Genomic DNA, 57,671 nt, shown 5'->3' with positions numbered 1-57,671 from the left:
TATTAGATTAGGAGAGCATCCGAAACTAGCAAAAGAAATTTCTATCGCGATTCTTCTTCATACAGATTCTTTCTTAGTGGAACAAGAAATTGAAAGAACATCTCTGCAAAACATTATTAAATGGGCGGATGAAGCAGATGAAGAACCGGGCGGAGCACATCATTATAGAACGATTTCTTATGAAAAAGCACTAAAAGCAATTCAGCAGTTAGATCGATTGGTAGAGCGTGAATTGCAAATAGAGCAATCGAAATCGGATAACAAGGCAGAACATAGTTATCAATGAGAAAGAGGCATCACTACAGGGTGATACCTCTTTTATTTTTTTCTTTAAATACAATGTAGGATGTAATATTTAAATATTACACCCTGAATAAAAATACCTTATAATTGGATATACAAATATAAAGAGGTGATTCTACATATGCAATCCGCTACACAACTTCCTTATGAACAGAAATATTCTATGTCATGGGGACAATTTATTAGCTCGGTTTTATTTGCTTTTTTCGGAACTGGACTTATTACTTTGTTCCTAGCAATGCCCTTAACAATTTATACAGCCGGTCTCACTAATAAAAAACAAATTGCCCTGTATGAATCTATTGCAAACACCGCCAGTATCGCATTACAACTAGCCATGCTGTTATTCTTCATATTTAAATTTGAACCAGCGAAAAGATTATTACTAAAATCTTTTAACTTTAAGGTGATTAAAGAATGGCGTACATACATATACTTACTTCTTTTTTCACATTAAACATCTTACTCAATTATATCTTGCTAAATTATGTATTCCAAAGCGCAACAAAGCAACAATCTTCTGCACTCAACTTAGACGTTTTTAATCAATATCAAATATTATTACTTATCGGATTTGGGATACTCACACCTATTTTTGAAGAACTCATTTTTCGTGGCTTCATACTTCGCTTCTTATCAGAGCGTTTTTCATTTTGGATTGCAGCAATCTTAACGAGCTTCTTCTTCGGTATCGCTCACACATACTCACTCGGAGTAATGGTAATTACTTTCTTCATGGGATTATTAATGGCTATTTTATGCAAGAAAACAAACTCCATTATTCCAGCTATGCTATTTCATATTACAAATAATATGTTGGCATTTTTAAGTTAAAAAGAGGTATCATCACGATACCTCTTTCACTCTTTTATAACAACTTCAAACCCTTCTTCCGTTAACACTTTTCAATCATTCGTATCGTTACTACTCATTTCTATCAAATTATACATATTTATTAATAATATCCAAAATAAACCTCATGTAGTAAAATATAACTTAATTAATATAAAGGAGTTTACGTATGTTCAGTATTATTTGGATGCTTTTTATGCCACTTCTCTTATTATGTGGAATTGCTGGTGGTATTTTTTTAGTAGTAACAGGAATTATTCATCGGAAATTATTTGTTATCTTAATGGGGATTATTTGCTTCTCATTCGTTATAATGCCTTTTATTTTTTTGAACAAAGGTATCAACGGAGAGAACGTTCTTCACATTCCAACTGTTCTATATTGGATGCTTTTCTCTCTAGCTGGTTTATTAGCAGGATTGAATGGGGTACGTTCAAAAATGAATAGTATACGCAACATGGGATTCATTATTTTCTCAATAGGGCTGTTCGCAGCTATTTGTTATCAGCTCATGTCTATGCCAGATTCATTTTTCATTCGTTAAGGAGTTATTATACATGGAATCTACCGGATTATTTATTTGGCTTATCTTAGCCCCTATTTTATTGTTATGTGAAATCATCGTTGGTATTTTTTTAATTGCTACCGGAATTAAATATCGCAAATTACTTACCATTATAGCTGGATTGATTAGCGTATTATTTATCGTTGTTCCTATCATTTGTATAGGAATCGGAATAGATTCAGGGCTAAAATTCCCAATTTCAGGAACTTTATATTGGAGTTTCTTCCTTTTAGCTGGACTATTAGCTATTATAAGCGGGAGACAATTAACACATATTCGTTCTATGGGTATAATTTTGTTTATAACAGGATTATGCTCTTTGACTGCTTATCATCTTTTATATCTAACTACATAAAAACACAAAAAAGCAGGGAAATTAATTCCCTGCTTTTCTATTTGCTTTCTTTCCTGATGGTAAGAAGAACGATAACACCCAAGCAACACCTGCTAATATGGTTGCAATTAAGAAGGCATCGTTAATACCGTTAATTGCAGATAGCTTTGAAATTTGTCCATATAATAGTTGCGTACTCATCGCGTCTCCCGCTTGAGCTGATCCGGCTAAGGCCGCTAAGCTTTGACCCATGCCGTGTACTTTATCAACTAATATTGGGTTTGATGTTGTTAACATGTTGCCGTAATCTGCTACGTGAGCAGTTGTTTGTTGCGTCATAAGCGTGATTAATATTGCTGTTCCAATTGAACCAGCTACTTGTCTGGATGTATTTTGCGTTGCTGTACCGTGAGATATTAATTTCATCGGCAGTGCGTTCATACCAGCTGTCATAATTGGCATCATAATGAATGACATACCAATCGAACGTATAATATAATCCGTCATAATAACACTATACGGCGTATCCATTGATAACTTTGTAAATTCATATGTTGCAAACGTTGTAATGGCTAATCCGACAATTGCTAACGGACGAATGCCATACTTATCAAATAGTTTACCTGCAACCGGCCCCATGATACCCATAATTAATGATCCTGGAAGTAATAATAAACCTGATTCTATCGGTGTAAAACCGCGAATGTTTTGCAGATATACTGGAAGTAGTAACATACCTCCGAATAAAGCCATCGTAACGATTGCATTAATTAATAAGGTGAAAGTAAATACTGGATATTTAAATACTTGTAAATCAAGCATTTTATTGTCCGTTGTTAGCTCTCTCCAAATAAATAACCCTAAACCAATGACGCCGATGATAAGTGTTATAACAACTTCTGCACTAGTCCAGCCATTATTTCCAGCTTCACTAAATCCATACAGTAAGCTTCCTAGCCCTATACTTGAACTAATAACACCGAATACATCTAACTTCGTTTTAGACACTGGCTGAGCTAGTGTAAAGAATTTTAAAGATAAGAACGTAATAATTAAACCGATCACAAACATCCCATAGAACATTAAGTTCCAGCTATAGTTTTCAATTACCCAACCTGTTACAGTCGGTCCGATAGCTGGTGCTAAAATCATCGCTACCCCTAATAGTCCCATCGCCGCTCCGCGCTTATGAGGCGGGAATAACGCCATGAAGATATTCATACCAACTGGCATTAAAATACCTGCACCGACCGCTTGAATAACGCGGCCTGTCATCATCATTGTAAAGTTTCCTGAAGTAGCACAAATGATAGATCCTACAGTGAAGAATAACATTGCTGCTACGAATAATTTACGATACGTAAACCGTGAAACTAAAAAGGCACTAATCGGTACTAAAATTCCGTTTACAAGCATGAAACCTGTAATTAACCATTGTGCTGTTGAAGTTGATACGTTAAATTCGTTCATTAATGGCGGTAGTGCAACGTTAATGATTGTTTGGTTTAAAATAGAAACGAACATACCGAAAATCAATACCGCTACGACTGCCTTCACATTTACATTCTCTAGAGGCATAGACATTTGTTTTTTCGGCACTTCTTTTTCTTGTTTTACTTCTTCTTGCTTCCCTGTTTCTAATTCAACTACATTAGAAACTTCTGTTTCTTGTTTTGATTCAATTTCTTTCTCTACTGTTTCTACCTTACTTACTTCTATCTTACTTACTTCTATCTTACTTACGGCTGGGACTTGTTCTTCTCCCACATTCGTTTTTTTCTTTCGTAAAAGACGATTTACAAGGAAGAAGACGATTATACAAAATAGTGCATATCCTGCAATTACAATTGAGGACATCTCATCTCCCCCTTACTTATGAATACGAACTGACACATTCATTCCAGGAACAATATTTACTGATTTACTATGATCTAAAGAAATTTTAACTGGTACAACTTGCTTTACTTTCGTATAGTTCGCTGTTGCGTTACTTGATGGTAACATCGAGAATGTATTTGCTGTTGTTAATCCAACTTGTTCTACTTTCCCTGTTAACGTTGTATCTGGGTATGCATCTACATATACATCTACTGTTTGGCCTTTTTGAACATCATCAATAGTTGTTTCTTCAATGTTTGCTGTTACCCATAAATTGTTCATATCAAATGCGTAAGCAATCGGGCTACCTGCTCCAACGAACGCATTTGTCGTTGCGTTTGATTGTACAACTGTTGCATTTTGTGGAATTGTTACATCTACTGTTTGTTCTCCATTTGCTGCCGCTACAGTAACAGCACCTAATTTATCGTTCTCATTGTAGTTCTTTCCTACTTCAGCTTTCCAGTCAGTTAGTTTACCCGCTACTGGTGAAGCAATCGGAATTACCTTTCCATCAATTTTTGCATTGTCTGTTTTTAAGTAATTTTCCGTTTGATTGTAATAGTAATAACCGCCAATGCCGCCACCAACTAATACAATTAATGTGATAATGTTAATAATGACCATTCTTCGAAACTGATTCATTGCATTCCTCTCCTTATATCGCATATAATTTTTTTCTAAACTATTTACATCCTTTTTGTTTAGATTGCTTAATTGTTAATTATATTAACTTTTAACCAAAAAAATCACACCATCGGCAGTATAAACCTAATTTGTTTGCCTGCGAGCGGTGCTGATTTCTAAAGGACTATCGTTTATAATTATAAATAATTATGCCGAATCTACAACCAACAATTTAAACCTATATGTTGTTTAAACAACATTACACTATATATGTGTTGTTTAAGTTAAAAAAATTAAACGAGGTGAAGTAAAAATGTCTATTAAAAATACAAATGATCCACGTGTAAAACGGACGAGACAAATCATACAGGATGCTTTTGTCGCTTTAGTAGGCGAAAAGGGCTTTGAAAATGTAACTGTGCAACATATCGCAGAACGTGCTCCTGTAAATCGCGCTACATTTTATAGCCATTACCATGATAAATATGACTTACTAGATAAAAGCATAGACGAAATGCTAGAAAAGCTAGTCGAGGTGATTAAGCCTGAAAAACGAAGTAAAGAAGGCTTCCAACTTACATTTGATTCCCCACATCCGACCTTTTTGGCTTTATTTGAGCATATCGCAGAAAATGCTAAATTCTATAACGTTATGCTTGGGGATAAAGCAGCTGGAAACTATACGTATAAGATGATGAAAACAATTCAAACACATTTAACATTAAGCCTTTCCATTTCACAACCTAATGATGAAAAACTAATGGTTCCACGTGATATTCTCATTAGTTATGTTACTGGCGCCCACCTTGGGATGATTATGTCATGGTTAAAAAAAGGCATGATTTATACCCCGCATTTTATGGCCATGCAATTAACTCGTTTAATTATTTTAGGAGCCCATACTGCTGCAGGCTTAGAAAGGCCCTTTTAAAACAGAAAAAAGCGAAGGAGAATCCCCCTTCGCTTTTTTCTATTAATTAAATGTAATGTTATGTACAGCCTCTTTATCAAGGCGTTTAATAACTTCTACAATTAACTTCACTGCATTTTCATAATCATCACGATGTAACATTGCTGCATGTGAATGGATGTAACGCGTTGCAATTGTAATTGCCATAGATGGAATACCATTTACAGCAATGTGAATTGCGCCTGCATCCGTTCCGCCACCAGCTACTGAATCATATTGATATGGAATTTGTAATTCATCGGCAACATCAACTACGAAATCACGTAAGCCTGTATGTCCAATAACAGAAGCATCATATAAAATGATTTGTGGACCATCGCCCATTTTACTTTGCGCTTCTTTTGACGTTACACCTGGTGTATCTCCAGCGATACCAACATCTACTGCGAACGCGATATCTGGTTTAATATAATTCGCCGACGTTTTTGCACCGCGAAGACCAACTTCTTCTTGTACAGTTCCAACACCGTATACAACGTTTGGATGTTTTTCATCTTTTAATTGTTTTAATACGTCAATTGCAATAGCACAACCAATTCGGTTATCCCATGCTTTTGCAAGTAACATTTTTTCATTCTTCATCACTTGGAATTCAAAGTAAGGTACAACTTGATCTCCAGGTCGTACGCCCCACTCCATCGCTTCTTCTTGGCTAGAAGCACCAATATCGATAAACATGTCTTTAATTTCAACTGGCTTTTTACGTGCTTCTGGAGGTAAAATGTGCGGTGGTTTTGAACCAATTACACCTGTTACATCTCCTTTGCGCGTTACAATCGTTACGCGCTGTGCAAGCATAACTTGTGACCACCAGCCACCCACCGTTTGGAAACGAAGGAAACCTTTGTCATCAATTTGCGTAATCATAAAGCCAACTTCATCTAAATGACCTGCAACCATAATTTTTGGGCCGTTTTCTTCCCCTACTTTTTTCGCAACTAAACTTCCTAAATTATCAGTAGAAAGTTCGTCCGCAAACGGCTCAATGTATTTCTTCATTACTTCACGTGGTTCACGCTCGTTACCAGCAATACCGCGTGCATCTGTTAACTCTTTTAGCATTGTCAATGTCGCGTCTAATTTTGTCATTGCCAACACCCTCCTTTTTCTTCAGTCACTTCATTATACAATAAGTAAATCGAAATATTCAAAAATCAACTTAATATCCTTGTGTTTGACGCTGATGATTTACTTCATTTTTATCTAAATACGCCTTTTCAATTTCTTCTTGTTCAAATTCAAGCGCTTGTCCAAGTCGAAGATAGCTTGTAAATAATTCAATATAGTTCGTAATAGATGGTTGATCTGTAAAACGAATCACTTTCGCATATGTGTCTAAGAAAATTTCTACTTGTGTTTTATTCGTTTGTGCACATTTATAGAATAGGAAATTTTTATCAATACCTAAATCAATTCCGATTGACAAAATAAAATGCAAACCATCTACGTATTCTTCTAATATTACTTCACGTTCTGAAGCTGGTTTATTGCTCCAATATTTAAAACAACGTGTTTCGTTTGCAAGCTCTCCAATTTCTACAAGAAGAGCTAACATTTTTTCTTTCAATAGCTTTTTCGGTTGTAAGTCATGTTCTTTCGCAATACGGTCATCTAATTCTTTTTGTAATTTAAATAGTTGTAGTAAGTCCATTCTATTGTCCTCCTCCAACATCGCATTTTACGCAACAATGTTGTTTCATCTCAAAGTTCATTATTATTTTTCATTTCTTATTAATAAGTCAGCTATCTACCTCTTTATAAAATAGCTTGTCCTTAATTTGCAAATACGTTTCAATCATCACTCATAGATTGTTCACCCGATGAAAGTTCCATATCATCTTTCCATTATAGCAGTGTCGTTTCAGCTAGGAAAGATACTCTTCTTTCCAAACGAGCATAAATAAAGTGAAACTTTAATCAGTGGGGGTCTTACTGCCCGCAAATAGCGGGATAAAAAAAGCCAGGAGGATTCTCCTGACTTCATACATATATTCTTCTATATTGCTATAGCTTTTATATTGATTTTGTCATATCGATAACGACACATCCGTTAATCTTTGGAACTTCTTTCACTTCTAACTTTTCCTTGAACTCATTTACAACTGCTACATTCATGTAAACACTTCTTCGTTATCGTTACAAAAGTTCTTACAAACACATATTAATATACTTGAACGAGAAATAGCTCCCTTAATTACGACGATAATCAGCGGGAAATTTCGGTTGATTATAATGAATACAAATAAAAAAACCTTAGAAGAAAAATCTTCTAAGGTTTTAAATAATTAGTTAATGTTGTTTTTTGCAACTGTTGCTAATTCAGCGAAAGCTTTTTCGTCATGAACAGCTAAGTCAGCAAGCATCTTGCGGTTAACTTCGATGCCAGCATTTTTAAGACCGTGCATTAAGCGGCTGTAAGAAAGACCATTCATACGAGCTGCTGCGTTGATACGTGTGATCCATAATTTACGGAAGTCACGTTTCTTTTGACGGCGGTCACGGAATGCATACATTAGAGATTTCATAACCTGTTGGTTAGCAACCTTAAATAATGTATTTTTAGAACCATAGTAACCTTTTGCTAATTTAATTACTTTTTTACGACGTTGACGAGTAACTGTACCACCTTTTACTCTTGGCATAATATTACCTCCTAATTGTTCTATATATCAGCCGAACTTATTTTAAGTTGTCAAGCATTTGACGAATGCGTTTGAAGTCACCAGCGCTTACTACACCAGCTTTACGTAGTTTACGTTTAGCTTTTGTAGATTTGTTAGCGAATAAATGGCTTGTGTAAGCGTGAGAACGTTTCAGTTTACCTGATCCAGTCTTTTTGAAACGCTTTGCAGCGCCGCGATGAGTTTTTTGTTTAGGCATAGGTATTTCCTCCTCTATCTATTACTTATCGTTTTTCGGTGCTAAAACTAAGAACATACTACGTCCTTCCATTTTAGGCTTAGATTCAATTGTACTAACTTCAGCACAAGCTTCTGAGAAGCGATCTAAAACACGTTGACCGATTTCTTTATGAGTAATGGCACGTCCTTTAAAGCGAATTGACGCTTTAACCTTGTCGCCTTTCTCTAAAAACTTGATAGCATTACGAAGTTTTGTGTTAAAGTCATGTTCATCAATTGTTGGACTTAAACGTACTTCTTTCATGCTAATTACTTTTTGATTTTTGCGCTGTTCTTTTTCTTTCTTTTGTTGCTCAAAGCGGAATTTACCGTAGTCCATAATGCGGCATACTGGCGGTTTCGCATTTGGAGCAACCAATACTAAATCAAGATTAAGATTTGCAGCTAAGTCTAAAGCGTCATTACGAGACTTGATTCCAAGTTGATCGCCATTTGCACCAACTAAACGTACTTCACGTGCACGAATTTGCTCGTTAATCATCATATCCTTGCTAATAGTAAGCCACCTCCAAGGTTTTCTCAGAACATATTTTGTAGTCATAGAACCCGACAAAAAAAGTGCGGGCATACGACACCCACACTTGTAAAATCTTAAGTAAGAAATACATTTACCTGCTAACTGCGAATGCGTCCATCAGGTGAGAAGCGGGTGCTTCTACTTGTTCCACAAAACAATATTCTATTATCCTTGATGAGTTTATCATAGGACATGACGTCTGTCAAGAAGACGCAATGTGTTTTACTAACAACAAGAAATATTGTAACAAACAACTAACATACTTGCAATACTTTTTTATGATAAGTGTTACATGGTTATTTTTTCTAATTTTTCTCACTTATATTACATAGAAAAGCCGCGGTACACCGCGGCTCTTTCTTATCGTTTTCCTTCTACTTTAATCATGTCAACAAAAGCATCTAATGCGATTGTTTCTGATTTTTGTTCACCATATTTACGTACGTTTACGCCGTTTTCAGTTACTTCATTGTCACCTACTACAAGCATGTACGGAATTTTTTGCATTTGTGCTTCACGGATTTTGTAACCAATTTTCTCTTCACGAGTATCTAATTCAACACGGATACCAGCACGTCGTAATTCGTCTTGCACTTTCTTCGCATAGTCTAAATGTACTTGCGGAGAAACTGGAATTACTTGTACTTGAACTGGAGCTAACCAAGTTGGGAATGCACCTTTGTATTCTTCAATTAAGAAGGCTACAAAACGTTCCATAGTGGATACAACACCACGGTGAATTACAACTGGACGATGTTGTTTACCGTCTTCACCAACGTAAGTTAATTCAAAGCGTTCTGGAAGTAAGAAGTCTAATTGTACAGTTGAAAGTGTTTCGTCTTTTCCAAGAGCAGTACGAACTTGAACGTCAAGTTTTGGACCGTAGAATGCCGCTTCACCTTCAGCTTCATAGTAATCAAGACCCATTTCATCCATCGCTTCTTTTAACATACCTTGTGCTTTTTCCCACATCTCATCATCAGCATAGTACTTTTTAGTATCTTCAGGGTCACGATAAGATAGACGGAATGAATAGTTCTCTAAACCGAAATCTTTGTACACTTCTAGAGTTAAGTTTACAACACGTTTTAACTCTTCTTTAATTTGATCTGGACGAACGAAAATGTGCGCATCGTTTAAAGTCATTCCGCGTACACGCTGCAATCCAGATAACGCACCTGACATTTCATAACGGTGCATTGTTCCAAGTTCCGCAATACGGATTGGTAATTCACGGTAGCTGTGAATATCGTTTTTATAAACCATCATGTGGTGAGGGCAGTTCATTGGACGAAGAACTAATTCTTCATTATCCATTTCCATTGATGGGAACATGCCATCACGGTAGTGGTTCCAGTGACCAGAAGTTTCATAAAGCTCTCTGCTTCCTAATACTGGAGTATATACGTGATCATAGCCTAAGCTTGCTTCTTTATCAACGATGTAACGCTCGATAATACGGCGAATTGTTGCACCTTTTGGTAACCAAAGTGGTAAACCTTGTCCTACTTTTTGGCTATTAGTAAATAGTTTTAACTCTTTACCTAATTTACGGTGATCGCGCTCTTTTGCTTCTTCAAGCATACGTAAGTGCTCATCTAATTCTGCTTTCTTAACGAATGCAGTACCGTAAATACGTTGTAACATTTTATTACTGCTATCGCCGCGCCAGTAAGCACCAGCAACGCTTAATAATTTAAACACTTTAATTTTCCCTGTAGATGGAAGGTGAACACCACGGCAAAGGTCGAAGAATTCGCCTTGTTCATAGATTGAAATAACTGCATCTTCTGGAAGATCGTTAATTAAATCTAATTTTAACTCATCACCAATTTCCTCATAGCGACGAAGTGCTTCTGCACGTGGTACTTCATGACGAACGATTTCTAAGTTCTCGTTCACGATTTTTTGCATTTCTTTTTCGATTTTCTTGAAGTCTTCAACTGTAATTGCTTCTTCCATATCAATATCGTAGTAGAAGCCATTTTCGATTACTGGACCAATGCCAAGCTTAACATCTTTATATAAACGTTTTAACGCTTGTGCTAAAAGGTGAGCTGTTGAGTGGCGTAAAATGTATAAGCCCTCTTCAGAATCTAATGTAACAATAGAAACTGCACCATCTTCTTCGATTGGTGTAGCAAGATCGATCATCTCATCATTTAATTTTCCAGCCACAGCTTTTTTCTTTAAGCCTGGGCTAATAGAAGCTGCGATTTCTTCAGTTGTTACGCCTTTTGGAAACTCCTTCACAGCTCCATCAGGGAAAGTAATTTTAACTACATCTGCCATCACTGGTCACTCCTCTTTTTCTCAAAATAAAAAACACTCATCCCGTAAAAAGGGACGAGTGTTGAATTCGTGGTTCCACCCTTGTTCCAATTAACACCATTGTTAATTGCTCAAGTTCAACATAACGGTGTTGTCCGTTAGCAATTACTAGAAAAACCGTTCACTGCTAAAGTTTAGAGGGGGTAAGTAATAATCCCGTACTAGGAAGCTCACACCCTAAGGCTTCCCTCTCTGAAAATCGTAGAAAACTACCCATGTCCTCATCATGACATTTCAATATATTTCATTTATGTAGGTAATTATATGCTCAAAAACTTAGAAAATCAAGGGCGTTACCTTTATTTTTTAAATTTTTCACATTGCGTTCAAACTCATGTAATCCGTGCAATTGTATCCGTTCTTGAAATACATTTCGCAAAGTAATAATCATATTATGGTCTTGTTCTTTCGTATATAAATAAATCTTTTTCGGCGAAATAGAAAGGAGTGGTGCAATTACTTTCGTATCAATATATACATCCTTTTGCTTTAATAAATCTTCATCTATATATTGGACCAATTTCTCCTGTTTTAAACGTCTACCTTTATCATCATAGAAAATAAAACTTTCATCAAAAATAAGATGCACACAAGACAAACGTGACTTTCGGCTACTAACTTGTTGCCGAAGCGTTTCAATGAACATTTGATATTCTTGTTCCATCTTATACTCATCAATCGCCACTTCCGCAAGTTTAGCTACCATTTCCCTATATGTACGAAGACGAAAACGGACATATGATGAAAACGAGAATGAGAGCGGATCACAAAGCCAATTATTTAAAGAAGACTTAATATATGATTCAAATGTGTAACGTGTTAATTCACGAGTAACCCCTTTTCTTCTTCCCTTTAAAATCTCTTGTGCCATGTGCAATATTTGATGACACTCTTCTTGTTCTTCATAAAAAAACTTTTCTTTTAAGATTGTATATATCCATTCATTTTGTTTCACATTCACAATGAAATACACCATTACTGGTAATAAAATCTTTTCAATATAATTTGATTCACGTATTGGTATGTGAATCACAACTTTTTGTTCCTGTAAATACACACTCGTTTCCTTATATAACACTTCCGCTTTTTTCAGTAGTTGTTTATATACGTGCATAGCATCATTTTTTTCTTCGAAGCAAATTTCAATCACTTTTGTCCCCCCTTTTATCCCCGCTCTAAAGGATTTAAAAACCCTATAAGAGTCCGCCGTGGTAAAGTCTCTCAGCAGAAACAATCTTCTATCATTAGACATTCCACTCGGTACAACTTGCTAATTTCATATATATTAAGGGAGGGAGAAAAAAATGATACAAGCTCATATAATTTTTTATTGTATAATTGACGTATCACTAAAATGGGGTGTATAAATGTTTGAATATAAGTTTGTGAAAATCGAATTACATTGGGGGTTCGCTCGCTCAAAACCAGCTGAAGATTACCAAGAAATTATTCAAGAACATGCTAGAGACGGATGGAGGTTCGTGCAGATTTTCGCCCCTACGATTGGTAGTTCTGGCCAACCTGAATATTTCGATCTCATATTTGAAAAGAAAATATCACTATAATACAAAAGAGCAAGCTTCTCAGCTTGCTCTTTTACTTATGACGACGGTTCTTCCCGCCAATCGGAATTGGTTTCGCCAAATATTTAATTCGTTCCATAATACGTGCTGCCTTCATTTCTTCTGCTTCACCGCGCTGCGTATACGTCAAATGATGTTCTAACTGTTTGAAATCAAAGTTAGACGTAAAGAACGTCGGTAAGTTTTCTAACATACGGAATTGCAAAATTGCGCCGAGCACATCATCACGCACAAAGCTTGACATCGCTTCTGCTCCGATATCATCTAACATTAGAACTTGTACGCGTTTAACTGCATCAATCTTTTCCCCAATCGAATTATCTTGAATCGAACTTTTAATTTCACGTAAAAATTCTGGGAAGTATACGAGCATCGAACTTATTTTCTTTCGAGCAAGCTCATTCGCAATTGCTCCTAAAAGATACGTTTTCCCTACACCAAATTTACCGTACAAATATAAACCTTGTACTTTTTTACCTGGTTCATATGTGCTTAAAAATTCATTCGCTGCACCAATTGCATCAATACGTGCGTCTAAATCTGAAGGATCTAAGTTTTCCATCGTCGCCTGTAAAATATCAGTTGGCATATATACACTTTGAACAAGCTTTTCGTATTTCTTTCTCTCGTCATATGCTACTTTCCTAACGCAGCGATCGTATTGAATATCAATCATCTTACCTTGTATAACAAGCTTTGGCTCATATCCTTGCAACATGTTTTTACATGACCCTAGATCTGGACAATCCACACACCCTACACTTTGCCCAATATATTCATATAACTTCACAAGGCTGCGCTCAATCATAGAAGTTGTTACTTCACCTTTATGTTCGTCTATAAATTCTTTCACACGCGGATGTGCCATCACTTCCGCTTTTAATACTTCATATCTATTTTTAAAGTTTTCATTTTCCATTAATTTTGCAAATGAATTTTGAATATGCTCCATCTTCTCACCTCAAAGAGCGTTCATTCTCTTCTATTAATCACGCTTATATTTTTTCAACACTTCTTCTAGTCGTTTTCGTTCATCTTCCAACGTACTTGCATTTTTTTCCGCACTCACGTCTTTTTTCACAGTTTCTTTCGCTTGTTCTTTCGGTTCTTCTTTCAGCCAATCCGGCACCATTTCTTTACGCACTGTTTTCTTCGCCGTACGGCCTTTTTTCTTCGTCTCCGCCCACTCTTGATATTGACGGTTCTCTTCTTTCGCTAATGCCATCGCTTCAGCTACTGTACCGACCTTTTTACGCGCCCAATGCCCAGCAATCTTCTCCACATACGTTTTCGCAAGCTTCATATCTGAGCGTAGCATAACGTAATAAATAAGTACATTCACAACTCCTGGCGTTAATTTTTGATTGATCATTACATCTTCAACAATTTGCAAGTCCGCTTTCGTCGCCTCTGCACCACCAGAAATCTCCTTCAATAGTTGTTTTGGCGAGATTTCCTCTAACTGTTTTATAAGCATTTCCTCTTGCGTTGAAGGCTCTTTCTCTTTCATCGTACGCGCAGCGTGAGGCTGTACTCTTTCGCTTAAAACAGGTAACGCTTGACCGTTTTCAAATTGATACCAATCGCGCGCTCCTTTTCTAAGCCTTTCTATATCAATGGTCTGCATCTCCGTCACCGCACCAAGAACGATATTTTGCATCGATAACACATCTACACCATACACGTAAGCGAGTGTAATGACACATTCTCGCACTTGATCTGTAATTGCCTTCTTAGGAACGAGGGCGGACAATCCATCTACAAATAAGGAGAAGTCAAAGAAATCGTTCCAAACTTTCGGAACGTCTCCCTTCTCATTATTTGGCATAGTTGTCGTTTTCGGGATACGAAGGTCTTCTTGCGCATGTTCAAGCTGGCCTGGATTAAACGAATCAAATACATCATTGAAAGAACGCGTAATATTTTCATAAGAAGCAAAATCAAATTCTTCTTCTAAGAAATATTGCTTTACTTGATTATATTTTGTCCGACTCAATCGATTGTATAAAAAGATACTTAAAACAATATCATCAAAAAACTGCTTTGGAGATAAAGGTGGTTGCAATTCGTATATAAACATTCGAATATCTTTTTCTTTCTTAATATATACCTTCAAAAGCCCAATTGCTTCTAACTTTACTCGTTCCTCATATATTTCTGGAAGCTGCATTTGCATGGTCACCATAAGGGAATGATGCGTATTTTCTTTTCCAAAGACACGATCTTGCTCTAACTCCCCCCATAGTGTCATGTATAAGCTAAAAGCTCTACTACCTATTAACGGTTGATACAACATCGTTAACACTTTTCGGTCATAATTATGTAGTAGTCCTTTCGCACTTACTTTATAACGATCAATCGGCAATAGCTCCATCCATGACTGTTTTTCCATTCTTGCTTTTCCTTTCTCTCATCCAATCTATCCTCTAATTCATTCGTCCTATCTTCATTATATAATTTATTAGTGAAAAAGAGCTATTAGCTTACGCTTCTAGCTCTCTTATCTCATTATTTACAGTATGTAAAGAGAATAAAGTGAAACTTTAATCAGTGGGGATTTTGTCCATCCTCCACTGATTATTAGTTGAACCAATCGGGCAGTTATCTCCCACCTAACTTCCTCGCATTCGCCGAAGTTTGAGGCGAGAGTCTTACTGCCCGCAAATAGCGGGATAAAATATAGCTTCTACTCTCTTTCTTTTTGCAGTATATCTTTTAATTCTTCAATAAATACATTTAAATCTTTAAATTGACGATATACAGAAGCAAAACGCACGTAAGCAACATCATCAATATCACGAAGTTCTTCCATAACAATTTCACCAATCATATCACTTTTCACTTCTGATATACCTAAATTACGTAGTTCACGTTCCACACTTTGTGTTACTTCCTCTAATTGTCTTAAAGATACGGGTCTTTTTTCACACGCTTTAATTAAACCGCGTAAAATCTTTTCTTTATTAAACTCTTCTCGCGTACCTTCTTTTTTAACAACGATAAGAGGTGACTCTTCTACTCTTTCAAATGTCGTAAAGCGACTTAAACAACTTTCACACTCTCTCCTTCTTCGAATAGAACGCCCTTCATCTACCGGACGCGAATCTAACACTCTTGTGCCATTATGAGAACAGGATGGACAACGCAATTCATTCACTCCTTTACAATTTAATCTTTATTTTTCTCTACTCACTTCACGTAAAAATATATATACAATATTATATAACTCATTCTAACGCTCTTACCACTTTGAATTTACACGCACCATCTCGTTTTATCATACCCTAGTAACCAGCTGCCATATCTTCAAATAAAATGATAGGTGAAGCGCTAACTTACCTGTAAGGGCACACTTCATCCAACTAATGAGTACTTTAGATTTTTCCTTTTTTATAAACTAAAAAAGAGGTGCATTATACACCTCTTTACATTTTAAATCAATTATGTTCTTTTTTAAAGAGCTTTTGTTTCTCTCTGCTTAATTTCGAAGCTACCAGTGCCTCGAGGAAGCTCGATGCTCTCACGCGTTTTCGCGTTTAAACCTTCTGCAATATATTCTGCAGCAACATTTGGATCAATACGATCCCCACAAGTATAAACATCAATACTTGCGTAACCGTGCTCCGGAAAGCTATGAATTGTTAAATGTGATTCCGAGATAATTACTACTCCACTTACACCTTGTGGTGCAAATTTATGAAAAGCAACCTCACGTACTTCAGCACCAGCTCTTAGTGCTGCATCCACAAATAATTGTTCAATATACGGCATGTCATTAAGCTTGTCGAAATCGCAATCCCAAAGTTCAGCGATCACGTGACGACCCATCGTATCCATAGTATCCATTCTACAGTTCCCCCTTGTAAATTTAATCTAACTGTTCGAATTGAAAACTAATTTGCAATTTGGCTTGCTCCACTACCACGGGGGAAAGTTAGTCCAGAGAGGTCCTAACCCTTTAAGTAGTGACTACGTACCTCAGCTCTTAAGTTTACGAGTGTTAGTATACTTTGTTTATTTTCATTTTGCAACAACAGTTTTTTCGATTTTCTGTCATATTTTCCTCTTTACTTTTCCCTAAAAAAAATAAATGATTCACGAATGCAGTAATCCCAACGTTTCGTGGTATGTCCACTTTTTAAAATATACTCATATAATTTTTTCCTTTTTCAGAAAAAAATAAAAAAAGAGGGCAAATATTCACTTGCCCTCTCCCTTATTCACTTAAATATGTTGCACATTTTCTTGTTTTGCTAATTCACCAACAACTAACGTTACAAGATCTACAACACGACGAGAGTAGCCCCACTCGTTATCATACCAAGCAAGTACTTTCACTTTACGATCTCCCATTACCATTGTAGATAAACCATCAATGATAGCTGAGTGTGTATTTGTATTAAAGTCGATAGACACTAATGGCTCTTCGCTAAATTCTACAATACCTTTTAACGCACCGTTTGCAACAGTTTTGAATGCTTCATTAATTGCTTCAACTGTTACATCACGTTTTACATCTACTACTAAGTCAACAAGAGACACGTTTGGTGTTGGTACACGAAGTGCCATACCATGAAGTTTTCCATTTAGGTGCGGAAGAACTTTTGCTAGCGCTTTCGCAGCACCTGTCGTTGTCGGAATGATCGACTGTCCACAAGCACGTGCTCTTCTTAAATCTTTATGTGGGTTATCAATATTTTTTTGGTCATTTGTATAAGCGTGAACAGTTGTCATTAAACCGTTTTCAATTCCGAACTGCTCATCTAACACCTTTACAACAGGCGCTAAACAGTTTGTTGTACAAGATGCATTTGAAATAACAGTATGTTTCGTAATATCTAATTGGTCTTCGTTCACACCGACTACAATTGTTACGTCCTCATTTTTACCAGGCGCTGTTAAAATTACTTTTTTCGCTCCAGCTTCAACATGAAGGATCGCTTTTTCTTTTGAATTAAACTTACCAGTTGCTTCAATTACAACTTCAACACCTAAATCTTTCCAAGGCAATTCCTTTGGATCGCGGTTGTTTAAAAGGCGAATCATTTTCCCATCAACTAATAAGTGATCTTCAAATGCTTCTACTGTTCCGTCAAACTTGCCGTGAACTGTATCATACTTAATTAAGTGTGCTAACGTTTCAGATGGATAGCTTGCATTGATTGCTACAATTTCGAATGCGCTTTCTTTTATTGCCTGACGAAATACCATTCTCCCAATACGTCCAAATCCATTAATTGCCACACGAGTCATAATATGTTATCCCCCTTGAATGCGTTATACTATTTATCTCCAATCCCAATAATAGTATAACACAAAAAGGGGATATGTCACTAAGCATTTTCATTAATTTCACAATTTTTTAGTCAATAATGTTCCATTTTTTTAAAATTACCTGTAATTGTGTTTTCGTTTCAATAATTGTGCCATCATTATTTATGACTTCATCCGCATTCTTCACTTTTTCTTCTAACGGCATTTGAGATTGAATACGCGCTGTTGCTTCTTCTTCTGAAAAGTTATTTCGTTTCATTAAACGTTCTAATTGAGTATCAAGCGTAACTGCTACAACTAAAACGCGATCAACGAGACTTGTTAATTTACTTTCAAACAAAAGAGGAATATCTAACACAACCGCTTGCATACCTTCTTTTATGTACATTTCCTTTTGTGCATTCATTTCCTCACGTACTGCAGGATGAACAATTTTGTTTAACTGCAATCGTTTCTCTTCATTATAGAAAACGACACTCCCTAATTTTGGGCGGTCCAGTTCTCCATCTTCTTGTAACACTTCCGTTCCAAATACTTCTACTATTTTGTTATATGCTGGTTTTCCTCGTTCTACGACTTCTCGTGCAATAATATCTGCATCAATAACTGGTATACTTAGCTCGCGAAACATTTGGGACACTGTACTTTTTCCGCTCGCGATACCTCCCGTTAATCCAATTACTACTGTCATAATAATCCTCCTCACAATAAAGTGAAACTTTAATCAGTGGGGGTTTTGTCCATCCCCCCTGATTATTAGTTGAACCAATCGGGCTTTTACGGGCCGTTATCTCCCACCTAACTTCCTCGCATTCGCCGAATTTTGAGGTGTGAGTCTTACTGCCGCAAATAGCGGGATAAAAGGCGCGAAACTAATGTTCCACGCCCATACTTACATTTTCCAAATTCCAATAATAATGAGTAATACCCCAGGCAGGAATGTAAATTTTTGTAACCACTTCATATTCGATAACACCGTTCCAAGTTTCATTCCAATAAATAAAAACAAAGAACTCATAACTGCAACTAATAGCGCCATCATAGCAGGTGTATACCCTAATAAAGATGCACCAATTCCAGCACCAAACGAATCTACGGAAAGAGCGATACCAAGAAGTAACGCTTCTCCTGCAGAGATAGTTCCTGATTTATCAAAATCTGCTACAGTCGGTTTCCGTAAAATTTGAATCACTAGCCCGAGCGAAGCAATCTCTAATTTCCAAACCTTCTCCTCTTGCTTCGGTTCTTCTTTTTTATCACTTCGAAAAAATTGGTATAATACCCAAATTCCTATTCCAATAAGAACAAGCCCACCGATACGCGTTGCAATAACAGGTGAAAATACTTTCGCGATCATATGTCCAATTCCCATTGAAACAAGCATGACAGCCGCTGAACAGATTCCGATAATCATAATGGATCTTAGCGGAATTCTTACGCTCCTTAACCCATATGTCAGCCCTACACTACAGCTATCTAAGCTTAATGTAAAAGCTAATAAAATAAGAGATAAATAAAGGTACATCGGTAAGCTCCTCCCTTATACATAGCTCTGCTGTATGTATATGACAAATGCCTATCCGATGTTATCTCTTTTCTATATTCTAGGCTGGCAAATTGGGCAGTAATGCGTTCCTCTGCCTCCAACAACTGTTTTTTCTAATATCGTGCCACAAGTTACGCACGGCTCTCCTTTTTTTCCATATACATTTAGAAGTTCTTGGAACGAGCCAATTTGCCCTTGTGAATTGATATACGTTCTAATTGTACTTCCGCCGCGCTTCACTGCTTCACCTAACGTTGTCACAATCGCTTCGTAAATTCTTTCGATTTCTTCTTCTGTTAAAGACGCAGCTTCTCGTTCTGGATGGATATGAGAACGGAATAAAACTTCATCTACATATATATTTCCAAGCCCTACTAAAAGACGCTGATCTAATAATACGACTTTTATTTTACGATTTGTCTTTTGCAGTCTTTCTTGCAAATACTTCGGTGTTAATTCCGCATCAAATGGCTCCGGCCCTAAGTCAGCAAGGGGCATTTGATTCAATTCTTCACCTTTCTTAAAGAGATGCATCGTACCAAACTTTCTCACATCTTTATAATGTAGTTCAGTTCCATCTGTAAATAAGAAACGGACGTGCGTATGTTTATCAATCGGCTCATCCTCTTGGTGTAGTAAAAACTTACCTTCCATACGCAAATGTGAAACAATGACATAATTCGTTACATATAAAAGCAAAAACTTTCCTCTTCGCTTTATATTTTCAATTGTCTCGCCTTTTAGCATTTCTTTAAAGATTTCTGCATCATCCGGTCGTTTCACTATTTTCGGATAAGTAATAATGACATCTTCAATCGTCTTTCCTATTACAAGTTTTTCAAGCGTCCGTCTAACATTTTCAACCTCTGGTAATTCAGGCATTTCATCACTTCCTTATTTTGCGTCGTACCAAGTTGGGCCGTAAGAATAATCTACTTTCAGCGGAACAGCTAGTTCAATTGCATGCTCCATCACTTCAGGTACAAGCTTCTCTAATTTTTCAATTTCTTCTTTTGGTGCTTCAAAAATTAATTCATCGTGTACTTGCAGAAGAAGACGTGCTTGTAATCCTTCTTCTTCTAGACGATCTGCCATAATAATCATAGCTATTTTTATAATATCTGCTGCACTACCTTGAATTGGCGTATTCATAGCTGTACGTTCTGCAAAGCTACGCAAATTGAAATTACGACTCGTAATTTCTGGAATATAACGGCGACGATTTAATAATGTAGCTACGTATCCTTTTTGTTTCGCATCTTTTACGATTTCATCCATATATTCTTTTACACCAGGGAAACTTTCTAAATACTTTTCAATAAATTCCGCTGCTGCTTTTCTTGTAATTCCTAAGTTTTGCGAAAGACCATAATCACTAATACCATACACAATCCCGAAGTTAACCGCTTTTGCTTGTCGCCTCATATTCGAAGTCACTTCATCTTTTCCAACGCCGAATACATCCATAGCTGTTTTCGTATGAATATCCATATCATGTTGGAACGCTTCAACTAGCCCTTTATCATTTGCAATATGAGCTAATACACGAAGTTCAATTTGTGAATAATCGGCCGCGTACATAATCCATCCTTCTTCTGATGGAACAAATGCCTGACGAATCTTTCTTCCTTCTTCTAATCGAATCGGGATATTTTGTAAGTTCGGATCTGTTGAACTTAATCGACCTGTTTGCGTTAACACCTGATTAAAACGAGTATGAATTTTAGATGAATCTTCATGTACAACTTTTAGTAAACCTTCAATGTAAGTTGAATTTAGTTTCCCCAATTGACGATAATGTAAAATATTCGGAATAATTTCATGATGATCCATAAGTTTATCTAGCACGTCAGCTGATGTAGAATAACCTGTTTTCGTCTTTTTAATAACTGGTAAATTTAAATTCTCAAACAGAATAACTCCAAGTTGCTTCGGTGAATTAATATTAAATTCCGTTCCAGCAAGCTTGTAAATTTCCTGTTCCATTTCCTTTAATCTACCCGCAAGTTCTTCTCCCATATTACGAAGACGCTCCGTATCAACTTTTACACCTTTCACTTCCATATCAGCTAATACACGAGCAAGCGGTAATTCTAACTCTGTAAATAGTTCATATTGCTCGTTCTTTTTTAATTCTTCTAAGAATGTTTGCTTTACATCATATAATACATGCACTTTACGAGCTACATGCTCCGCTACTACCTCTAGCTCTGGAACAGCACGCTTCGCACCTTTTCCGTAAACTTCTTCATCAGATTTCACAGCATGTGTTTCTTTCATTTTCGCCACGGCGCGGAAATCTTTATCCGTATCAGCTGGATCAAGTAAATATGCAGCAATTAATAAATCAAAATCAATCCCTTGAATATCTATCCCATTCCATTTGAGCGCAACGATAGCACGCTTCGCATCAAATGTATGCTTTCTCATTTCTCCATTTGCAAGCCATGCTTTAAATGCATCAGATGCAAAAGCAATGTCTGTCTGAATAAAGTAGCAACCATTTTCATTTTGAATACCAAAACCTTGAATGTCCGCTTTATGATAGTTATCTTCTTGTACTTCTACAATAAGTGCACTATCTTGCTGAAGCATTTCTTCTGTAACTTCTTCCACAATATCAAATGTAATATCATCTAATTCAGCTGGAGCCGTTTCTTCTGGCGTAACACCTAATTTATTTAAAAGAGATGTAAATCCTAAATTCTCGAACATTGGAATCACATCACTTGCTTCATATCCTTTATACTCCATATCATCCACATGCATTGTAATCGGCGCATCTGTAATAATAGTTGCAAGATCTTTACTCATAAGAGCCTGTTCTTTATTTGCTTCCAATTTTTCTTTTAATTTCTTCCCGCTTACTTGATCGATATTTTCATACACTGCTTCAACCGTTTCAAACTGCGTTAACAATTTAATCGCAGTTTTTTCACCAACTCCTGGTACACCTGGAATATTATCTGACTGGTCTCCCATTAAACCTTTCATATCAATAATTTGCTTTGGTGATAAGCTGTATTTCTCAAATAAAGCTTCTTTCGTATATTCATCTACTTCTGTAATCCCTTTTCGAGGTATACATACAAGCGTATTATCAGAAACAAGTTGAAGTAAATCTTTATCTCCTGAAATAACCTTAACATGAAGCCCTTGCTCACTCGCTTCTTTCGCTAACGTCCCCATAATGTCATCCGCTTCATAATTTTCCAGCTCATAACGCGGTACATTGAATGCATCAAGCATCTCACGAATAAACGGGAATTGTTCTGATAACTCAGGTGGAGTCTTTTGACGTCCTCCTTTATACTCGCTATACGTCTTATGACGGAATGTTGTTTTGCCTGCATCAAACGCAACAAGCATATGCGTCGGTTTTTCTTCCTCTAATATTCTCATTAACATCATTGTAAAACCGTAAATTGCGTTCGTATGTATACCTTTGTCGTTATTTAAAAGCGGTAGTGCAAAGAAAGCACGATACGCGATATTATTACCATCTACTAATACGACTTTTTTTTCCACAATAGAAACCTCCCCATACAAATTTGAAACGATTTTTACATAGAAAAAAACCGTTCCTTTCCTCTCTCTATATTAACATGACTAATAGAGAGAAGAAAAATAACGGTTTTTTCTTTCATATATAAACAAACTTATATTGGCATAAAGGGAAGTGACGAGAATAGCATAACTACTCTCGTCCAAAATTACTCCTTGGATGAAGGGGTTTTCATGTATTATATTAACAGAGCTTTATTAATATTTAATTAAGCCATTGTTAATATATTGTAAACATCCTTCGTCCTATTTTTCAGTTGCCGATTTTGGTAAAACAACTGTAAATGTTGTCCCTTCTCCAACTTCACTATCCACTGTAATTGTACCGTGATGCGCCTCCACTAAATGCTTTACAATCGATAATCCAAGACCTGTTCCACCAGTATTCCTACTTCTCGCTTTATCCACTCGGTAAAAGCGTTCAAAAATACGAGGAATTTCATCTTTACTAATACCAATTCCAGTATCAGATACTTTTATATAAGCATTATATTTATCTTCTGCTAATTCGACAGAAACGACGCCTCCAGCCGGTGTATATACAATTGCGTTATTAATTAAATTAATAAAGATTTGTTTCAAACGACCAGGATCTCCAATAACGGAAACACGCTTTACTACATTCACTTGTAAAGAGATTTCTTTTTCTCCCGCTTTATTATCAAGCACCATATGAATATCTTCAAGAAGTCCCTTCATATCAACGGTCCCCATATTTAACTTAAACCCTTGTTGCTCGATCTTTGACAAATCTAATAAATCTTCAATTAATCCTTGCATGCGTTCACTTTCTTTTAAAATAATGTGTAAGAAATGTTCGCAGAATTTTTTATTATCCATCGCTCCATCTAACAGCGTTTCTGAAAAACCTTTAATAGAAGTAATCGGTGTCTTTAGTTCATGAGAAACATTCGCTAAAAAGTCTTTTCTCATTTGTTCTAATCTCTTTAACTCTGTTATGTCATGGAATACGAGAACAATCCCTTTCCATTCATGGTTCGTCCCAATAATCGGCGCTCCATATACTTCGAAATGTTTTCTCTCAATTCCAAGTGGTAATAACATTTGTTTACGCACTTTCACTTCTGTCATAAAGATTTCTTCCACAAGCTCTATAATTTCTGTATGATGAAACGATTCATAATATAAACGATCTAAATATTCTTCATCTGTTACGTGAAAAGTCTCCTTATAAGAACGGTTTACAAGGTTTATATAACCGCGGCTATCAATTAAAATCATTCCGCTTCCCATATTTTCAATTAACGTATGTAGACGATCTTGTTGCATTTCCTGTTCGAGTGTCATCTCTTGTAAATTACGAGCTAAAATATTAATCGCTTTACTCAGCATTCCCGTTTCATCCGAATGACTTTCATAAGCGCGTGCTTTATAATTACCTTTCGCTAATTCAATGGCAACTTTCGTAACTGATTCAATCGGCCTAATATATTGCCCTGTAATTTTCATACCCAGGAATACAACTACGAGACAGGCGATAACAAATCCAATAATTAATAATCCCCACGTTTTTTGATGAACGTCCCTTAAAGGCTCAATTGTACTTTTCACCAAGATGTATCCTTGTTTCCCCGCTACATCTTGAACGAACACCGCATGATATAATTCATTCTTCTGATCCGTTTCTTTCGTAACGACTTTATTTCTTTGTTTCGCTGTTTCGGAAGAAAGTTCTTTAATCATCCCTTGACTAAATACAGATTGCTGCCCTTTGCTATATTGAACTTTCTTTTTTTCATCCACAAATATAATAGAAGCTGGTATTTTCTCTTCTAACTTTTCAAATATATACGGATTTTTTAAAACATCATCAAATCCTTGTTCTTCTGCTAATACTGCAACATACCCTGTCTCTTTTACCATTCTCTCTTTGGCATGATCTATATAATAGTTTTCAAACACAGTTTCTAGCAATAAACCTAGTCCAACTAAAATAAATACAATAAGAGAAACAAATGTAAAAAGAAGCCCGGAACGAAATTTATTCATCCCCTTTTGGCTCCTCTAATTTATATCCTAAACCACGTATCGTTTTAATGTACGCCGGTTTTTTCGTATTTTGTTCAATTTTATCGCGTAAATGACTAATATGAACATCAACAATTCGTGTATCACCAGCAAAATCATAATTCCATACAGCACTTAATAATTGATCACGCGTTAACACGCGACTTTTATTTTTCGCAAGATATACAAGTAGTTCAAATTCTTTTGGTGTTAATTCAAGCTTTCTTCCTTGGAAATAAGCCTCATAAAACTCCGGTAAAATTTTAAGTTCTGCAATTGTGATGCTATCTTCATCTGGCGCTTCTGCAACTTGTTCTTCTTGTTGTAATTTCGTGCGGCGCAAAATCGCCTTCACACGAGCAACAACTTCCCTCGGGCTAAATGGCTTTGTCATATAATCATCCGCCCCAAGTTCAAGACCTAACACCTTATCAAATTCATCATCTTTTGCCGTTAACATTAAAATCGGCGTCATGACACGCTGCAATCGTAATTCTTTACACACTTCCATACCATCCATTTTCGGAAGCATTAAATCTAATATAATTAAATCCGGACGTTCTGTAGTCGCTTTTTGAAGCGCCATTTCTCCATCCATCGCTGTTATAACTTCAAACCCAGCTTGTTGTAAATTAAATTCAATTAAAGTTAAGATAAACTCCTCATCATCAACTACTAAAATACGATTGTTCATTCTTTTCCTCCAAGTTATAGACTTGAAACCTTCTTCATCCTAGTATTTTCCCCGTTATCCTCATCATACTAGAAAACAAAGCCCCTCTCAATATAATTGTCTATTCATGGATTCAGATTGTACTATTAAAAATAGCGCTAGCATCCTTTTATAGAGAATATGCTAGCGCTATTTATATTTTCATGTTTTAAAAATTATCTAATGCTTTTTCCATAATAGAAACAGATTTAAAAGGTGGCGTTACTGTTAATGAACCTTTTACAACAGTTTCTCCTTTTTCATCATGAGCAGATACAAGCATATCAATTGTATGTTCCTCCTCAGAAACAGCCACAACTTCAAAGTGGATTTGTAACGTCTCATAATGGTGAACATGCTTCACGAACGTAAGGTCCTTTCTAGTAATATGACTACCTGGACCTGGTAAATATTTCGTAACTGCCGTTGTAATCATTCCAGTTAGCATAATGCTTGGTACAATCGGCTTTTCATACGGAGTTTGGGATGCGTAATCATGCTGAATATATAATGGATTGGCATCATTCGTTAAACCTAAATACAATAACAAATCTTTATCCTCAATTTTTTCAGTGATAGATAATTTCTCTCCTACTGTAATTTCATCCATTTTACGACCAATTTGAACTTTTTTCTTTAACATGTTACAACCCCCTCCGATTTTTTCACCTTATTATCCTACTAAAAGCGATACCTTATCCGAAATTTACTATGATGAGGGCAATGTATAGTATAAATCTACAGTTTCATTATAGGATATTACAAATGATAGCGTTTTCATATTATTTCAAAAAAACAATTCGGTAAATAGTAGAAAAAGATTCGGAATCCCGAATCTTTTTCACTACTATTGAACCATTAAACAAGAACCTTCATAACACTACGAACAGATTCTACAGAGCGATCTAACGCTTCTTTTTCATCTGCAAGAAGTTCTAATTCAATAATTTTTTCAATTCCGTTACCACCTAGAATTACTGGTACCCCTAAGTACAGGTCACTATAACCATATTCGCCTTCAAGGTACGCAATTGCTGGTAATACACGGCGTTGATCTTTTAAGATTGCTTCTGTCATTTCAACTAAAGAAGCAGCTGGTGCGTAATATGCACTACCGTTTCCTAATAAGCCCACAATCTCGCCGCCACCTTTACGTGTACGTTCTACGATTGCATCTAGTCGCTCTTTCGGAATTAACGTTTCTAACGGAATGCCGCCTGCATAGGAATAGCGTACAAGAGGTACCATATCGTCACCGTGTCCACCAAGAACAAATCCTGTAATGTCTTTCACCGAAAGATTTAATTCTTGTGCAATAAATGTACGGAAACGAGCTGTATCTAATACGCCCGATTGACCGATAACACGCTCTTTCGGGAATCCTGCCTCTTTAAATACAGAATATGTCATTGCATCAACTGGATTTGTTAATACAACAATAATCGCATTTGGTGAATGTTTTGCAATGTCGCGCGTAATACTTTTCATAATTTTAGAGTTTGTTGCTACTAAATCATCACGGCTCATACCTGGCTTACGCGCAATACCTGCTGTAATAACGACAACGTCGGAATCAGCAGTATCTGCGTAATCAGATGTCCCAATAATGTTAGCATCAAAACCTTGTACTGGGCTCGCTTCTAACATATCTAACGCTTTCCCTTTTGTTGGATTCTCCAGCTGTGGAATGTCCACTAATACAACATCTGCGAGTTCTTTTTGTGCTAACAAGAATGCTGTTGTTGCTCCTGTAAATCCTGCACCGATGACTGAAACTTTCTTGCGTTTGATTGTCATAATTTACCCCCCGCTTTAATTATGCGTTTTTGATTATCGCTACATCCATGTTTTTAATAAGTTCATTAGCGAACTCAGAACATTTCACTTCTGTTGCACCTTCCATTAAGCGTGCGAAATCATATGTTACTACTTTTGAAGCAATTGTTTTCTCAACTGAAGCAGTTACTAATTTCGCAGCTTCGTTCCATCCTAAGTGCTCTAATAATAATACACCAGAAAGAAGAACAGAAGATGGATTTACTTTATCTAAACCTGCATATTTTGGAGCTGTACCGTGTGTAGCTTCAAAGATAGCATGTCCAGTAACATAGTTAATGTTAGCACCAGGTGCAATACCAATTCCACCTACTTGTGCAGCAAGTGCATCAGAGATGTAGTCTCCATTTAAGTTCATTGTTGCAACAACATCGAACTCACGTGGGCGAGTTAAAATTTGTTGTAAGAAGATGTCTGCAATAGAATCTTTTACGATGATTTTTCCAGCAGCTTCAGCATCTGCCATCGCTTTATTCGCTGCATCTTTTCCATCTTTTTCAACGATACGATCATATTCAGCCCAAGTAAATACTTTATCACCGAATTCTTGTTCCGCTACTTCGTAACCCCAGTTTTTGAAAGCACCTTCTGTAAATTTCATAATGTTTCCTTTATGAACTAATGTAACAGAAGAGCGTTTTTCGTTAATTGCATATTGAATTGCAGCACGAACAAGACGCTTTGTCCCTTCTTCTGAAATTGGCTTAATACCAATACCAGATGTTTCTGGGAAGCGAATTTTATTAACACCCATTGCTTCTTTTAAGAAAGCAAGAACTTTTTCTGCTTCTGGAGATCCTTGTGCATATTCAATTCCAGCATAAATGTCTTCTGTATTTTCACGGAAAATAACCATATCAGTATCTTCTGGACGTTTTACAGGTGAAGGAACACCTTCAAAATAACGAACTGGACGTAGACATACATATAAATCTAATTCTTGACGAAGTGCTACGTTTAGAGAACGAATACCACCTCCAACTGGAGTTGTAAGTGGACCTTTAATTGCGATTAAATATTCGCGGATTAAATTTAAAGTTTCTTCTGGTAACCACTCGCCTGTTTGGTTGAATGCTTTTTCCCCTGCAAGCACTTCTTTCCAAACGATTTTCTTCTCACCATCATAAGCTTTTTCAACTGCTGCTTCTAGTACTCGAGATGCAGCTGCCCAAATATCAGGACCAATTCCATCTCCTTCGATAAATGGAATAATCGGATTGTTTGGTACATTCATAACACCATTAGTTACAGTAATTTTTTCACCTGTTGTCAATGTGATAACCCCCATGTTTGAAATTTCATATGTATGAAACTGAGGGAATAACCCCTCAGTTCAAACCGTTAGTCAAATTAAAATATTCTAATCATTACATCTTTCCGAAAAAATCAGACTTTTGAAAGCGTATTTTCACTATCGAAATAGTGTTTTTCGCTTATCTTTGTGCAATTGGAACATACACTTGATGTGTTGGTCCATTATAATCAGCACGCGGACGGATTAAACGGTTGTTTTCATATTGTTCTAGAATATGAGCTAACCAGCCTGACATACGGCTAATTGCAAAAATAGGTGTAAATAAGTCATGGTCAATTCCTAAACAATGGTATACAGAAGCTGAATAGAAATCAACATTTGGTGGAAGACCTTTTTCTTTTGTTACAATGTCTTCAATTTTGATAGACATATTATACCATTTTTCTTCTCCTAAAAGCACGCATAATCTCTTAGACATTTCACGTAAATGTTTTGCACGTGGATCACCATGCTCATACACGCGGTGACCAAAGCCCATGATTTTCACTTTATTTTGAAGAGCATTATGAATATATGATTCTACATTTTCTTCTTCGCCAATTTCAGTTAACATCTTCATTACATTTTCATTTGCCCCGCCATGAAGAGGACCTTTTAACGCACCGATTGCTGCTGTAATACCAGAATATACATCTGAAAGTGTAGCTACGCAAACACGTGCAGTAAATGTAGAAGCGTTTAACTCATGATCTGCATGAAGTACAAGCGCCTTATCAAAAGCTTCAATTTCAACTTCATTTGGCTCACGATCATTTAACATGTACAAGAAGTTTGCAGCTAACGATAAATCTTTTCTTGGCTCAACAACTTCTAAACCTTTACGGATTCTTGCATAAGCCGCAACTAAAGTTCCCACTTGAGCCTGTAATTTAACCGCTTTCAAATAATTGGACTTTTCATCCATTATTTCAGCGCTCTCATCATATAATGATAGCATGGAAATTGCAGTTCGTAAAACAGACATAGGATGTGCGATTTTTAAATCTACTTGTTTCAAATATGTTAAAATCTCACCTGGCACTTTATAGTATTCAGATACAATTTCTTTAAATTCCGCTAGTTCTTTTTCATTAGGAAGCTTGCGGTGCCATAATAAGTATACTACTTCTTCAAACGTAGCATTCTCAGCTAAATCATCAATATTATACCCAACATAAGTTAATGTATCATCAATAATAGAGCTCACAGATGATGTTGTTGCTACTACCCCTTCTAAACCTCGAATAACAGTCATGACATTCTCTCCTTTTCCTGAAAATTCTCCCAACCTTGCTCCTTATATCTATTTGCTCCCCTTATGAATTATGAACGCCCGTTCACTCTTTAGGCAAGCAAAATGCACGATCATGCAAATTTGTTGCGATGTTCCCCTCTTATTATCCATTGCTTACATGGAAAGCATGAGCGTGAATGTCTCCCCGAATCCTCACGCTCAGAACAACAAGTTAGTGAGGAAAGTAAATTCCGAAGAGTTTTATGATAAAAACAACATAAAACAATATCATTATAAAATTGTTTTATGTTGTTTTTATTTTATCTGGTGTAAAGTCTCTGCTGTTATGTAACTTTTCAAAGTTTCTAATTCTATTATAAACAATTATCTGACTTTTGTGAACAGAAAGAATTCAAAAATTTTATATTACTATAAAATTTCTTATTTAAACATCTGTATAATACTCATAACTGCATAGGCAATTCCAGCCCCAATTAACGGGCCTACAGCAACCCCATTAAATAAAGCAACCGCTATAATTGTCCCAAAAACAAGCGCAGTTGTAATATGAGGATCCGTCGTCAACAATTGCACGCCACCTTTCGCTAACATAGCAACCGCTACACCTGAAGCTAAAGCAATCCATGCATAATACGATTTCGCCGCTTCTCCAAGTTGTTTAAAACCTATTTCCCCCGTCGCAATCGGTACGAGCACCGCTATTGTAATGACTGTTACACCGAGGTTAATTCCTTTCGTTTGTAAATAAGGAAAGACTTTATCTCCTAAAAACGTAAACTTCAATAAAAATAACACACCAATAGCTACAGTAAGCGATTGGTTTTTAGCAATAAGTCCTATAATAAGTAGTATGAATAAAAATAACGTTGACTGACTAATCATGTTTGCACTTCCTTTCTGAAAATAATGAACTCGCTTCCAAACAAAAATACCTTTAAACCTATCGTTATACATGCTATATCGATGCCTATTTACCGATAACAACTTCATTTTTTATACATTTTAAAATTACAAAACGGGATTTTCACAAAAAAATTAAGCATGTATACATTTTTGAAAACGGCCGCCTCTCCTTTCTTTTCTAATAAGAAACAGGTAAAATAAAAAGAAGAGAAAATGAAGTTTTTACCATATAACAAAAGCATTACCAACAGGCTTTTACAGTCATTCATGCACTGAAAAAAGCAGGCCAAATCCATCATTCCACTATAACATAAAGTGAAACTTTAATCAGTGGGGGGTTCATCTCCCACTGATTATTAGTTGAACCAATCGGGCTTTTACGGGCAGTTGATCTTCCACCTAACTTCTTTGTTCCAGCCGCATTTTGAGGTGAGAGTTTTACAGCCCGCAAATAGCGGGATAAAGTGAATCATACTCGTTATAAGTTGAACGAATTAGGATAATACAAATTGGAATGGGAGGTATACATCTTTGAACCGAAACTTACTATATATGATATTGCGACTCATATTTGTCATTGTAGCGACGGTAGCTGGGTTCTATGTATTGCTATACATGTCAGGGCTTATCTATCCCTTTATTATCGCTTTTGCATTCGCTTATTTGATTAATCCTGTCGTCAATTTCCTTAATCAAAAACTACAATTTCCTCGCGCACTAGCAGTACTCGTTAGCTTAATTCTCGTATTTGGAGCTATCGTCGGACTTGTTACATACCTTGTAACCGAAGCAATATCTGCCACAACATACTTACTACAACTTGTTACAGTGAAGTTTCCAGATATCGTTACATTCGCTCAACAATTTGCACTTAATCATATTATGCCTCTCTATGATGATTTAATTTCTAAATTTAATCATCTTGGAGAACCACAGCGCTATACGATTACACAAAACATCCAAAACTTAGGAACCGAAGCAACGACACAAATGAAAGAACTTTTAACCGCCATTATAAGCGGATTAACAAATTTCATTAGTGCATTACCAACAACTTTAACTGTCCTTGTATTCGTTTTATTGGCCACTTTCTTCATTAGTTACGATTGGCACCGTCTCGCTCAGAAAGCAAGAAAACTTCTACCGAATCGTGTACATGGCTACGGAAAAACTATTTTTGTCGATTTAAGAAAAGCTCTGTTCGGTTTTGTGAAAGCGCAACTTACACTCGTATCTATGACAACCGTTATTGTACTAATTGGGCTTTTAATATTGCGCGTCCCATATGCAATTACTATCGCGATTATTACAGGAGTTGTAGATTTACTCCCATATTTAGGAACAGGTGCTGTCTTCGTTCCATGGGTTATATACGTATTTTTCACCGGCGACACTGCATTCGCCATCGGTCTTCTCATCCTATACATCGTCGTGATTGTCCAAAGACAAATTATGGAGCCTAAAGTACTTTCATCTAATATCGGTCTCGATCCATTAGCGACACTGATCGCTCTATTTGTTGGCTTTAAGCTCTTTGGTTTTTTAGGATTAATCATCGGTCCAGTCACACTAGTACTACTCAATACATTGCACAAAGCTCATGTATTCCATGACTTATGGAAATATATTAAAGGTTCACCTTCAAAATAACTGTTTCTAATTCATATACAACTAAAAATTTAACTATAATCAGTGGGAAATTCCCACTGATTATTCAATGTGATTTTTTGTACTAACTACATTTTTCAAAAGAGGATTTCCCTAAAAAAGGATGATGCTCTTATTTTTTGCATAAAAACACATATTTTAGGTTTAAATTACATTTTTATTCTTTTTTCTCTATAATTATTACTTACATTTATTACTTTTTATGTAAATGAATAAATATACAAAACAAGGTAGAAGTAGCCCCTCTTTTCCTAGGTTATTCCTTCACACTAGTTGAACCTCCATTTAGGTAGGAATATATCACCCTAAATCAACACTTTTAATTTTCAAGAGCCCCTCCGCATCCCCCACTGATTATTAGTTGAACCAATCGGGCTTTTACGGGCAGTTGATCTCCCACCTAACTCCCTCGCATTCACCGAATTTTGAGGTGGGAGTCTTACTGCCCACAAATAGCGGGATAAAAAAATAACGCTTAGATCGCTACAATCTAAGCGTTATTTCTGAACAATAATAGTAGATCTCTTTCTAAACTTCCATTCCATCCACTTCATAACAAGCGGCTTCAATAAAGCTCTAGTAAAAGGGATAACAAAGATAAAACCTATTATATCCGTCACATATCCAGGAAGCACTAAAAGAATACCTCCTATAAAAATAAAAATACCATCTAGGACAGCACCACCCGGCATTTCCCCTCTATTTAATCTAAATTGAATCTCTCTAAGCACTTTAAACCCTTGTCGTTTCGCCAAATACACACCTACAATACCCGTAAATATAATCATAGCGAACGTAGACCATACACCTATCACATGACTTGATCCAATTAAGACCGTAATCTCAATCGCCGGTATTAAAATCAGCAAGAACAGCAACCATTTCATAGTTCCATACTCCTTTCATACATCACTTTAAACACCCTCACAACGTCCATATAGACTCCAAGAAGGCAAGGTACACTTACATTAAACTTCATAACAAACCGCTTTAAAAGTAATTTTAGACGTTTTAAGCTAATTGTATCCCGTTTTTGTGTAAAAAAAAGAGAAGGACTCCGATCCTTCTCTCCGTATTACTTCTTATAGCACTTCCGCATGTCCATTATAAACAATTCCGCGTGCTGCATCAACTGTTACTTCTTGGCCATTTTTTAAAGTTGCTGTTACGCCGTTTACACCAACGATAACAGGAATACCGATTGATACACCTACAACAGCTGCATGGCTTGTTAAGCCACCTTCTTCTACAACTAAAGCAGCAGCTTTTTCGATTGCAGGAATCATATCTTTATCAGTGCTTGTTGTAACAAGGATATCACCTTTGTTTACGTTCGCTACAGCTTCAGCAGCTGTTTTCGCTACAACTACTTTACCTTTTGCAGCTTTACGACCGATACCTTGCCCTTTAGCAACTTCTTCACCAACAACGTGGATTTTCATTAAGTTTGTTGTACCAGTTTCAGCAACTGGAACACCAGCAGTGATTACTACAGTATCTCCAAGTCCAATTAGACCTGCATCCATACCTGTTTGAATTGCAGTATCTAACATTTCGTCAGTAGAAGCTGCACGTTTTCCAGCCATAAACGCTTGAACACCCCAAACAAGCGCAAGACGACGTCCTACTTGCTCGTCAGATGTTACAGCTACGATTGGAGATTTCGGACGGTATTTAGAGATCATTTTCGCAGTATATCCACTTTCTGTTGGAGCTACGATTGCAGCTACATCAAGAGCAAGTGCTGTGTGCGCAACAGATTGGCTAATTGCATCTGTAATTGTTGGAGTGAACTCTTTAATACGCTTTTTGAACATATCTTCATATTGTAATGACTTTTCAACACGTACTGCAATGTTAGCCATCATTGTTACAGCTTCTACAGGGTATTGACCCGCAGCAGTTTCACCTGAAAGCATGATTGCATCTGTACCATCGAAGATTGCGTTTGCTACGTCACTTGCTTCCGCACGAGTTGGACGTGGGTTACGTTGCATAGAATCTAACATTTGCGTTGCAGTAATAACTGGTTTGCCTAATACGTTACATTTTTTGATTAGACGTTTTTGTACTAATGGTACTTCTTCTGGTGGAATTTCTACACCCATATCACCACGAGCTACCATTAAACCGTCAGAAACTTCTAAGATTGAATCGATATTGTCGATACCCTCTTGGTTTTCGATTTTTGGTACGATTTGGATATACTGAGCGTTATGCTCTTCTAATAATTCACGGATTTCTAATACGTCAGATGCTTTACGTACGAAAGATGCTGCGATGAAATCAACTTTTTGCTCGATACCGAAGATGATATCTTTTACGTCTTTTTCAGTGATACCAGGAAGCTTAATGCTTACGTTTGGTACGTTAACACCTTTTTTATTTTTTACAGTTCCGCTGTTTAATACTTTTGTACGGATGTTTCCGTCAGCTTTCTCGATTACTTCTAGTTCGATAAGACCGTCATCGATTAGAATGCGAGAACCTGGGTCTACATCATCATAAAGACCAGCATATGATACAGAGAACTTCTCTGCAGTTCCTAATACTTGTTCAGTAGAAAGAACTACTTCTGCACCTGTTACAAGCTCAGCTTGTCCGTCTACGAAGTCGTGAGTACGGATTTCTGGACCTTTTGTATCAAGTAAAATACCAACTGTTTTACCAGTTTTCTTTGAAGCTTCACGAATGTTTTTAATACGAGCTCCGTGCTCTTCATGGCTACCGTGAGAGAAGTTTAAACGAGCAACGTTCATACCCGCTTCGATTAATTGTTCTAATTTCTCAATACTTTCACTAGCAGGACCTATAGTACATACAATTTTAGTTTTACGCATATTGCACCTCCGAAAATTATGAAACCGTTCCCAAATATCTGACATTATGCCGATTAGATGGATAATTCTTTAGATAATTGATACATATCTTTATCGATTGTATGCTTTTGAGCTAACGCTTCGATAATGTCATGATCAACAAGTTTGTTATCTTGAATACCTACACAACGTCCACCTTTACCAGCAATTAATAATTCAACTGCTCTTGCGCCAAGACGACTTGCTAATACACGGTCTTGTGCACTTGGTGATCCACCACGTTGTACGTGACCTAATACCGTTACACGAGTATCAAAGTTTGTTGCCTCTTCGATGTGCTTACCGATGTCAATTGCACTTCCAACACCTTCAGCTACAACGATAATACTGTGTTTCTTACCACGTTCACTACCGCGTTGTAGACGAGCGATAACATCATCCATGTCATACTCTTCTTCTGGGATTAAGATTGTTTCTGCACCATCAGCTAAACCAGCCCATAATGCGATATCACCAGCATGACGTCCCATTACTTCGATAACATATGTACGTTCATGAGATGTAGCTGTATCACGGATTTTATCAATCGCATCAATAACAGTGTTTAAAGCCGTATCGAAACCAATTGTGAAATCTGTTCCAGGGATATCATTGTCGATTGTACCTGGTACACCAACACATGGGAATCCTTGTTCAGTTAATTTTTTAGCGCCTTGGTAAGAACCATCTCCACCAATAACAACAAGTCCTTCGATACCGTGTTTCTTTAATTGCTCGATACCTTTTAGTCGTACTTCTGGATCTTTAAACTCAGGACATCTTGCTGTATATAATTTTGTACCACCGCGGTGGATAATATCGCCAACAGAACCAAGTTCTAATTTTTCAATGTGACCAGAAATTAATCCAGCGTATCCATGGTAAATACCATATACTTCAATATCATGGAAAATCGCTTTACGAACAACTGCACGAATGGCAGCATTCATACCAGGTGAATCTCCACCACTTGTTAATACACCAATACGTTTCATTTGTACTCACCTCATAAAGATTATTTGCCTTATAATAAAATAACACGAAAAAATATAAAAACACAATGGAGAAGATGTGTCTTTTCATAATAAAAACGTGCATTCGCGAAGAGGAACGCACGCTTTTATTATTTTATCCCAATGGAAGCGTTTGAAAACGAAACTTGCCCAATTTTCATATATTTTTCATAACGTTTTTCGATTAATTCATCTTTCGAAATTCCGCTTAGTTGTTCAAAAGTTTTCTTAAGCATTAAATCTATATTTTCTGATTGTTTTAAAATATTACGATGAGCTCCGCCTTTTGCCTCTGGAATAATTTCGTCAATTACACCTAATTCTTTCAAATCTAATGCTGTGATTTTCATCGCTTCTGCAGCTTCCTTCGCTTTTCCAGCATCTTTCCAAAGAATTGCCGCTGCACCCTCTGGTGTAATAACAGAATAAGTGGAATTTTCTAGCATATGAATGTAATCTCCTACTCCAAGACCTAGTGCGCCACCACTACCACCTTCACCGATAACGATACAAATAACAGGTACCGTTAAACCAGCCATCTCAAATAGATTGCGGGCGATAGCTTCACTTTGACCACGTTCTTCAGCCGCTTTACCAGGATAAGCTCCCTTCGTATCAATAAAACAAATAATGGGACGATTAAACTTTTCCGCCTGCTTCATTAAACGCAATGCTTTTCGATATCCTTCTGGATGAGGCATCCCAAAATTACGGCGAATATTTTCTTTTGTATCTTTCCCGCGCTGATGCCCAATTACAGTTACAGGCATCCCTTTATATTTCGCAATGCCGCCGACAATCGCTGCATCATCGCCAAATAGGCGATCTCCATGACATTCAAAAAAATTAGTAAATAAGTGCTCAATATAATCGAGCGTTGTCGGTCTTTCTGCATGACGAGCAATTTGAACACGGTCCCATACTTTCATATTGCCGTATATATCTTCCTCTAATTTTTCTAGCTTTTCTTCCAAAATACGAATCTCCTCACTGAAGTCCATCTGGCTGTTTTTCGTATAGTCTTTCAGTTCACGAATCTTATTTCTTAGCTCAACAACTGGTTTTTCAAATTCTAGCTCTGCCATACAGCCATTTCCCCTCCTTGATGAACTTCTAAAATCTTGCGAAGTGATTCTTTCATATCATCACGATGTACAACCGCATCTAATTGACCATGGTCTAGCAAGAATTCTGCCGTTTGGAAATCTTCTGGTAGTTTCTCGCGCACTGTTTGTTCAATTACACGTCTACCAGCAAATCCGATAAGTGCACCTGGTTCTGCAAGATTATAATCACCAAGTGAAGCGAAACTCGCTGAAACCCCGCCCGTCGTTGGGTGAGTCATAACAGAAATAAATAATCCTCCTGCATTACTATGCTTTTTCAAAGCTACGCTTGTTTTTGCCATTTGCATTAAACTTAAAATACCTTCTTGCATACGGGCACCACCCGAAGCAGTAAAGATAATAAATGGAACTTGTAAGTCGTACGCCTTTTCAACCGCACGGGCAATTTTTTCTCCTACAACAGAGCCCATGCTCCCCATTCGAAAACGAGAATCCATTACTGCAACAACAACAAGCATGTCATCAATTGTTCCTTCACCAGTTACAACCGCTTCGTTTAATTCAGTCTTCTTACGATCGCTCTCTAGTTTCTCTTCATAACCTGGAAACTCAAGTGGATTTAATGAAACCATTTCTTTGTCATACTCACGGAATGACCCTTCGTCCAATATACTATCAAGGCGTTCCCATGCATTCATAGGATGATGATACCCACAGTTCACACATACTTTTAAATTTTTTAGAAGCTCTTTCGTATACATGATTTTTTTACATTTCGGACATTTTGTCATAACGCCATCTGGTACATCTTTTCGTACTTGTTCTGAAGGTATTGCAGCGTACTTTTTCTTTTTCACGAATAAATCTCTTAGCACAATTTGACCCCCTTCGTTGAGAGCTAAGGTTAGCGTAAGAAGAAAATGGGGCTAACACCAAAGTTTGATGTTAGCCTTATCTTCTCAATCTGTCTAATAACCTCTCTCTTTACGTTTAACTTTAACCGCTATGCGGTAGAATGTTTGTCATAACGTGTCATGGTCATTTCGACAAATTTTATACATTACGAGTGAAACTGTATATTCTCTACTAATTCATCGTAAATTTTTAGTGCATCATTTTCTTGTTTTTCTTCCAAAGTAGCATATAGCTCTCTATACAATTCGATAGAATCTCCTGAAACTTTACAAGAAAGAGTTGCTACGTAATCATTTACGATCATCCAAATGCGATATAGTAAATAATTATCGACTTGTTCAATAAGTGTTTTAAAGAACGTTTGGTGAAGCATTGGGATTGAGCTTCCATTTTCTTTAAGTACTTGCTGTAATTTACTTAGTACTTTAGAAAACGTTTCTTTCGGTAAATTACATACAATACGAATCATATCTTTCTCAAGCAATCGTTTTGTTTGTAATAAATCACGAATTGTTTTCTCATCTTGCAATAGAAATGGAGCGATTAGTTGCACAAGACCATTATCGTAAAAGTTTCGAATAAACGTCCCTTCACCACGTCTCGTTTCAATCAATCCTACAAGTTCTAAAGCACGCAATGCTTCTCTTACTGAGGAACGCCCTACGTTTAAGCGTGCACTTAATTCACGCTCAGACGGCAAACGATCTCCTGCTACCAATCCATCCTCTTCCATAATGGAGCGGATTTTTTTTACAATTTCGAGATATACTTTTGTATTTGATGATGTCAATGGAAATTCCTCGCTTATTCTTTACCAATCAGCGCTAATTGTTTTGTTTTCTCAGCGACTTCATTTGGATCTACTTGACGGCGAGCTACTCCTGTCTCCATTGCAGCTTTCGCAACGTAAGCCGCTACTTGAGGCGCTACACGCGCGTCAAACGGCGCTGGAATGATATAGTCTGCATTTAACTCATCTTCTGCTACAAGCTCAGCAATAGCCTGTACAGCTGCCATCTTCATTTCTTCGTTAATTTGTGTCGCATGTACGTCAAGTGCACCGCGGAAAATACCAGGGAACGCTAGTACATTATTTACTTGGTTCGGGAAGTCAGAACGACCTGTTCCAACAACAGCTGCGCCCGCTGCTTTTGCCAATTCTGGCATAATTTCTGGAACCGGATTCGCCATTGCAAAAATAATTGCATTGTCATTCATTGTACGAACCATCTCTTCTGTTAATGCACCTTCTGCAGATACACCAATGAATACGTCCGCACCTTGTACGACATCAGCTAAAGAACCTTCGATACGATTCTTATTTGTATATTTTGCAACTTCATCTTTCACCGGATTCATACCTGTAGGACGACCATCATAGATCGCGCCTTTACGGTCACACATAATAATGTCGCGTACACCATAGCGATATAAAAGTTTAATAATTGCAATACCTGCTGCACCTGCGCCATTTGCGACAACTTTAATATCAGACATTTTCTTTCCAACTAATTTCAATGCGTTCACAAGGCCTGCTACTGTTACGATAGCTGTTCCGTGTTGATCATCATGGAAGATAGGAATATTTGTTTCTTTCTTCAAACGTTCTTCAATAATGAAGCAGTTTGGTGCTGCGATATCTTCTAAGTTAACGCCGCCAAAAGTTGGCTCCATTAATTTTACAGTTTCAACAATTTTATCTACATCGTTTGTATTTAAGGCAATTGGGAATGCATCTACACCAGCAAAGCTCTTGAATAATACAGCTTTACCTTCCATTACTGGAAGAGATGCTTCAGGTCCAATGTTACCAAGACCAAGCACAGCCGTTCCATCTGTCACAACTGCTACCATATTTCCCTTCATTGTATATTCATATACCTTACTTTTATCGTCATAAATTTCTTTACAAGGCTCTGCAACCCCTGGAGAATATGCAAGACTTAAATCTTTTGCATTTTCTACTTTTACTTTTGATACAGTTTCTAATTTTCCTTGATGCACTTTATGCATGTGAAGTGCTTCTTCACGAAGTGTTGACAAACTATCCACTCTCCTCAAATTATTGTTGCTGATATCAATTTCTCCAAGTGGTCTGACCACGAACACTACTACTATAATAATCGAAGTGTAGGGAAATTGTCCATTATATTTTCACAACGACATTTTCTTCACCGACAATTTCACGAAGTGCTCCTAAACATTCTTCACTTGGATGAATTGATAAACTTCGAGATAATTGTACCATTTTATGTTCCTTTTCATAATAAATTAGTACTTTCGCAAAACCCGAATAGTCAAACAATATTTTTGTAACCTGATTTAAAAGCTTTTTCTCATACTGAGACGGCAATTTCACGTAAACAGATGCGTCTTTCTTTTCTTCGTAAACGCCCATTTCTTCTAACGGATATAATCCATTTACAATCCATTGCAGCTTATGATTTCTTAGTTCAATCGTACCGTCAACTAAAACAATTGCTCCTTCTTGTAACTTATCTGAGAAATGTATATACGTTTCCGGGAACAGAACCGCTTCCATTTCATCATTTTGATCACAGAATGTAATAAACGCCATCTTTTGCAACTTTTTCGTACGAATCACTCTCACACTTGTTATATACACGATAGCCCTTTGTACTTTTTTCTTATGTCGCATCGCCTGAGCGAGAGATGGAATTTCTAATTCTTTTCCTAACTTCACATACTGCGCTGTCGGATAGCTTGATAAATAAAAGCCAAGTGCTTCCTTCTCTTTATTTAACTGTTCAATAAAAGAGAGCTCTTCTCCTTGTACGTATTTTGATTTTGGAACAGCATCTCCTAAATCACGTGCAAGATTGGCGTACTCTAACGCTCCTTTAAGACTTTTCCATAAATTCGTTCTAGAAACACCAAAATCGTCAAAACATCCCGACCAGACGAACGCCTCTAAATTTCGCTCTGTTACAAACTTTGCTGGCATACGAAGACAAAATTCAAATAAATCCTCAAACATTTTTTTCTCTCGTTCTTCTAATAATGCCGTCACTGTAGCCATTCCGATATTTCGAATGGAAAGTAAACTGTAACGTATTGCATTTCCTTCTATTTGGAAGTTGTAATCACTTCTTTGAAGAGAGGGCGGTAAAACTTGAAAGCCTTTCCGCTTTGTTTCTCGTATATACTGCACAATCTTATCTTCATTTCCAATTGCACTTGATAATAATGCTGTCATAAATTCCAGCGTATAATTCGCCTTTAAGTAGGCAAGCTGATATCCGATCATACTGTAGGCCACAGCGTGACTTCGGTTAAAACCGTAATTTGCAAATCTTACAATTAAATCGTAAATTTTCTCAGCAGATGTCTCACCGTAACCATTTTGCAAACAGCCTTGTACAAAATGCTTACGTTCCTGATCTAAAATATCACGATTTTTTTTACTCACTGCACGGCGCAATAGATCCGCTTCTCCGAGCGAAAATCCAGCTAACTTCGATGCAATTTGCATAATTTGTTCTTGGTATACAATTACACCATATGTTCTTTCTAAAATCGGCTTTAAATCCGGATGTAAATATTCAATCTTTCTTTTTCCGTGCTTCGATTCAATAAAGCTTGGGATTTGTTCCATCGGTCCTGGTCTGTATAACGAGTTGACAGCGACGATGTCTTCAAACTCATTTGGTTTTAATCCGCGAAGTACATTTCGCATACCACCTGACTCAAGCTGGAATACCCCTGTTGTATCCCCTCTCCCTAACAATTGGAACGTCTTTTCGTCTTGAAGAGGTAGATTTCTTATATCAATTTCTTTCCCTGTTTTTTTCACGATAAACTTTATTATATTTTCAAGTAACGTTAAATTACGTAATCCTAAAAAGTCCATCTTTAACAACCCAAGTTCTTCTAATGCATCGGCAGGATATTGCGTAACATAAACATCATTATGCCCTTCTTGGATTGCCACACTTCCTGTTAGCGGTTCTTGACTCATAATAACGCCAGCTGCATGAATAGACGTATGACGCGGTAAACCTTCGACACGCTTCGCGATTTCAAACACACGTTCATGTAACAGATTCCCTTGAATAAACTCACGGAGTGATTGTGATTCTTCATAGGCATCTTTTAGTGTTATACCAAGCTTTGATGGGATAAGTTTTGAGAATATATCAATATCTCTTGGCGGTAGCCCCATTACACGAGCAATGTCTCTAATTGCCGCTTTCGCTGCAAGCGTACCAAACGTTACAATTTGTGCAACACGGAGCTGACCATATTTATCTTTCACATATCGAATCATTTCATCACGTCTTACATCTGGAAAATCGATATCAATATCTGGAAGCGTTACACGTTCAGGATTTAAAAATCTTTCAAATAATAGGTCGTATTCAATCGGATCAATATCTGTAATTTCTAATACGTACGAAACGAGTGAGCCAGCTGCTGATCCACGGCCTGGTCCTGTTAAAATATGATTTTCATGTGCATACTTCATAAAATCCCATACGATGAGGAAATAATCACTAAATCCCATACGAGAAATAACATTTAATTCATGATCCAAACGCTTTATATGCACTTCTTTCGGCGCACCATATCGTTTCCGCAAACCATCTTCACAAATATGACGCAAGTACATATCACTTGTTTCATTAGACGGAACTGGAAACTTCGGTAGTTGATTTACATGGAACATGATTTCTACTTGGCAACGCTCCGCGATTTTCATTGTGTTTTGAATCGCTTCCGGGGCATGAGAAAATAGTGCTTCCATTTCATCCGATGACTTTAAATAATATTGATCCGTTTTCAGCCTCGGCCTATCTGGATCAGTCATTTTCGTTCCACTTTCAACAGATAATAAACATTCATGAACAAGTGCGTCGCTTTGATTGATGTAGCGTACATCGTTTGTTGCAACGACTGGAATATTTACCTTATTAATAAATGCAGGTAATTTTTCTTGCAGGAGCAGTTCATCTTGAATCGCATGATGCTGCAAACTCATATAAAAATTGCCGAACATATTTTGATACATGCGGGCTACTTCTTCAGCCTGACTCTCTTTGTCTTCTAATAATAATTGTTCAATTTCTCCATCTTTACCTGGTGAAATAGCAATTAATCCTTTCGCATAATGCGCAAGCCATTTCTTCGGAATTCCTTCTTTTGACTTCGTCATAATACTACTAGAAATCTTTAATAAATTTTGATAGCCTATTTCATTCTCAGCAAGTAATACAAGGGGATAAGACCTTTCTTCTTCTTCACTAAAAATAGAAGCTGTTAAGCCGATAATAGGCTGTATACCATGTTTCTTACATGCTTTATAAAACGGAATAACGCCATACATAACATTTTCATCCGTAATAGCCAGCGATGAAAAACCGAGTTCTTTCGCCCTGACTACAAGCTCATCAATTTTACAAGCACTTTTTAACAAACTAAAAACGGTTTGACATTGTAAATGCACAAACTTCACTGTTGTACCCTCTCTTTACCTATTTGACTACTTTTATTATAGGTGATGAGGAAAGCGGAAATCAAAACATACTTCTTATACTTTGTCCATATATATGAAGAAGAAAGGAGAATGACGATGGATGTAAGAGAACACACTTTTTTCTCTCTGCTTATTATTAGTTATTTTATTGCCTTTGGGGTTATACTTGGTGGTTCATTAATTGGTGGATTTGGTGCATTTCTTATCGGAAAACCGGCTCTCACTTACATTAATCAATTCGCCCAAAATTTAAGAATTTGGGCACTCGTTGCAGCAATCGGCGGGACATTTGATACCTTTTATAGCTTTGAAAGAAGTTTCTTTGGCGGGGATATGAAAGATATCGTAAAACAAATTCTCCTTATTTTTTTCGCAACTGGTGGTATGCAAACGGGGCTCATTATTATTAAATGGCTGACGCAGGAACATGTATGAGAGTACCAAGTGCCAATACAGCAAAAAGATGGTACTTAGTTTTAGCTGGTGCTGCTGTTGGAGGCGTGTTGAGCTGGTTTATTTTTTTGTACATATACGGTGTTTTTCAACAAGAACAAGCTAGTAAAATAGCAGAACAAAAAGAAATTATAGAAAAGCAAGAAGCAAAACTCCACGTTCTTCTCGAAGATCAAGAGAAATTGAACACGGAAAATAAACGACTCTTAACCATTCAAGAGATCAAAATAAAAATTATAAATCGTGAAAAATACGATTTAGACAACCTTACGCTCGAAAACATGACCACTTCTATCCATAATGACCTCCAGCATCTTTTAACGAAAAACATTCAAAGTATCGCAAAAAATAAAGACCTACTCAAAAAGGCAATCGAAAATAAAACGTACAAACATTACGATCGTATATACCGCTTTAAAGTCGATACGATATCTTTTGATACTGTGCTTGAAATTAGCATCGCTATAGAGAAAGAAAAATAAAGAAGGAGGGCTTTAGCGCCGCTCCTTCTTTTCGTTTTAACATATAATCTTATTTACAAATCTCACGTAAATCAGCAAACAGACGATCCGCTTCTTCCCAAGAAGATGCTTTTGCACCAGAAGCCATCGGATGTCCTCCGCCGTTATATTGCATTGCTAATTTATTTATAACTGGTCCTTTTGAACGAAGGCGAACACGAATTACATCTTCTTCCTCTAAAAATAGAACCCACGCCTTTAATCCGTCAATATTACCAAGTGCTCCAACAACACCAGATGCTTCAGAAGGAAGTACGTCAAACTCTTCTAATACTTCTTTCGTTAATTTAATGTAAGCAGCTCCTTCTTCTACCATTGTGAAGTTTTGTAAAATATATCCATTTAAACGAGCGATCTTTTCTTTCGTCTTATACATTTCATTGTATAAATCTGTGAATTTCACATCCATGTCAACAAGCTCACTTACGTAACGAAGTGTTTTCGCTGTTGTATTTGGGAATAAGAAACGCCCCGTATCACCAACAATTCCCGCTAAAATAAGGCGAGCTGCTTCTTTTGTTATCTTTAATCCTTTATCTTTTCCATAATTGTAGAACTCATAAATCATTTCACTTGTAGAGCTCGCTGTCGTATCGACCCACGTAATATCTCCGTATGGATCTTCATTCGGATGATGATCAATTTTAATTAACATCTTCCCTTTTGTATAACGCTGATCACAAACACGTTCTTGGTTCGCAGTATCACAAACGATAACAAGCGCATTTTCGTACACACTATCTTCAATATCATCCATTACTCGTAAATACGATAAAGAAGGCTCATTGTACCCAACCGTATAAATATTTTTCTCTGGAAACGATTCTTGCAAAATTGTGCCAAGACCGCCCTGTGAACCTAACGCATCTGGATCCGGACGCACATGACGATGGATAATAATTGTATCAAACTCTTTAATTGCTCCTAAAATTTGCTCATGCATATGTATAATCTCCTTTTTATTCATTCAACCTTTTCACTTTATCCTACATTATAACTGAAAATATTTCATACATGCGAACAATTGCTTTATAATAAAAGTTAGAAAGTTTAGATATTTCTTTCTTCTCCACTATTATTTTTCACAAAGCGATGGGAGTGTGCGTTATGCCAGTATTAGTCTTCTGTATTATCGTCTCATTTATGTTGTACCTCTTCTACAAAACAAAATACTTTCGGACAAACCGTCCAATGGAAAAAGGTTGGCTCTCAGGAAAATCCGCAATGGCACTCGGTTCATTCGTCTTATTCTTTGGAGCAAACCAATTCTTTTTAGAACTTTCAACCGCTCGTATTATCGTTGGTGTTTTATTCGTTCTATTTGGTAGTGCAAGTGCATTTAATGGATTTCGCCAATATAAACATTTCTTACCATTAGCAGTTAAAGAAGCAGAAGCTTATGAAGCAACGTAAAAAAGCATCAACATTGTGATGCTTTTTTACTTCCTCTAATTTTCAAAATCATATATGCAACAAATGCAGACGGTATATTAAACGGGTTTCCTTGCACATGAAAATGTAATTGCTCTTCTTCAAAAGACATCTTTTCATATAGTTCTCGCTGAGATAATCCTGTCTTTTTCTTTTTTTCATTTAATCCTTGTAAATATAAATATTGAATCGGTATCATCACAAGAAAGTAAAATAGTGCGATACTACCAAAAAAGAGTACTTCTGATGACATCTTGTATACCACCTTCCCGGAATCCATTTTCTTACAACACAATTATAACATAGTCTAAAATCTAAATGAATTAATATTCTGTCTTTTCTGTTATATAACCGACTCTCCGCATAACTACAACCACTTTTCTACTCATCCTTATACATATCCTGCTAATTTTTTGCTTTCCCACTAAAACTCCTCCATATCTTTAGTGCTAACTTCAAAATCCAATAAAACAAAATAAAGTTAAAGAAAAACCCCAATGGATTAAACCAGCATTCCCAACCACCATAATAAACAAACGTTTCAGATGGTACACCAAAGTAAAGAAAATCCGGCTCATTTTCTCCTGATATAGGAATAAAGGCACCAATACTAGCAAGAATCAAACTTACAAAATACAACCTCCTTTTAATTACATTCATTTTTCTATGCGTTAACACATGAATAATTATGATACATACGACAACTAAAAAGAAAATTATTCCTCCCATTCAGCCCCTCCTTACCGATACTCCATTTCCACACCTTTAAATTTCTTAGTATTTCTACTATAAATATGAAATGATACGCAATTTATTTGTTGATTCTATCCTTTCAAAAAAAAATGGAACAAACCAAAGCGGTTTGTTCCATCTTTTTATTTATCGATTAACTGCACCATAAGTAATGCTTTTCCAACAACATTACCTTCATGATGTACTTCTACATCAACCTTACCAAATTTACGGCCGATTTCTAATACTCTCGGATGAACCGATACAACATTATCAATTTGAACCGGCTTTACGAAATAAATTGTTAAGTTCTCAACAATTAAGTCACTCTTCTTTTGCGCACGAATGACGCGGTTCGTTGCTTCTGTCACAATCGTTGCAAATACACCGTACGATAACGTTCCGATTGAATTCGTCATCTGCGGCGTCACTGAAAATTGATATAGATGCTCATTTTTCGCTTCTTTCGGCGTCATAAATTGATTCGTTACAATATCATCGATCGTTTCACCGACTTGTGGTTGACGCTGAATCATTTGCAGCGCCTGAAGTACATCCTGACGGCTAATAATACCTTGCAGTTTATTTCCTTCATCAACAACAGGAAGTAATTCAATGCCTTCCCATACCATCATACGTGCCGCAGCAGCGACAGACATTTTACCGTTCACTGTAATTGGGTGCTTTGTCATCACTTTATCAATTGGTGTTTCTTTCGCTACACCGATCATATCTTTTGAAGTTACAATACCTAGCACTTTTTTATTTTCATCGACAATCGGATATCTTCCGTGCATTGTCTCTTCGTTATACGCATGCCATTGTTGCACTGTGTCATCTGGCTTTAAATATAACGTCTCTTCGATCGGCGTTAAAATATCTTCAACGAGTACAATCTCTTTCTTAATAAGCTGATCGTAAATAGCACGATTAATTAACGTTGCAACTGTAAATGTATCATAGCTACTTGAAATAATCGGCAATTTTAATTCGTCTGCTAATTTCTTCACATGATCTTCCGTATCAAATCCGCCCGTAATCAATACTGCAGCCCCTGCTTCTAGCGCTAATTGATGTGCGTTCGTACGGTTACCAATGATAAGTAAGTTACCAGCTTCTGTATAACGCATCATCGCTTCTAATTTCATAGCCCCGATTACGAATTTATTTAATGTTTTATGTAGTCCTTCTCTTCCTCCAAGCACTTGGCCATCAACAATGTTAACGACTTCTGCATATGTCAGTTTTTCAATATTCTCTTTTTTCTTTTGCTCAATTCGAATTGTTCCGACACGTTCAATTGTACTAACATATCCTTTATTTTCTGCATCTTTAATGGCACGGTAAGCTGTCCCTTCGCTTACACTCAAATCTTTCGCAATCTGCCTTACAGAAATTTTATGCCCGACTGGCAGGCTATTAATATGTTCTAAAATTTGATTATGTTTGGTAGCCAAATGGTTTCACCATACTTTCTTTTCCCTAAATTCTTCATGTGTTGTATTTTCAGTATACTATATTTTCAAAACTGTTACACTCTCTCTTTGTATATCTGTACCATTTTTTTTATAACAAAATGACCATTACATTCCACCAGTCGCTCCATTACAATAATGTAATGCTATTGTCATCTCGTTCGATAGTTAGTCCACTCGATTCCCTATACAATTAAGACAAGAACTGAAACAAAGGAGCGAATACATGATGAAAAAATTTTTAGAGGTTGTAAGTACTGTATTTTGGGCTTTCGTAGATGGAAAAAAAGTTGCAATGGAATTGAATGAAACACCTGAACAACCACTTCCAAAAAGAAAAGAATCACCAAAACAAACGCAAACTTTAAAAGCTGTACTGCATACGTAAAAACCCTTCACTTGTCTTTTCAAATGAAGGGTTTCTTTTCTATAGTGTAATACTTTCTCCTGCTTCTAATACTTTCCCTGTACAATTTTTTAACTTTTCTACAAATTGATATGGATCTTGTTCAATAACCGGGAACGTATTGTAATGCATCGGTACAACAGTTTTCGCATGAATCCATTTTGCTGCTAATACAGCATCTTCTGGCCCCATTGTGAAATTATCACCAATTGGTAAAAATGCTACATCTATATCATTCAGTTCTCCAATTAACTTCATATCAGAGAATAGAGCAGTATCTCCTGCATGGTAAACAGTTTTCTCTTCTGCTGTAAATAAAATACCCGCTGGCATACCTGTATATGTAATCGTCTTATTTTCTTCATCAATATAACTAGAGCCGTGGAAAGCTTGTGTAAACTTCACCTTTCCGAAATCAAATTCATGCGAACCTCCAATATGCATCGGATGTGTATTTATACCTTGCCAGCTTAAAAATGTTGCTAGTTCAAATGGCGCTACAACAACCGCATTATTTTTCTTCGCAAGCTCTACTGTATCTCCAACATGATCACCATGTCCATGCGACAAAAGAATCGCATCTACTTTTACATCTTCAGCCTTTAAATCCGTTTTCGGATTTCCTGTTAGAAACGGGTCAATTAAAATAACTTTTCCATTTGCCTCAATTTTCACAACTGAATGTCCATGATAAGATATTTTCATTATTACATTCCTCCCTATTCACATTCTCACTTTTTATTCTACATGATTTCTCAATTCCCTGTCTTTTCTAACATCTATTTACTTGTCATAACGCTTTCATCCGAGGTAAAGTTATATTTGTAATTAAATATCTCGGGGGTGCCAATCGATGAATGCTAGATTAGAAAATTTAATGCAATGGCTAAAAGAAAAAAACGTAGAAGCTGCGTTCTTAACTTCTACACCAAACGTTTTCTACATGACAAACTTCCACTGTGAACCACACGAAAGACTACTTGGTATGTTTGTATTCCAAGAAAAAGAGCCTATTTTAATTTGCCCTAAAATGGAAGAAGGCCAAGCACGTAACGCTGGCTGGGCACATGAAATTATCGGATTTACTGATACTGACAGACCATGGGATATGATTGCAAAAGCAATTAAAGACCGCGGTATCCATGCAAATGCAGTTGCAATTGAAAAAGAACATTTAAACGTAGAACGTTATGAAGAATTAACAAAATTATTCCCAAATGCAGCGTTCAAATCAGCTGAAGAGAAAGTTCGCGAACTTCGTTTAATTAAAGATGAAAAAGAACTTTCTATTTTACGCGAAGCAGCTAAAATGGCAGACTATGCTGTTGAAGTTGGTGTAAATGCAATTAAAGAAAACCGCAGTGAGCTAGAAGTATTAGCAATTATTGAACACGAATTAAAAACAAAGGGCATACATAAAATGTCATTTGATACAATGGTATTAGCAGGTGCAAACTCTGCTCTTCCACACGGTATTCCAGGTGCGAACAAAATGAAACGCGGCGATTTCGTACTATTTGATTTAGGTGTAATCATTGACGGTTATTGCTCTGACATTACACGTACAGTAGCATTCGGTGATATTTCTGAAGAACAAACTCGCATTTACAACACTGTACTTGCTGGACAACTACAAGCAGTTGAAGCATGTAAACCAGGCGTTACACTTGGTGCAATCGATAATGCTGCTCGTTCTGTTATCGCAGATGCAGGTTACGGCGACTTCTTCCCGCACCGCCTTGGTCACGGACTTGGAATTAGCGTCCACGAATATCCAGATGTAAAAGCAGGTAACGAGTCTCCTTTAAAAGAAGGTATGGTCTTCACAATCGAGCCAGGTATTTACGTACCAAACGTAGGTGGTGTTCGTATTGAAGATGATATTTACATCACAAAAGACGGATCAGAAATTTTAACGAAGTTCCCGAAAGAATTACAATTTGTGAAATAAGAAAAAAGGCAGCGTGATTGCTGCCTTTTTATTAAAGAAGGCCCCTTAAAAAGTGCCTTCTTCTATTTCACTAATATTCAATTGAAATTTTACGATCCAAACTGAGAAAAGGTGGACAAGAAGCGCAAACGCCATACATGCTCCGCTTAAAAAAGTTAGTATAGGATGCGAATACACGTGCCCTAATCCATAGGATATCGCCACGAAAAACATTGTTATGTAAATATAAATTGCTCCATGTATTTGCCTCATATAAACCTCCTTTTCCCATATTATAACATAAATTTTCTGATTATTCACATTAATTACTTATAATCAATATTTCTCAACTGTTACACCTCTTACAGCCGCCTTAATATACGGTAACCCTTGTAAACTTTGTAAATCCTCTGTTTTTCCTGTTACGACTACACCGTATATTGGTAAGTCTTTTGGTTTGAAGTTCTTCATCTCATTATAGTTTGTCCTAAAATGTTCTTGAAATCCCTACTTTTTGAACAGGACGTTCTTTATGAAATAAAGCATAAACTGTTCAACCCGGACAATTTATGCTTTAACTTACATCTTCACATATACTTTATTAACATATGAATCATTTTTTTGAAACCAAAACTCCCACTCATCTCTCCCCATACTATCGTTATGACTTAGTCGTCATAATAATTGAACGTGGATAAAAACCCAGTTTTCGATAAAATGATACAGCTTCATTTCCGTACACTACTGTTAATTCAATTTCATCTATCTTCTTTTCTTTAAACCATTCCACTGCACTATTCATTAACTTCAAACCAAATCCGTTTCTTCGGTATTTTTCATCAACAAATAAAACTTCAATCTTCCCGCTTACTCCTTTGCTATACGCTATACTAAATCCTAATATATCGTCTGTTTCCGATTCAACCAATAATTCAATTCTATATTCTCCGCACTTTGAATTTATTTTATAATCTTCAATACGTTCCTCAAATGTCATTCTTGGATAATCACCAGAAAAATATTTTGATTTACTGTTATGATATTCATGCAATTTATTTAAGGGGTCTCTTATTATCTCTATTTCATCAAGAGTGATATATTTATTACTAATTCTCATCCTACAGCATCTCCAATAATATATATTTCAGCAAAAAAGAAGACGGTTTTATTTTTGCAAAATACTACTCTATTATTTCATCGCTTCCTTCACAACATCTTGAATCATAACAACTTCTGTTTTCATATCAACAGACGGTGCTTCCTCATCAATACATTCATACCAAAACGCTAAGTGCTTTTTATCAATTTCATGATGAGAATTTTCGACAAGAGTACCGCCTTCTCCTTGCACAGAATACCAATATAAGTACTCTTCTCCATCTCTTATTTCCCGGAAAATTGTCTCTACGTACATTTTTTCGTCGTTTAATGTCAAAAGCACTTCTTTCATATTGTCATTAAGAAGTTTCATCCATTCATCTACACGATGACTTTTACCTTGCTTTACTTTAAATCTTGTTAATTCCACATTCATTTTTATTCCCCCGTTTTTTTACGTGCAAATAAACTATATTCTATTGGATTATGAAAACTTAATTTACTAGCTAATTTTTGCGAAGGAATATTGTCTGCATTACAATCCCAGCACGGTGTAATATCATTTTGTATACAATGTTCAATGAAACGTGTTGCGACAGCTTGGGCTAACCCTTTCCCTTGATATGCTTCATGCGTCACAATATCAATTTCAGCAAAACTATCCCCTCTAAATATTGAGACGCATTCAGCTATAATTATCCCATCTCGCTCTATACAAAATCCAAAACCGTTATTTAAAAATACTTCAGTTGATCCCCAATATTCTTTGTAATACACCTCTGTAAATTCATTACTTCGTTCTATATCTCTTCTATCAATACGCTTAACCTCATATGTATTTTTGTTAAAATCTTGTTTTCTCTCTTCAAAAGTTCCTCTTTGAAATTTCAATCGTGGGATTTTCCGAAGTGCATTACTAAAACGCCCTTCAATCATCATTTCCCACTCTTTACTCGAAGCGAACAGTGTAAATCGCTTCTCTATTTTTTCAATAGCTGTTTTTATATACGAAAATAAATCTTCGTTATAACTTTGATCATGAGTATCACCAAACAAATAATAAATACCGTTAGCTGTAATAATTAGTCCCGCTGTTAACTTCTCGTTTGCAAAAACCTCGCCATCTATCATTTGATCACATACCGCATAAGCAAAAGTTGTTGTTCTTATATTTCCTTCTAAAATCGGAAGAATTTTTCTATACTCGGCTACAGATAATTTTTTCATAATTGCTCCACTATAATCGTATCAGCCTCTATATTTTCAAAACAAAGATTTACCGTTCTCTTTAATGCTCTCGTTCTATGAATCGTACATGCTGGAATTAACATTGAATCATTCGGTTTTAAAATCGCTGTCTCCCCATCCTGAAAATCAATAAGTAATTCTCCCTCTAATACAATGAATAATTCGTCCGAATTAGAATGATAGTGCCAATCATATTCACCAGTAAACACAGCAATTCGTAAACAATGACTATTTACATTTGAAACGACGAAGTTTTTATGTTGATCTTTAATGTCTTTTGTTAGCTCTAATAAATTTATCTTTTCCATAGAATCCTCCTCGCACCCCTTTATATATTTATCTTTAAATTATCATATGAAGCATTTTAACAACAAGAAAAAATTCCCATAATTAAAAACCTAAAAAAAATGATCTCTAATCTTTCCTAACTATAAGAAAAATTAAAGATCATCTTTTCTATCTCATCGGAAATGCACTATCTCCAGCAGAAAGCACACCTTTCATATAACCATTTATAAAATCTGGAAATCCAATAATAAGTACTGCCGTTACAATCCCAATACCAATTCCTCTTAATTTCGCATCATTCTTCTTTTTACCTACAACCATTGTAATAATTCCTGCTATAAGCAAACCCACTGACAAAATATCATAAATATACCCCATATTGCTCCTCCTATTTCTATCTTTATTTCTTTTTATTTATATTATAAGATGTTTCTATCTTAAACAAAAGCCCTCCTAACAAAAGGAAGGCTCTACATATATTTCTATTATGATAAAGCAGGAGCTTTTTCAAGAAGCTCTTTTGCATCAGCATATTGTAAGCCGTGAGCTTCTGCAACTGCTTCGAATGTTACATAGCCATCTAATGTGTTAATACCTTTTAATAATGCAGAGTTGCCTAAGCAAGCGTCTTTATAGCCTTTGTTCGCAATTTGTACTGCATATGGTACTGTTACATTTGTTAATGCAAGAGTTGATGTACGTGGAACCGCACCTGGCATATTTGCAACTGCATAATGAACAACGCCATGTTTTTCATAAGTTGGGTTGTCATGAGTTGTAATACGGTCAGTTGTTTCGAAAATACCACCTTGGTCAATTGCGATATCTACAACGACAGAACCTGGTTCCATTGATTGAATCATTTCTTCTGTTACAAGTTTTGGCGCTTTTGCACCTGGAATTAATACCGCACCAATAACAAGATCAGACTCTTTTACAGCTTCTGCAATGTTGTATGGATTAGACATTAACGTTTTTACTTGGTTCCCGAAAATGTCATCTAATTGACGAAGACGCTCTGCACTTAAGTCGATGATTGTTACATCTGCACCTAAACCTACTGCAATCTTCGCTGCGTTTGTACCAGCTTGACCACCGCCGATAATCGTTACTTTGCCGCGTTTCACCCCTGGAACGCCTGCAAGTAGAATACCTTTACCGCCTTTGTTTTTCTCAAGGAATTGTGCACCGATTTGTGCAGACATACGACCGGCTACTTCACTCATTGGTGCAAGTAACGGTAAAGAGCGATTGTCTAATTGTACTGTTTCGTATGCAATTGATACAACTTTGTTATCAATTAATGCTTTCGTTAATTCTGGTTCTGGAGCTAAGTGTAAGTATGTGAATAAAATTAAACCTTCGCGGAAATAGCCGTATTCACTTGCAACTGGCTCTTTTACCTTCATAACCATATCTTGATTCCATGCTTCTTCAGCCGTTTCAACAAGTTTCGCACCAGCTTGTACGTATTCTTCATCTGTAAAGCCAGATCCTAAACCTGCTCCTTTTTGAACAAAAACTTCATGACCATTTTGTACTAAATGTACTGCCCCCGCTGGCGTCATTGCCACACGGTTTTCATTGTTTTTAATTTCTGTTGGAATACCGATACGCATTATTAGTTCCCCCTTGAGTTATGAAATGACCCCTGAATCATTTTTTAAAGCGCTTTCTACGCTCTTATATTCTAACATAATATCTCAATATTTGACAAAAAATAATACTAGTTTTCCGATAGATTTAATCTTACATTAAAGGACAGTATTATTCGCACCTCTCGTTATAAAGAATAAACTGTCCAATTGTTCGAAACTTCGATTTATTTCATTCTATCGATGTCTATGAATAACATCAACTGCACCAGTTACTTCAATAATTGTACCGGTAATCATATCGGAATCGTCCTCACATAAAAACGAAATGGTTCTTGCGATATCTTCCCCTGTTCCAGATCTACCAATTGGTGTGTGATGACTCTTTAACTGACGTGCTTCTTGAATTGTCGCTTCTTTCATTTCGCCAATTATATCACCAGGACAAACCATATTTGCAGTAATACCGTATTCCGCTTCTTCATAAGCCACTGTTTTCGTTAACGAAACAAGTCCTACTTTCGCAGCTGCAAAGGCTGAACGATAAATCCATCCCGGCGCACTATCTGCCCCTTGAAATCCGTAATTAATAATACGACCAAAGTTCTGTTTTCTCATAACCGGAACAACAAGTTTTAATAAATGAAATACCGCTGTTAAATTCCCCTGAATCATTTCATTCCATTCATCTTCTTCGTAATCGACTAACTTTTTTCGTTCAAATACATATGGACCAGCATTATTAATCAAAAAGTCAATTTTGCCAAAACGGCTCATCGCTTCTTCTACCATTTTATGTAAATCTTCTTTTTTCGTGACATCCGCTTGCACGAATTGTAGACGCTCTTCCACGTTTTTATATGTTTCTTTCATTGTTTCCATAGCATCTATATCGCTATGATATGTTACTGTTACTGAATATCCTTTAGCCAATAACTTTTCTGTTACTTGCTTTCCTAAACCTTTCGTACCGGCTGTAATGAGCGCGTGTCTCACAAACATGCCTCCTTTTAAATTGCTATACTTCATATTTAACAAGTTCTCACTCCAATTACAACTAAAATGAATTGAAACAGAGTTTTCAAAATTCTGTAACGTTTCTGGCAAGCACATTACCAAATTTTGTTTTATAATTAAGTTGTAAACGGTTATAAAAATGATTGGGAGGAATCTACTATGAATAATACATATACAAATATTTTAATTGCGGTGGACGGTTCTAAAGAAGCAGAAAAAGCCTTTAAAAAAGCAATTCAAGTTGCAAAACGAAACAATGCAACATTAACAATCGCTCATATTGTTGATGTAAAAGCATACTCAGCAGTAGAGGCTTATAGCCGTGCAATTGCTGAACGTGCAAATCTATTTGCAGAAGACTTATTAGAAGACTACAAAAAAACTGCGCTTGAAGCTGGCCTTGAAAAAATTGAAACTGTATTAGAATTTGGTAATCCTAAATCTAAAATTTCAAAAGAAATCGCTCCAAACCATAAAGTAGATTTAATTATGTGTGGTGCAACTGGTTTAAATGCGGTTGAACGTTTCCTAATTGGTAGCGTCTCTGAACATATTATTCGCTATGCGAAATGCGATGTCCTTGTTGTTCGTGGTGATGAGGAGCAAGGTGATCTTTAATTTATAAAGTGAAACTTTAATCAGTGGGGGTTTTGTCCATCCCCCCTGATTATTAGTTGAACCAATCAGGCTTTTACGGGCAGTTGATTTCCCACCTAACTTCCTCGCATTCGCCAAATTTTGAGGTGGGAGTCTTACTGCCCGCAAATAGCGGGATAAAACACCAAGTCCACATGGGCTTGGTGTTTTTCATTTCACATATTTCAAAATAAATACGTCTCATTTTCCATTCTTTTTTTATTTCCTAACATTACGTTAACATACATTTTTTAGAAATAGACGGACAAAATATATGTGTTTAGAAAAGGAGGATTTAACATGGATGATTATGAACGTATTATTTTAGATGTGAATGGAAAAGAAATCGAAATGTTAGATACGATTCGTACACATTTTAAAGAGACACATGGAATTGAACTAAGTAACGGTGCATTACTTCGAGATTTGATGGATATTGAGTATATTCGAATTACGGAAGATCGACATAAGTATGATTAATCGATGAAACTTTAAGCCTAGAACAAAATGCTCTAGGCTTACTTACATCCTCA

General features: G+C 36.5%; 59 protein-coding genes, 2 pseudogenes and 2 other annotated features (1 of these 63 only partly in view). Of the genes and pseudogenes, 14 read left to right on the top strand and 47 right to left on the bottom strand.

Going from position 1 to position 57,671, the window contains the following annotated elements:
- The 4 genes and pseudogenes from ACQKNR_RS15615 to ACQKNR_RS15600 all read left to right on the top strand — a co-directional run.
- Positions 1–286, top strand: partial view of an HD domain-containing protein gene (locus tag ACQKNR_RS15615; protein WP_427318670.1) — the 3' portion only. It extends 272 nt beyond the left edge of the window; 286 of the gene's 558 nt are visible here — the last part of the coding sequence; the start codon falls outside the window, past its left edge; its stop codon occupies positions 284–286.
- A 138-nt stretch (positions 287–424) separates the two neighbouring features.
- Positions 425–1,137, top strand: a pseudogene (locus ACQKNR_RS15610) (CPBP family intramembrane glutamic endopeptidase).
- A 187-nt stretch (positions 1,138–1,324) separates the two neighbouring features.
- A complete protein-coding gene (locus tag ACQKNR_RS15605; RefSeq protein WP_427318669.1) occupies positions 1,325–1,699 on the top strand; it encodes an ammonia permease in 375 nt (124 codons plus the stop codon).
- Positions 1,700–1,712: 13 nt separating this feature from the next.
- A complete protein-coding gene (locus tag ACQKNR_RS15600) occupies positions 1,713–2,075 on the top strand; it encodes an ammonia permease (protein WP_427318668.1) in 363 nt (120 codons plus the stop codon).
- A gap of 21 nt (positions 2,076–2,096) precedes the next feature.
- Here ACQKNR_RS15600 and ACQKNR_RS15595 read toward each other — a convergent pair whose 3' ends face one another.
- Both ACQKNR_RS15595 and ACQKNR_RS15590 read right to left on the bottom strand, forming a co-directional pair.
- Positions 2,097–3,911 carry a DHA2 family efflux MFS transporter permease subunit gene (locus tag ACQKNR_RS15595; RefSeq protein WP_427318667.1) on the bottom strand — a complete coding sequence of 605 codons (1,815 nt, stop codon included), beginning with the start codon at positions 3,909–3,911 and terminating at the stop codon, positions 2,097–2,099.
- Between the two features lie 12 nt (positions 3,912–3,923).
- On the bottom strand, positions 3,924–4,577 hold the full coding sequence (locus tag ACQKNR_RS15590; protein ID WP_071771032.1) for an HlyD family secretion protein: 654 nt from the start codon (positions 4,575–4,577) through the stop codon (positions 3,924–3,926).
- A 295-nt stretch (positions 4,578–4,872) separates the two neighbouring features.
- On the opposite strand from ACQKNR_RS15590, the gene ACQKNR_RS15585 reads away from it, so the two are divergent.
- Positions 4,873–5,490 (top strand): TetR/AcrR family transcriptional regulator, encoded by a 618-nt coding sequence (locus ACQKNR_RS15585; RefSeq protein WP_427318666.1) that lies wholly within the window; start codon positions 4,873–4,875, stop codon positions 5,488–5,490.
- A 42-nt stretch (positions 5,491–5,532) separates the two neighbouring features.
- Here the strand turns inward: ACQKNR_RS15585 and ACQKNR_RS15580 are convergent, their stop codons facing one another.
- The 7 genes from ACQKNR_RS15580 to ytxC form a co-directional block, all read right to left on the bottom strand.
- Entirely contained in the window at positions 5,533–6,618 is a 1,086-nt protein-coding gene (locus tag ACQKNR_RS15580) for a M42 family metallopeptidase (protein ID WP_000163555.1), read from the bottom strand.
- A gap of 70 nt (positions 6,619–6,688) precedes the next feature.
- A complete protein-coding gene (locus ACQKNR_RS15575; RefSeq protein WP_000365050.1) occupies positions 6,689–7,180 on the bottom strand; it encodes a dUTP diphosphatase in 492 nt (163 codons plus the stop codon).
- A gap of 634 nt (positions 7,181–7,814) precedes the next feature.
- Positions 7,815–8,171, bottom strand: coding sequence for a 50S ribosomal protein L20 (gene rplT / locus ACQKNR_RS15570; protein ID WP_001138362.1), 357 nt, complete (start codon positions 8,169–8,171; stop codon positions 7,815–7,817).
- A 37-nt stretch (positions 8,172–8,208) separates the two neighbouring features.
- On the bottom strand, positions 8,209–8,409 hold the full coding sequence (gene rpmI / locus ACQKNR_RS15565; protein ID WP_001125945.1) for a 50S ribosomal protein L35: 201 nt from the start codon (positions 8,407–8,409) through the stop codon (positions 8,209–8,211).
- Positions 8,410–8,430: 21 nt separating this feature from the next.
- Positions 8,431–8,934 (bottom strand): translation initiation factor IF-3, encoded by a 504-nt coding sequence (gene infC / locus ACQKNR_RS15560; protein ID WP_000973214.1) that lies wholly within the window; start codon positions 8,932–8,934, stop codon positions 8,431–8,433.
- A gap of 62 nt (positions 8,935–8,996) precedes the next feature.
- Positions 8,997–9,117: a sequence feature (ribosomal protein L20 leader region), on the bottom strand.
- 210 nt (positions 9,118–9,327) lie between these two features.
- The gene (gene thrS, locus ACQKNR_RS15555; protein ID WP_427318665.1) at positions 9,328–11,259 is read right to left on the bottom strand and encodes a threonine--tRNA ligase; all 1,932 of its coding nucleotides are present in this window, start codon (positions 11,257–11,259) and stop codon (positions 9,328–9,330) included.
- Between the two features lie 47 nt (positions 11,260–11,306).
- Positions 11,307–11,535, bottom strand: a binding site (T-box leader).
- 31 nt (positions 11,536–11,566) lie between these two features.
- Positions 11,567–12,448 (bottom strand): putative sporulation protein YtxC, encoded by an 882-nt coding sequence (ytxC, locus tag ACQKNR_RS15550; RefSeq protein WP_427318664.1) that lies wholly within the window; start codon positions 12,446–12,448, stop codon positions 11,567–11,569.
- Positions 12,449–12,665: 217 nt separating this feature from the next.
- Between ytxC and ACQKNR_RS15545 the strand changes: the two genes are divergently transcribed.
- Entirely contained in the window at positions 12,666–12,863 is a 198-nt protein-coding gene (locus ACQKNR_RS15545) for a DUF4177 domain-containing protein (RefSeq protein ID WP_427318663.1), read from the top strand.
- A 31-nt stretch (positions 12,864–12,894) separates the two neighbouring features.
- Here ACQKNR_RS15545 and dnaI read toward each other — a convergent pair whose 3' ends face one another.
- The 16 genes from dnaI to ACQKNR_RS15465 all read right to left on the bottom strand — a co-directional run bounded on the left by dnaI (position 12,895) and on the right by ACQKNR_RS15465 (position 31,272).
- The gene (gene dnaI, locus ACQKNR_RS15540; protein ID WP_427318662.1) at positions 12,895–13,833 is read right to left on the bottom strand and encodes a primosomal protein DnaI; all 939 of its coding nucleotides are present in this window, start codon (positions 13,831–13,833) and stop codon (positions 12,895–12,897) included.
- A gap of 33 nt (positions 13,834–13,866) precedes the next feature.
- Complete coding sequence (locus ACQKNR_RS15535) at positions 13,867–15,273, bottom strand: replication initiation and membrane attachment family protein (protein WP_427318661.1); 1,407 nt, start codon at positions 15,271–15,273, stop codon at positions 13,867–13,869.
- Positions 15,274–15,567: 294 nt separating this feature from the next.
- Positions 15,568–16,029, bottom strand: a complete 462-nt coding sequence (gene nrdR / locus ACQKNR_RS15530; protein ID WP_001203687.1) for a transcriptional regulator NrdR — start codon at positions 16,027–16,029, stop codon at positions 15,568–15,570.
- Between the two features lie 305 nt (positions 16,030–16,334).
- A complete protein-coding gene (speD, locus tag ACQKNR_RS15525) occupies positions 16,335–16,718 on the bottom strand; it encodes an adenosylmethionine decarboxylase (RefSeq protein ID WP_002003660.1) in 384 nt (127 codons plus the stop codon).
- A 387-nt stretch (positions 16,719–17,105) separates the two neighbouring features.
- Positions 17,106–18,134 (bottom strand): glyceraldehyde-3-phosphate dehydrogenase, encoded by a 1,029-nt coding sequence (locus ACQKNR_RS15520; RefSeq protein WP_427318660.1) that lies wholly within the window; start codon positions 18,132–18,134, stop codon positions 17,106–17,108.
- A gap of 109 nt (positions 18,135–18,243) precedes the next feature.
- Positions 18,244–18,846 carry a dephospho-CoA kinase gene (gene coaE, locus ACQKNR_RS15515; protein WP_427318659.1) on the bottom strand — a complete coding sequence of 201 codons (603 nt, stop codon included), beginning with the start codon at positions 18,844–18,846 and terminating at the stop codon, positions 18,244–18,246.
- 201 nt (positions 18,847–19,047) lie between these two features.
- The gene (gene ytaF / locus ACQKNR_RS15510; RefSeq protein ID WP_193410569.1) at positions 19,048–19,680 is read right to left on the bottom strand and encodes a sporulation membrane protein YtaF; all 633 of its coding nucleotides are present in this window, start codon (positions 19,678–19,680) and stop codon (positions 19,048–19,050) included.
- A gap of 72 nt (positions 19,681–19,752) precedes the next feature.
- Positions 19,753–20,583, bottom strand: a complete 831-nt coding sequence (gene mutM / locus ACQKNR_RS15505; protein ID WP_427318658.1) for a DNA-formamidopyrimidine glycosylase — start codon at positions 20,581–20,583, stop codon at positions 19,753–19,755.
- A 12-nt stretch (positions 20,584–20,595) separates the two neighbouring features.
- Positions 20,596–23,229 carry a DNA polymerase I gene (gene polA, locus ACQKNR_RS15500; RefSeq protein ID WP_427318657.1) on the bottom strand — a complete coding sequence of 878 codons (2,634 nt, stop codon included), beginning with the start codon at positions 23,227–23,229 and terminating at the stop codon, positions 20,596–20,598.
- A gap of 282 nt (positions 23,230–23,511) precedes the next feature.
- The gene (gene phoR / locus ACQKNR_RS15495) at positions 23,512–25,275 is read right to left on the bottom strand and encodes a sensory box histidine kinase PhoR (RefSeq protein WP_427318656.1); all 1,764 of its coding nucleotides are present in this window, start codon (positions 25,273–25,275) and stop codon (positions 23,512–23,514) included.
- Positions 25,268–25,987, bottom strand: coding sequence for a two-component system response regulator PhoP (gene phoP / locus ACQKNR_RS15490; RefSeq protein ID WP_427318655.1), 720 nt, complete (start codon positions 25,985–25,987; stop codon positions 25,268–25,270). Before phoP ends, phoR begins: the two co-directional genes overlap by 8 nt.
- A gap of 187 nt (positions 25,988–26,174) precedes the next feature.
- Positions 26,175–26,648 (bottom strand): MaoC family dehydratase, encoded by a 474-nt coding sequence (locus tag ACQKNR_RS15485; RefSeq protein ID WP_000914180.1) that lies wholly within the window; start codon positions 26,646–26,648, stop codon positions 26,175–26,177.
- A 215-nt stretch (positions 26,649–26,863) separates the two neighbouring features.
- A complete protein-coding gene (gene mdh, locus ACQKNR_RS15480) occupies positions 26,864–27,802 on the bottom strand; it encodes a malate dehydrogenase (RefSeq protein ID WP_427318654.1) in 939 nt (312 codons plus the stop codon).
- Positions 27,803–27,821: 19 nt separating this feature from the next.
- Positions 27,822–29,114, bottom strand: coding sequence for an NADP-dependent isocitrate dehydrogenase (gene icd, locus ACQKNR_RS15475; RefSeq protein WP_071715229.1), 1,293 nt, complete (start codon positions 29,112–29,114; stop codon positions 27,822–27,824).
- 160 nt (positions 29,115–29,274) lie between these two features.
- Positions 29,275–30,423 (bottom strand): citrate synthase, encoded by a 1,149-nt coding sequence (gene citZ / locus ACQKNR_RS15470; protein ID WP_427318653.1) that lies wholly within the window; start codon positions 30,421–30,423, stop codon positions 29,275–29,277.
- Positions 30,424–30,810: 387 nt separating this feature from the next.
- Positions 30,811–31,272 carry a DUF441 domain-containing protein gene (locus ACQKNR_RS15465; RefSeq protein WP_427318652.1) on the bottom strand — a complete coding sequence of 154 codons (462 nt, stop codon included), beginning with the start codon at positions 31,270–31,272 and terminating at the stop codon, positions 30,811–30,813.
- Between the two features lie 552 nt (positions 31,273–31,824).
- Here ACQKNR_RS15465 and ytvI point away from each other — a divergent pair.
- Positions 31,825–32,943 (top strand): sporulation integral membrane protein YtvI, encoded by a 1,119-nt coding sequence (ytvI, locus tag ACQKNR_RS15460; RefSeq protein WP_427318651.1) that lies wholly within the window; start codon positions 31,825–31,827, stop codon positions 32,941–32,943.
- A 515-nt stretch (positions 32,944–33,458) separates the two neighbouring features.
- On the opposite strand, the gene ACQKNR_RS15455 is transcribed toward ytvI, so the two are convergent.
- The 8 genes from ACQKNR_RS15455 to dnaE all read right to left on the bottom strand — a co-directional run bounded on the left by ACQKNR_RS15455 (position 33,459) and on the right by dnaE (position 44,287).
- Positions 33,459–33,848, bottom strand: coding sequence for an FxsA family protein (locus tag ACQKNR_RS15455; RefSeq protein WP_427318650.1), 390 nt, complete (start codon positions 33,846–33,848; stop codon positions 33,459–33,461).
- Between the two features lie 195 nt (positions 33,849–34,043).
- The gene (gene pyk / locus ACQKNR_RS15450) at positions 34,044–35,801 is read right to left on the bottom strand and encodes a pyruvate kinase (RefSeq protein WP_001232676.1); all 1,758 of its coding nucleotides are present in this window, start codon (positions 35,799–35,801) and stop codon (positions 34,044–34,046) included.
- 53 nt (positions 35,802–35,854) lie between these two features.
- The gene (gene pfkA, locus ACQKNR_RS15445) at positions 35,855–36,814 is read right to left on the bottom strand and encodes a 6-phosphofructokinase (RefSeq protein WP_099684237.1); all 960 of its coding nucleotides are present in this window, start codon (positions 36,812–36,814) and stop codon (positions 35,855–35,857) included.
- A gap of 128 nt (positions 36,815–36,942) precedes the next feature.
- Positions 36,943–37,917, bottom strand: a complete 975-nt coding sequence (accA, locus tag ACQKNR_RS15440; RefSeq protein ID WP_137011423.1) for an acetyl-CoA carboxylase carboxyl transferase subunit alpha — start codon at positions 37,915–37,917, stop codon at positions 36,943–36,945.
- Positions 37,905–38,774 carry an acetyl-CoA carboxylase, carboxyltransferase subunit beta gene (gene accD / locus ACQKNR_RS15435; protein ID WP_427318649.1) on the bottom strand — a complete coding sequence of 290 codons (870 nt, stop codon included), beginning with the start codon at positions 38,772–38,774 and terminating at the stop codon, positions 37,905–37,907. Before accD ends, accA begins: the two co-directional genes overlap by 13 nt.
- A gap of 185 nt (positions 38,775–38,959) precedes the next feature.
- The gene (locus tag ACQKNR_RS15430) at positions 38,960–39,604 is read right to left on the bottom strand and encodes a FadR/GntR family transcriptional regulator (protein ID WP_427318648.1); all 645 of its coding nucleotides are present in this window, start codon (positions 39,602–39,604) and stop codon (positions 38,960–38,962) included.
- 14 nt (positions 39,605–39,618) lie between these two features.
- Positions 39,619–40,827, bottom strand: coding sequence for an NAD(P)-dependent malic enzyme (locus ACQKNR_RS15425; protein ID WP_427318750.1), 1,209 nt, complete (start codon positions 40,825–40,827; stop codon positions 39,619–39,621).
- Between the two features lie 133 nt (positions 40,828–40,960).
- Entirely contained in the window at positions 40,961–44,287 is a 3,327-nt protein-coding gene (gene dnaE / locus ACQKNR_RS15420; RefSeq protein ID WP_427318647.1) for a DNA polymerase III subunit alpha, read from the bottom strand.
- Positions 44,288–44,329: 42 nt separating this feature from the next.
- Between dnaE and ACQKNR_RS15415 the strand changes: the two genes are divergently transcribed.
- Positions 44,330–44,743, top strand: coding sequence for a YtrH family sporulation protein (locus ACQKNR_RS15415; RefSeq protein ID WP_142328520.1), 414 nt, complete (start codon positions 44,330–44,332; stop codon positions 44,741–44,743).
- The gene (gene ytrI / locus ACQKNR_RS15410; RefSeq protein WP_427318646.1) at positions 44,740–45,243 is read left to right on the top strand and encodes a sporulation membrane protein YtrI; all 504 of its coding nucleotides are present in this window, start codon (positions 44,740–44,742) and stop codon (positions 45,241–45,243) included. The genes ACQKNR_RS15415 and ytrI overlap by 4 nt, the downstream gene beginning before the upstream one ends.
- Before the next feature lie 49 nt (positions 45,244–45,292).
- On the opposite strand, the gene ACQKNR_RS15405 is transcribed toward ytrI, so the two are convergent.
- Positions 45,293–46,225, bottom strand: coding sequence for a DHH family phosphoesterase (locus ACQKNR_RS15405; protein WP_427318645.1), 933 nt, complete (start codon positions 46,223–46,225; stop codon positions 45,293–45,295).
- Positions 46,226–46,389: 164 nt separating this feature from the next.
- On the opposite strand from ACQKNR_RS15405, the gene ACQKNR_RS15400 reads away from it, so the two are divergent.
- Positions 46,390–46,695 (top strand): YtpI family protein, encoded by a 306-nt coding sequence (locus tag ACQKNR_RS15400; protein ID WP_427318644.1) that lies wholly within the window; start codon positions 46,390–46,392, stop codon positions 46,693–46,695.
- Positions 46,696–46,702: 7 nt separating this feature from the next.
- Here the strand turns inward: ACQKNR_RS15400 and ACQKNR_RS15395 are convergent, their stop codons facing one another.
- From ACQKNR_RS15395 to ACQKNR_RS15385, 3 genes are all read right to left on the bottom strand, one after another.
- Entirely contained in the window at positions 46,703–46,966 is a 264-nt protein-coding gene (locus tag ACQKNR_RS15395) for a DUF3949 domain-containing protein (protein ID WP_427318643.1), read from the bottom strand.
- 152 nt (positions 46,967–47,118) lie between these two features.
- The gene (locus ACQKNR_RS15390) at positions 47,119–47,442 is read right to left on the bottom strand and encodes a hypothetical protein (protein WP_427318642.1); all 324 of its coding nucleotides are present in this window, start codon (positions 47,440–47,442) and stop codon (positions 47,119–47,121) included.
- A gap of 146 nt (positions 47,443–47,588) precedes the next feature.
- On the bottom strand, positions 47,589–48,902 hold the full coding sequence (locus tag ACQKNR_RS15385) for a CBS domain-containing protein (RefSeq protein ID WP_193410589.1): 1,314 nt from the start codon (positions 48,900–48,902) through the stop codon (positions 47,589–47,591).
- Positions 48,903–49,146: 244 nt separating this feature from the next.
- Between ACQKNR_RS15385 and ACQKNR_RS15380 the strand changes: the two genes are divergently transcribed.
- Positions 49,147–49,308, top strand: coding sequence for a hypothetical protein (locus ACQKNR_RS15380; RefSeq protein ID WP_427318641.1), 162 nt, complete (start codon positions 49,147–49,149; stop codon positions 49,306–49,308).
- A 39-nt stretch (positions 49,309–49,347) separates the two neighbouring features.
- Here ACQKNR_RS15380 and ACQKNR_RS15375 read toward each other — a convergent pair whose 3' ends face one another.
- Positions 49,348–50,031, bottom strand: a complete 684-nt coding sequence (locus tag ACQKNR_RS15375) for a metal-dependent hydrolase (RefSeq protein ID WP_427318640.1) — start codon at positions 50,029–50,031, stop codon at positions 49,348–49,350.
- A gap of 148 nt (positions 50,032–50,179) precedes the next feature.
- On the opposite strand from ACQKNR_RS15375, the gene pepQ reads away from it, so the two are divergent.
- Complete coding sequence (pepQ, locus tag ACQKNR_RS15370; protein ID WP_427318639.1) at positions 50,180–51,277, top strand: Xaa-Pro dipeptidase; 1,098 nt, start codon at positions 50,180–50,182, stop codon at positions 51,275–51,277.
- A 45-nt stretch (positions 51,278–51,322) separates the two neighbouring features.
- On the opposite strand, the gene ACQKNR_RS15365 is transcribed toward pepQ, so the two are convergent.
- The 9 genes and pseudogenes from ACQKNR_RS15365 to ACQKNR_RS15325 form a co-directional block, all read right to left on the bottom strand.
- A complete protein-coding gene (locus ACQKNR_RS15365) occupies positions 51,323–51,529 on the bottom strand; it encodes a hypothetical protein (protein ID WP_001248905.1) in 207 nt (68 codons plus the stop codon).
- Positions 51,530–51,592: 63 nt separating this feature from the next.
- Positions 51,593–51,763: pseudogene (locus ACQKNR_RS15360) on the bottom strand (anti sigma factor C-terminal domain-containing protein); the annotation flags it as partial.
- 154 nt (positions 51,764–51,917) lie between these two features.
- Positions 51,918–52,373 (bottom strand): GNAT family N-acetyltransferase, encoded by a 456-nt coding sequence (locus ACQKNR_RS15355; RefSeq protein ID WP_427318638.1) that lies wholly within the window; start codon positions 52,371–52,373, stop codon positions 51,918–51,920.
- 72 nt (positions 52,374–52,445) lie between these two features.
- Positions 52,446–52,790: a DUF6176 family protein gene (locus tag ACQKNR_RS15350; protein WP_427318637.1), complete on the bottom strand. Its 345-nt coding sequence runs from the start codon at positions 52,788–52,790 to the stop codon at positions 52,446–52,448.
- A gap of 2 nt (positions 52,791–52,792) precedes the next feature.
- On the bottom strand, positions 52,793–53,581 hold the full coding sequence (locus ACQKNR_RS15345; protein ID WP_427318636.1) for a GNAT family N-acetyltransferase: 789 nt from the start codon (positions 53,579–53,581) through the stop codon (positions 52,793–52,795).
- Positions 53,578–53,910 carry a cupin domain-containing protein gene (locus tag ACQKNR_RS15340; protein ID WP_427318635.1) on the bottom strand — a complete coding sequence of 111 codons (333 nt, stop codon included), beginning with the start codon at positions 53,908–53,910 and terminating at the stop codon, positions 53,578–53,580. The genes ACQKNR_RS15345 and ACQKNR_RS15340 overlap by 4 nt, the downstream gene beginning before the upstream one ends.
- A 148-nt stretch (positions 53,911–54,058) precedes the next feature.
- Positions 54,059–54,268: a hypothetical protein gene (locus ACQKNR_RS15335; RefSeq protein WP_427318634.1), complete on the bottom strand. Its 210-nt coding sequence runs from the start codon at positions 54,266–54,268 to the stop codon at positions 54,059–54,061.
- A gap of 107 nt (positions 54,269–54,375) precedes the next feature.
- Positions 54,376–55,509, bottom strand: a complete 1,134-nt coding sequence (gene ald / locus ACQKNR_RS15330) for an alanine dehydrogenase (RefSeq protein ID WP_061686674.1) — start codon at positions 55,507–55,509, stop codon at positions 54,376–54,378.
- 213 nt (positions 55,510–55,722) lie between these two features.
- Entirely contained in the window at positions 55,723–56,514 is a 792-nt protein-coding gene (locus ACQKNR_RS15325; protein WP_427318749.1) for an SDR family oxidoreductase, read from the bottom strand.
- Positions 56,515–56,661: 147 nt separating this feature from the next.
- On the opposite strand from ACQKNR_RS15325, the gene ACQKNR_RS15320 reads away from it, so the two are divergent.
- Together ACQKNR_RS15320 and ACQKNR_RS15315 are read left to right on the top strand one after the other, a co-directional pair.
- A complete protein-coding gene (locus tag ACQKNR_RS15320; RefSeq protein WP_001066672.1) occupies positions 56,662–57,120 on the top strand; it encodes a universal stress protein in 459 nt (152 codons plus the stop codon).
- Positions 57,121–57,438: 318 nt separating this feature from the next.
- Positions 57,439–57,618 (top strand): ProA domain protein, encoded by a 180-nt coding sequence (locus tag ACQKNR_RS15315; RefSeq protein WP_427318633.1) that lies wholly within the window; start codon positions 57,439–57,441, stop codon positions 57,616–57,618.
- Positions 57,619–57,671 lie beyond the last annotated feature (53 nt).

This window comes from Bacillus sp. NPDC094077, from assembly GCF_050279465.1.
Classification (GTDB): Bacteria; Bacillota; Bacilli; order Bacillales; family Bacillaceae_G; genus Bacillus_A.
Note: the sequence above shows the minus strand (reverse complement) of the source record. Positions and strands in the feature narration are given on the sequence as shown.

Excerpts from the sequence above, each read along its gene's own strand:
- ACQKNR_RS15605 (WP_427318669.1), top strand. The coding sequence starts at position 1,325 with ATGTTCAGTATTATTTGGATGCTTTTTATGCCACTTCTCTTATTATGT.
- ACQKNR_RS15600 (WP_427318668.1), top strand. The coding sequence starts at position 1,713 with ATGGAATCTACCGGATTATTTATTTGGCTTATCTTAGCCCCTATTTTA.
- ACQKNR_RS15595 (WP_427318667.1), bottom strand. The coding sequence starts at position 3,911 with ATGTCCTCAATTGTAATTGCAGGATATGCACTATTTTGTATAATCGTC.
- ACQKNR_RS15590 (WP_071771032.1), bottom strand. The coding sequence starts at position 4,577 with ATGAATCAGTTTCGAAGAATGGTCATTATTAACATTATCACATTAATT.
- ACQKNR_RS15585 (WP_427318666.1), top strand. The coding sequence starts at position 4,873 with ATGTCTATTAAAAATACAAATGATCCACGTGTAAAACGGACGAGACAA.
- ACQKNR_RS15580 (WP_000163555.1), bottom strand. The coding sequence starts at position 6,618 with ATGACAAAATTAGACGCGACATTGACAATGCTAAAAGAGTTAACAGAT.
- ACQKNR_RS15575 (WP_000365050.1), bottom strand. The coding sequence starts at position 7,180 with ATGGACTTACTACAACTATTTAAATTACAAAAAGAATTAGATGACCGT.
- rplT (WP_001138362.1), bottom strand. The coding sequence starts at position 8,171 with ATGCCAAGAGTAAAAGGTGGTACAGTTACTCGTCAACGTCGTAAAAAA.
- rpmI (WP_001125945.1), bottom strand. The coding sequence starts at position 8,409 with ATGCCTAAACAAAAAACTCATCGCGGCGCTGCAAAGCGTTTCAAAAAG.
- infC (WP_000973214.1), bottom strand. The coding sequence starts at position 8,934 with ATGATGATTAACGAGCAAATTCGTGCACGTGAAGTACGTTTAGTTGGT.
- thrS (WP_427318665.1), bottom strand. The coding sequence starts at position 11,259 with ATGGCAGATGTAGTTAAAATTACTTTCCCTGATGGAGCTGTGAAGGAG.
- ACQKNR_RS15545 (WP_427318663.1), top strand. The coding sequence starts at position 12,666 with ATGTTTGAATATAAGTTTGTGAAAATCGAATTACATTGGGGGTTCGCT.
- dnaI (WP_427318662.1), bottom strand. The coding sequence starts at position 13,833 with ATGGAGCATATTCAAAATTCATTTGCAAAATTAATGGAAAATGAAAAC.
- ACQKNR_RS15535 (WP_427318661.1), bottom strand. The coding sequence starts at position 15,273 with ATGGAAAAACAGTCATGGATGGAGCTATTGCCGATTGATCGTTATAAA.
- speD (WP_002003660.1), bottom strand. The coding sequence starts at position 16,718 with ATGGATACGATGGGTCGTCACGTGATCGCTGAACTTTGGGATTGCGAT.
- ACQKNR_RS15520 (WP_427318660.1), bottom strand. The coding sequence starts at position 18,134 with ATGACTCGTGTGGCAATTAATGGATTTGGACGTATTGGGAGAATGGTA.
- coaE (WP_427318659.1), bottom strand. The coding sequence starts at position 18,846 with ATGACAGTAGTAATTGGATTAACGGGAGGTATCGCGAGCGGAAAAAGT.
- ytaF (WP_193410569.1), bottom strand. The coding sequence starts at position 19,680 with ATGTACCTTTATTTATCTCTTATTTTATTAGCTTTTACATTAAGCTTA.
- mutM (WP_427318658.1), bottom strand. The coding sequence starts at position 20,583 with ATGCCTGAATTACCAGAGGTTGAAAATGTTAGACGGACGCTTGAAAAA.
- phoR (WP_427318656.1), bottom strand. The coding sequence starts at position 25,275 with ATGAATAAATTTCGTTCCGGGCTTCTTTTTACATTTGTTTCTCTTATT.
- phoP (WP_427318655.1), bottom strand. The coding sequence starts at position 25,987 with ATGAACAATCGTATTTTAGTAGTTGATGATGAGGAGTTTATCTTAACT.
- ACQKNR_RS15485 (WP_000914180.1), bottom strand. The coding sequence starts at position 26,648 with ATGTTAAAGAAAAAAGTTCAAATTGGTCGTAAAATGGATGAAATTACA.
- mdh (WP_427318654.1), bottom strand. The coding sequence starts at position 27,802 with ATGACAATCAAACGCAAGAAAGTTTCAGTCATCGGTGCAGGATTTACA.
- ACQKNR_RS15465 (WP_427318652.1), bottom strand. The coding sequence starts at position 31,272 with ATGATTAGTCAGTCAACGTTATTTTTATTCATACTACTTATTATAGGA.
- ACQKNR_RS15455 (WP_427318650.1), bottom strand. The coding sequence starts at position 33,848 with ATGAAATGGTTGCTGTTCTTGCTGATTTTAATACCGGCGATTGAGATT.
- pyk (WP_001232676.1), bottom strand. The coding sequence starts at position 35,801 with ATGCGTAAAACTAAAATTGTATGTACTATAGGTCCTGCTAGTGAAAGT.
- pfkA (WP_099684237.1), bottom strand. The coding sequence starts at position 36,814 with ATGAAACGTATTGGTGTATTAACAAGTGGTGGAGATTCACCTGGTATG.
- accA (WP_137011423.1), bottom strand. The coding sequence starts at position 37,917 with ATGGCAGAGCTAGAATTTGAAAAACCAGTTGTTGAGCTAAGAAATAAG.
- ACQKNR_RS15425 (WP_427318750.1), bottom strand. The coding sequence starts at position 40,827 with ATGCATAAAGTGCATCAAGGAAAATTAGAAACTGTATCAAAAGTAAAA.
- ytrI (WP_427318646.1), top strand. The coding sequence starts at position 44,740 with ATGAGAGTACCAAGTGCCAATACAGCAAAAAGATGGTACTTAGTTTTA.
- ACQKNR_RS15405 (WP_427318645.1), bottom strand. The coding sequence starts at position 46,225 with ATGCATGAGCAAATTTTAGGAGCAATTAAAGAGTTTGATACAATTATT.
- ACQKNR_RS15400 (WP_427318644.1), top strand. The coding sequence starts at position 46,390 with ATGCCAGTATTAGTCTTCTGTATTATCGTCTCATTTATGTTGTACCTC.
- ACQKNR_RS15395 (WP_427318643.1), bottom strand. The coding sequence starts at position 46,966 with ATGTCATCAGAAGTACTCTTTTTTGGTAGTATCGCACTATTTTACTTT.
- ACQKNR_RS15390 (WP_427318642.1), bottom strand. The coding sequence starts at position 47,442 with ATGGGAGGAATAATTTTCTTTTTAGTTGTCGTATGTATCATAATTATT.
- ACQKNR_RS15380 (WP_427318641.1), top strand. The coding sequence starts at position 49,147 with ATGATGAAAAAATTTTTAGAGGTTGTAAGTACTGTATTTTGGGCTTTC.
- ACQKNR_RS15375 (WP_427318640.1), bottom strand. The coding sequence starts at position 50,031 with ATGAAAATATCTTATCATGGACATTCAGTTGTGAAAATTGAGGCAAAT.
- pepQ (WP_427318639.1), top strand. The coding sequence starts at position 50,180 with ATGAATGCTAGATTAGAAAATTTAATGCAATGGCTAAAAGAAAAAAAC.
- ACQKNR_RS15365 (WP_001248905.1), bottom strand. The coding sequence starts at position 51,529 with ATGAGGCAAATACATGGAGCAATTTATATTTACATAACAATGTTTTTC.
- ACQKNR_RS15355 (WP_427318638.1), bottom strand. The coding sequence starts at position 52,373 with ATGAGAATTAGTAATAAATATATCACTCTTGATGAAATAGAGATAATA.
- ACQKNR_RS15350 (WP_427318637.1), bottom strand. The coding sequence starts at position 52,790 with ATGAATGTGGAATTAACAAGATTTAAAGTAAAGCAAGGTAAAAGTCAT.
- ACQKNR_RS15345 (WP_427318636.1), bottom strand. The coding sequence starts at position 53,581 with ATGAAAAAATTATCTGTAGCCGAGTATAGAAAAATTCTTCCGATTTTA.
- ACQKNR_RS15340 (WP_427318635.1), bottom strand. The coding sequence starts at position 53,910 with ATGGAAAAGATAAATTTATTAGAGCTAACAAAAGACATTAAAGATCAA.
- ACQKNR_RS15335 (WP_427318634.1), bottom strand. The coding sequence starts at position 54,268 with ATGGGGTATATTTATGATATTTTGTCAGTGGGTTTGCTTATAGCAGGA.
- ald (WP_061686674.1), bottom strand. The coding sequence starts at position 55,509 with ATGCGTATCGGTATTCCAACAGAAATTAAAAACAATGAAAACCGTGTG.
- ACQKNR_RS15325 (WP_427318749.1), bottom strand. The coding sequence starts at position 56,514 with ATGAAGTATAGCAATTTAAAAGGAGGCATGTTTGTGAGACACGCGCTC.
- ACQKNR_RS15320 (WP_001066672.1), top strand. The coding sequence starts at position 56,662 with ATGAATAATACATATACAAATATTTTAATTGCGGTGGACGGTTCTAAA.
- ACQKNR_RS15315 (WP_427318633.1), top strand. The coding sequence starts at position 57,439 with ATGGATGATTATGAACGTATTATTTTAGATGTGAATGGAAAAGAAATC.